Genomic DNA, 55,853 nt, shown 5'->3' on the forward strand with positions numbered 1-55,853 from the left:
AGCCGAGGCCGGGCTCCCGTCACGGGGGTATTTTGACCGCCTCATGCGCCGTCCATCGACCGTCCTCCCATCCGCGGTCCTGGCCGGTCTCGCCGGCGCCGCGCTCCTCGCCCCCGGCAGCGCGTCGGCGGCCACGAACTGCCCCGACGCGGACGCCTCCGCCCCGGCCGTCGGCGCGGCGCGCACGACCGCCGCGCTGGGCTGCCTCGTGAACCACGAGCGCGGTCAGGTGGGCCTGGCCGCGCTGAAGACCGCGCCGGCGGCCGCGCGATCCGCGCAGGCGTACGCGGACGACATGGTCACCCGTGGGTTCTTCGACCACGTCTCCCCGGAGGGCGCGACGCCGGCCGACCGCCTCACCGCCGCCGGGTACCGGTGGTCGATCGTCGGGGAGGACCTCGCGCGCGGGCAGGAGACGCCGCGGCAGGTCGTGCAGTCGTGGCTCGCCAGCCCGCCGCACTGCGAGAACCTGATGTCCCGCGAGTACACCGACACCGGGTTCGGGATGACGGTCTCGTCGACCGAGGGCCCGTACTGGGTGGAGGTCTTCGCCCGGCCGCTGACGACGCCGCTCCCCGCCGGCAGCGACCGCTCGTGCCCGCGGTCGCCGTCCGCCGTGCAGCCGACGGGCGACCCGGGGACGGATACCGACCCGGGCACCGACCCGGGGACGGATCCCGGCACGGGCACCGACCCGGGCGCCACCACGCCGCCGACCGTCACCGCGACCCGGAAGGGGCGCCGCGTGACGGTCCGCGTGCGGCTCGCCCGGCGGACGGCGACGGGCAGGGTGACCGTCGTGCTGCGGGTGCGTCAGGCCGGGCGGACCGTCCGCACGGTCCGCGTCCGTCGAGCCCCCGGCCGGGCGCACCGGATCACGATCACCGTGCCCCGGGCGGTCGCCGGGCTGGTCCGCACGACGGCCGGGAGGGCGAAGGCGGTCACGACCCGCTTCCGCTGACCCCGGTCAGGGACCGACCTCCGTCAGGAGGTCTCGACGATCAGGACCGAGCAGGGCGCGTGGTGACTGATCTTGTCCGGCACGGCGCCGAGCAGGAACCGCTTGCCGCCGGCCATGCCCTTGTTGCCGATGACGATGAGGTCGACGCCGAGCTCCTCGGCGACGTCCAGGATCCCGCTCGCGGGGTCGCCGTCGCGGGCGGAGGTCCAGACGTCCGAGACGCCGACGGTCCTCGCCGACGCCTTCGCGGCCTCGAGCGTCGCGTCGACGTCCTCGCGGTCGTTGACGGCCCACGCGACGTCCGATGGCGCCTGACGCCCCTCGGCCCGCAGTCGGCTCTTCGAGACCGGGGCGAACGCCGAGACGATGGTCAGGCGGCACTGCATCGCGGCCGCCAGCTCGGCGGCGGCGCGGACCGCCTGCTCGGCGGTGTCGGAACCATCGGTCCCGACGAGAATCGACCTGTACACCGGACTCCTTGGATTGCTGTGCGACGCGGTGGGCGGTGCCCGGCGTCCTGCGACGCGAGCATACGGCCGTGAACCGCCCGCGGGAAGTGCGTCCCGCGGTCCGTCCACCGCAGGGGTCTCACGTCACGCGGCGCCCCGGCGTGCCGCCGCTCCCGCGGGACGGGTCCGCGAAGCCCGAGCGCGCGGCCTCGGCGCGCTCCTGCAGCTCCGCGAGCGACAGCGTGCCCGTGAGCAGCCCGTGGCCGACGTGGAACGCGCCCGCGCCGAGCAGGCACAGCAGCGCGATCCAGAGGGACTGGGAGAACGCCACCGCCACGAACGCGAAACCGAGGGCGGTGGGGAGGAACGAACGGGTGGGGGTCATCGGAGCTGCTCCCGGGCGGAAGGGGCGGTGAAGCGGGTCACGACGACCCGCACGGACTGCTGGGGGACGCCACCCTCGACGAGGGCGGCGGTGGCGCGGCGCTGGACGCCGCGCAGGAGCTCGGGGAGCACGTCGGCCCCCCGCGCGTGGACGGTGATCGTGAGCTCGTCGTCGCCGAGGCGGGCCCGGACGGCGTGCAGCCCGGGCTCCCGGCGGGCGGCGACCTCGGCCGCGCGCTCGATCGCGCGCGGACTGACGGTCGTCCGCCCTTCGGGCCGGTCGGCGAGCACGACGTCGGTGCGGGCCAGGTGCGGGGTCAGGCGCTGCGCCCAGCCGAGCACGAGCAGCGCGACGGCGAGGACGACGGTGCCGACGGCGATCGCCAGGGCGGTGCCGTCCGGCCAGTTCGCGGGCCCGAACCCGCCGATCTCGCGTTGCACGGTCCGGTAGCCCGTCCATGCGTCGACGTCCCGGGGCGCGGCGCCGGCCGCGAGGGCCAGGACCACGCCGCCGCCCCAGACCAGGGCGAGGCCGAGCAGCACCATGAGCTTCTGGCCGATCGTGGTGAGGATCCCGTGGGGGAGCCCCAAGCGCTGGCGCGGCATCATTCGGTCCTCGCCCGGCGGCTGCGGCCGACGGCGGTCCGGACCTTCGTGCGCAGCGCGAACGCGCCGGCCAGCGGTCCGAGGCGCTCGTCGAGCGTGGCGCGGATCGCGTCGGGGTCGGCCCGCGGGGTGCGGGTGACCTGCACGACGAGCCGGCCCCCGGCGCGTCGGCGTCGCGGACGCAGGCGGACCTTCGCGCCCGTGGTGCCCAGGACGCGGCCGGTCAGCGACTGCAGCGCACCGCGCAGGGCCCGTCGGCGGATGCGGAGGTCCGCGCCGTCGGCGAGCGGTACCTCGCGCTCGCGGGACGGGGCGAGCGCCCCGATCAGGAGCACGATGCCGAGCAGCACCGCCCCGATCGCCGCGAGGACCGCGGCGGTGTCGCCCGACGGCGCGGTGCGGTCCAGGAACGGCCCGACCTCGCGCCAGGCGTCCGTCAGGCCGCTCTGGTCGGCGAGCTTCCGCGACTGGTTCTCGCCGACCGTCGCGGCGACCGCGACGAGCACGGCGACGACCGCCAGGACCGGCAGGGCGACGAACGCGACGACGCGCGTCACGGCGCGGGAGACGAAGACGATCATGCGTCCTCCCCGTCGAGGGCGATGTCGGTGATGACGACGCGGACCCGGCCGAGGGCGTCGGCCAGCCCGTGCTCGCGGGTCTCCCGCTCGACCGCGAGGCGGACCCCGTCGGCGAGCGCGTGGAGCTCGACCAGGCGCGCCCGGACGTGGACCGTCACGGCGTGCCGGCCGGGCTCGCCGTCGGCGGCGACGAGCACGCCGGGGATCAGGTCCACGGACGTGCGGGTGCTCAGGCGGTCGTCGCGGCCGGGGTCGAGCGCGGCCACGCCGGTACAGCGCAGCGTGGCGGCGGCGACGACCCGGGCGAGCCGCACGCGAGGGGTCTCGCGCGTGGCCTCCACGGGCTGTCCGCTGCCGTCGGCGGGGGTCCGCATCGACTACTGGACCCGGGCGCCCTCGTCGTTGTCGTCCCCGGCGAAGTGCAGGTCGGTGACGTTGATGTTGACCTCGGTCACCGTCAGCCCGGTGATGCCGGTGATGCGCGACACGACGTTGCGACGGACGGCCTCGGTGACCTGGGGGATGCTCTCGCCGTACTCGATGACGACCTTCAGGTCGACGGCCGCCTCGCGGGTGCCGACCTCGACCGACACGCCCTGGGCGAGCTGGTCGCCGAGGCCGACGCGCTGCTGCACGCTGCCGACGACGCGGGCCGCGCCGCCGCCGAGGTCGTGGATGCCGGGGACCTCGCGGGTCGCCAGGCCGGCGACCTTGGAGACGACGCCGTCGGCGATCGTCGTGTTGCCGGTGTCGGTGACCAGCGGACCGGCGCTCGTGAGGTCGGTGCTCGTGCTCGTGCCGCCCTCGCTCGCCGTCGTCGTGCGGGTCTTCGTCTCGGCCATCTCGTGCTCCTGTTCGGGGGTATCCGCCCCGGGAGGACCGGGGCACTGCACGTTGGACCGGGGACCCGCGGAAAAGTTCCGCACGGATCTCGATTCAGGCGACGACGTCGTCGAACACGACGTCGACCCGGGTGACCGCGACGCCCGCGAGGCGGGCCACCCGGTCGGTCACGACGTCGCGGATCTCCGTTGCGACGGGCCCGAGCGCGGGGCCGAGGTCGGCGGTGACGTGGAGGACCAGGTGGACGCCGCCGTCCTGCTCCTGGGTGGTCCGCACGGACACGAAGCGGACGGGCGGGAGCTCCATCGCGGCGCGGCTGGCGATCTGGGCGACGATGACGTCGGTGACGGTGTCCCGGCCGTCCCGGCCGGCGGCGACGAGGATCCGGCCGCGCTCGCGCCGGAGCTGCTCGAGCACCCGCGCCGACAGGCCGCGCGGGGGCCGGACGTCCTCGGACGCGAGCGCCCGGAGGTCGGCGGCCGAGCCGTCCAGGCGCGCGAGCGCCTCCCGGCAGTACGGGCACTCCGCCTGGTGCGCGGGGTCGGCGGGCGGCGTGCGGTCGGCGACCTGTGCGACGAGCTCGAGCAGCGGGACGCCGCACTCCAGGCGGGGGTCGTCGGGCGTGCTCATCGCCAGCCCTCCAGGTCCTGCGCGACCGCCAGCCGCGCCCGGTGGATCCGCCCCTTGACGGCCGCGAGCGAGACGTCGAGCACCTCGGCGACCTCGTCGTACGAGAGCCCCTCGAACTCGCGCAGCACGAGCGCCGCCCGCTGCTCGCCCGGCAGTCGGGTGATCGACGCGGTCAGGGCGCTCATGCGCTCCCGCTCCTCGAGCCGCACGGCCGGGTCGTCGCGCCGGGTGCCGGTCCGGGACTCCTCGAGCTCGTCTGTGGGGCGGCGTGCGGCGATGAGGTTCAGGCAGCGGTTGGTGGCGATGCGGTACAGCCAGGTCCCGAACGCGCTGGACTCGCGGAACCGCGGGAGCGCGCGCCACGCCTGGAGGAACGCGTCCTGGGCGGCGTCCTCCGCATCGATGCGGGTGCCCAGCATACGAAGGGCCAACCGGAAGATCGGCTGCTCGTGCCGGCGGACGAGCTCGCCGAAGGCGTCCAGGTCGCCGCGCTTCGCGGCCCGGACGAGCAGCGCCTCGGGGACGGCTGACGTCATCGCGCGGGACTCACGATGCGAGTGGTTGCGTCCACAACCTCAATGTTCACACATGTGCACCGATGCGTGCGCCGACGCCGGGATCAGGCGGCGGCACCGCCGAGGTGGAACCCCTCGTACCCGTCTGCTGCGACGCGCTCGATGATGCGCCGGTACTGCCGGATGCCGCCGGGATAGAGCATGAACACGCGCGGCTTCCCCTCGACCTCGTCGCCCATGTAGTACGACCGCGCCTTCGGGTAGAGCGTCTCGTCCGCGCGCTCGAGCAGGTGGGCGGTCCAGCGCTCCTGGGCGTCCCGGTCGGCCTCGACCACGGCGTGGCCCTCGTCGCGCATGCGGGTGAGCAGGCCGGCGATCCAGTCCACGTGCTGCTCGATGCCGAGCAGCACGTTCGCGAGGAGCGCCGGGCTGCCGGGACCGGTGATCGCGAACAGGTTCGGGAAGCCCGCCACCCCGAGCCCGAGGTACGTGACGGGCCCGTCCCGCCACGCCTCGGCGAGCGTCACCCCGTCGCGTCCGGTGATCGTCGGCTTCAGCAGCGAGCCGGTGATCGCGTCGAAGCCGGTGGCGAGGACGAGCACGTCGAGGTCGTGGTCGCCCGACGCCGTCCGCAGCCCGGTTGCCGTGAGGCGCTCGATCGGGTCGGCGCGCACGTCGACCAGCGCGACGTTCTCGCGGTTGAAGGTCTCGTAGTAGCCGCTGTCGACGCAGGGGCGCTTGGCGCCCATCGGGTAGTCCGTGGGCAGCAGCTTCTCCCGCGTCCCCGGGTCCTCGACGATCGCGGAGATCTTCGCCCGGCAGAAGTCGGCGGCGGTGTCGTTCGCGGCCTGGTCGAGCAGGAGGTCATGGTAGGCGAGGACGAACCCGAAGCCGTCGCCGTCCCAGGCGCGCTCGAAGACGGCGTCGCGCTCCTCGGGCGTGTCGTCGAGCGCCGAGCGGCGGTTGGGGACGAACCCGAGCCCGCTGGGGGAGCTCGCGGCGCGGGCGCGACGTGCGGCGTAGTCCGCCTTGATCGCGGCGTCCTGCTCGTCCGACACCGGTGCGTGGCGGGCGGGCACGCTGAACGCCGGCGTCCGCTGGAAGACCGTCACGTGCTCCGCCTCGCGGCTGATCACCGGGATCGACTGGATGCCGGAGGACCCGGTGCCGACCACGCCGACCCGCCTGCCGGCGAACGCGACGGGCGTCGTCGGCCACTCGGCGGTGTGGAGGATCTCGCCGCCGAACGCGTCCTCACCGGGGAACGCCGGGCGCTTCGTCGTCGACAGGTTGCCCACGGCCATGATCAGGAACCGGCCGGCCCACGTGTCGCCGTCCTCGGTGCGCGCGGTCCAGCGCGCGCCGTCGTCGTCCCAGTCCGCCGCGACGACGCGGCGGTGCAGGTGGACGTCGCGGTGCAGGTCGAAGCGGTCCGCGACGTGCTCGACGTACCGCAGGATCTCCGGCTGGGTCGCGTAGCGCTCGCTCCACCGCCACTCCTGCTCGAGGTCGTCGGAGAAGCCGTACGAGTAGTCGTAGCTCTCGATGTCGCACCGGGCGCCGGGGTAGCGGTTCCAGCGCCAGACCCCGCCGACGCCGTCGCCGGACTCGAGCACCGCGACCCGCAGGCCCGCCCCGCGCAGCGTGTGGAGCGCGCGCAGCCCGGCGAACCCCGCCCCGACCACCACGACGTCGACCTCGTGCCCCGTCATCCCGCCCTCCGAAGGATCAAACCACGTTTGAACGACCGTACGGCGCGTCTTGCCACGTGTCAACGCGAGGGTCCCCGGTCGGCGGTGGGCCGTCCCGTGCCCGACCGGACCGCCGGGTCCCGTGCGCCGACCCGCATGACGCGTCCCGCGCTCCGACGGCCGCGTCGTGTGCGTCAAGACACGTGATAGGTGGAGTGTCAGGACCGGGCCGTAGACTGCCGGAATGGCCGCGACCCGCCCCGTCAGCGACGTCCCCCGCCGGACGCGGGGCCGCCGGCGCCCGGCGCCGCAGTCGCACGGCGCGGTCCTCGAGGCGGTCCGCGAGCTCCTGAAGGTCCGGCGGCTCGACGAGCTGACGGTCGCGGAGATCGTCGAGCGGGCGGGCATCTCGCGCCCGACGTTCTACGCGAGCTTCGACACGAAGTACGCGGTCGTCGCGACCCTGATCGCCGGTGTCGGCGAGGGCATCTACGACATCTGGCAGCCGTTCTTCTCGGGAGAGGGGCCGATCGACGAGGCCGCCGTCCGCGAGCCCACGATCGCCACCGTCGAGCGGTGGCGCCGGCAGGGCGCGTTGTTCACCGCCACGGTGGAGGGCTGGCACTCGGACCCCGAGATCCACGAGGTCTGGAACGAGATCCTCCAGCGCTTCGAGCGCGAGGTCCTGGCACGGTTGCACCGGTCCCGCGCCCCGCGTGCCGGCGACGACATGCTCGCGGCCGCCATGGTCTCGATGTTCGAGCGCTGCCTGTACCTCGCGGTGAGCGACCCGGACGGGCCGTTCGGGTCGTCCGACGAGCAGCTCGCGGACACCCTCTCGGCGGTCTGGGCGCGGTCGCTCGGGGGCTGAGTCCCGCGCCCGACGGGGCCCGTCCGTCCGCCGCGGCCGAAAACCATACTGGTAGTCCTTACATGTGTTAGGACTACATGGGCCGATGCCGCCCGCGCCTGAGACGCCCGAGTCCACGTGCTCCGGAGGGTGACCGGGAGGACCACGATGAGCGACCCGCGACTCGCACCCCTGGAGGAGCGCCGCGCGGCGCTCGAGGCCCGCCACCCGACGTGGGAGCCCGGGACGTTGCACGGGGCGCTCGACACCGCCGCGGACCGCTGGCCCGACCGCCCGTACGTCATCACCGACGGCCGGACGTGGACGTACGCCGAGGTCCGCGACCGCTCGGTCCGCCTGGCGCAAGGCCTCGTCGCGATGGGCGTCCGGCCCGGCGAGCACGTGGCGCTCGAGTTGGCGAACTACCCCGAGTTCGTCCTGCTGAAGTACGCGATCTCCAGGACCGGTGCGACCGCGATCCCGGTGAACGTCCTCAACCGGCGCGACGAGCTGGAGTACGTGCTCGGGCAGTCCCGCGCGGTGCTCCTGATCGTGATGGCCCGGTTCCGCGGGCTCGACTACCTGGGGATGCTCGACGAGATCGCTCCCGGCTGGCCGGAGCGCGGCGGGGGCGACGTCCTCCCCGACCTGCGACGGATCGTGGTCTTCGACAACGACGGCGGGGGCGCGCCCGACGGCGCCACGACGCTCGACGCGCTCGAGGCGGCCGACGCCGACGTCGCGCTGCCGGAGGTCGATCCGGACGCCGACGCCGACATCCTCTACACGTCGGGCACGACCGGCGGCCCGAAGGGCGTGCAGCTCACGCACGACATGCTGCTGCGCACCGCCTACGGTGCGGCGTACGGCCGCGGGTTCGAGGACGGCCGCCGGATCGTCTTCGCGCTGCCGATGTACCACGTGTTCGGCTACGTGGAGGGGATGCTGCCGGTGCTGTTCGTCGGCGGCGCGATCGTCCCGCACACGGCCTTCGACCCCGTCCGGACGCTCGAGGCGATCGAGCGCCACCGGGTCACGGACATGCTCGTGATCCCGCTGATGACCGAGGCGGTGATGGACGCGCTGAAGGACCGCCCGACGGACCTCTCGTCCCTCGCGTCGATCATCTCCTCCGGGACGACGTCGCCGCCCGGGACGTTCGACCGCATCGACGCCGAGCTCCGCTGCGACGAGGTCACGACGGGCTACGGCCAGTCGGAGACGACCGCGTCGACGACGGTGACCCGCCCCGACGACGGCCCCGGGAAGCGGCGGACGACCAACGGGCGGTTCCGCGACGTCGGCGTCGCCGGCGACCCGGAGCTCGGCGGCCACCTCGTCGTCTACCGCGCCGTCGACCCGGACACCGGACGGGACCTCGGGTTCGGCGAGATCGGCGAGCTGCAGGCCAAGGGGCCCGGCGTGACCCGCGGCTACTGGGACAAGCCCGGGGCCACGGCCGACGCGTTCACCGACGACGGCTGGTTCCGCACCGGGGACCTCGGGACGGTCGACGCCGAGGGCTACCTGCGGCTCGTCGGCCGGCTGAAGGACTGCTACCGCTGCGGCGGCGAGCAGGTCGTGCCGGCCGACGTCGAGGACGTCCTCGTGACCCACCCGGCGGTGGCCCAGGCGCTCGTCGTCCCCGTCGCCGACGAGCGGATGGGGGAGGCCGGGGCCGCGTTCATCGTCCGCCGGCCGTCCGCGGACGTCACGGCGGAGGACCTGCTCGCGCTGGCGACCGAGCGACTGGCGCGGTTCAAGGTCCCCAGGCACGTGCTGTTCATCGACGAGGCCGAGATCCCGCTGACCGCCAGCGGCCGGCCCCGCAAGTTCCTGTTGTCCGAGATCGCGGAGCAGCGGCTCGGACGGACCACCGACGGAGAGGCACCCGCGTGAGGACGACGACCGAGGGACCGACCCCATGACCACGAAGGACGGCGCACCGCCCGCCGATGGCCTGATCACCCGCGACACGCCGGTCGGCCACGAGCTCGAGGGCGTGAAGAAGCAGGCGCAGATCCAGCTCATGGGCTCGCGCCTCTGGGGGCGCTTCAACCCGAACCACTGGGACCCGGAGTACGCGCGGTCGACCGGGCTTCAGGCCCCGATCCAGACGGGCGAGATGTCCTCGGCGTACATCTCCGAGATGCTCGTCAACCACTTCGGGAAGGCCTTCTTCCTCGGCGGCCGGCTGGAGTGCAAGTACATCGGGTCGACGCTCGCCGGCGAGGTCATCACGACCTACGGCGTCGTCCGCGAGAAGCAGCCGAAGGGGGACGGGTTCCGGTTCGTCGTCGACGTCTGGGCGAGCAACGAGGACGACGAGAAGAAGACCGTCGGGACGGCGGAGGCGGACGTCGATGTCTGATCTGCGCCCGATGACGTCGATCCAGCGGCAGCAGACCCGCGACTTCGTCGACAGCCTGGACGAGGAGTCCCAGCCCTACTGGGACATGGTGGAGATCGGCGACGAGCTCTCCCGCGACCTGCACCTGTCGGCCGAGCTGATCATCCTCTACGCCGACGCGGTCGAGGACTTCAACCCCTGGTTCGAGGGCTGGAGGATGAACACGTGGCAGATCGAGGGCGAGTCGCCGTTCGGCCACGCGATCGTGCCGCCGATGCTCGTCTCGCACTTCGTCCTGTCGGTGCAGTTCGACCACACGAAGCCGTTCGCGGTCGGGTCGATCCACACACACCACGACACCACCGTGCACGCCCCGATCCCGGTCGGCACGACCGTCCGGATCACGACCCGGGCGACCGACAAGTACGAGAAGCGCGGGCGCCGCTACGTCCGGCACGAGGTGACGGTCACCGGCGTCCCCGACGGGACGCTCTACGCCACCGAGGTCCGGGACATCCTCTCCCTATGAGCGCCGAGACCCCCGGGGTCCCCGTCGCGGAGGACCTCTTCGAGCAGGGTGCGGACGGCGTCGGGTTGATCGGCACGCGGTGCGCGGGCTGCGGGGCGCACTACTTCCCGGTGTCCCTGTCGTGCCGGAACCCGGTCTGCGACGACAAGCGGACCGTGCGCACGACGCTCGGGCGCACCGGGACCCTCTACAGCTGGACGGTGCAGCACTACCGCCCGCCGGCGCTGTATCGCGCCGACGAGTGGGAGCCCTACGCCGTCGGGCTCGTCGAGGTGCCGGAGGGCCTCCGGGTGCTCGCGAAGCTCATCGGGCGAGACACCGACGCGCTCGAGGTCGGGATGCCGGTGCGGCTGGTCACCAGCCCGCTCTACACCGACGCCGACGGCCGCCGCGTCGACACCTACGCCTACGAGATCACGGGCGACGGGATCGGGGCCGGCGGCGGATCCGGTTCTCCGGGCCCGGCGTCCTCGACCGACGGGCCGCGCGCATGACGGGCGTCTACGTGCTCGGCGTCGCCGCCCACCCGTGGGGGAAGTGGCCCGACAAGCCGCAGCTGCAGCTCGCCATCGAGGCCCTGACCGCCGCGGCCGACGACGCCGGCCTGCCGCTCCGGGACCTCGACGGGCTCGTGGCCGCGAGCTCCCGCTTCGAGGGCGGCCTCGGCTGGGGCCTGCACGCCAACGAGGTGCTGCAGGCCGTCTCGGAGTCCGGGGCGCAGGCGATCAACGTCGGCGGCGGCTGCGCGGCCGGCGGCATCGCGATCCACACCGCCGCGTCACTCATCGCGAGCGGCGAGTGCGAGGTCGTCGCGGCGCTGGGGGCCGAGCGGATGCCGAAGGGCTTCATCCCCCGGCCGCCCGGACAGCCGGACGACGTGACCGACACCGACTACCTGCGGTGGGTGGCGATCGGCGCGACGAACCCGGCGTACTGGGCGATCGAGGCGCGCCGTCGCATGTACGACCACGGCACGACGCCGGAGACCCTGGCGCTCGCGTCCGTGACGATGCACGAGCACGCCGCCGCGAACCCGTTGGCGCGGTACCGCAAGCGGATCACCGTCGAGGACGTGCTGGCGTCGCCCCGGGTCGCCGACCCGCTGCACCTGATGGAGATCTGCGCGGTCAGCGACGGATCCGCCGCGCTGATCCTCGGCAGCGAGGCCGCGGCGCGGCGCCGCGGTGGGCCGCTCGTCCGCGTCGCCGGCTCGGCCGTCGCGTCCGGCCGGTTCGGCGATCCCGCGGTCCGGATCCCGACGGTCTCGATGGCGTCGGACGGCGACGCGACCCACACGAGCGAGGTCGCCGGCGCGGTGCTCCGCGCGCAGGCGGCGGCGGGCATCGGGCCGAAGGACGTCGACGTCCTCGAGATGGCCGACAACTCCGCCTGGCACGTGCTCGCGTGGCCGGAGAGCTTCGGCTTCGCGGAGCCGGGCGAGTCCGATCGGCTCCTCCAGGACGGCGAGTACGGCATCGGCGGGCGGCTGCCGATCAACCCGAGCGGCGGCTTCCTGTCGTTCGGCGAGGCGACGACCGCCCAGGGCGTCCTGCAGGTCTGCGAGCTCGCCTGGCAGCTCCGTCGCGAGGCCGGCGAGCGCCAGGTCCCGGGGGCGTCCGTCGGCCAGTCGGCGGTCCTCGGGCTCGGCGCCAACGGCGCGTCGGTCGTCCTCACCGCCTGATCCGCGGGCGCGGCGATCCGACGGAGGTCACGTCTGGTCGGCTACCGGCCGTGCGTGACCGCGTCCCGAGAGGCCGCGGGTCCCGCGGTCGAGGATGGTCGGATACCGACCACGGGTGACCGCGTCCCCGCAGATCGTGGGTCCCCCGGTCACGGATGGTCGGACACCGACCATCCGTGACCACGCCGACCCGCGCCGCTCAGAGGGTCCGCAGCAGCGCGCCGAGCTGCGCGTCGAGGGCGCCGGCCTGCGACAGCGCGGCGTCCATCCACCAGAACCCGTGGGCGCCGCCGGCGTAGACCGTGGTGTCGACCGGCACCCCGGCGCCCCGGAGCAGCGCGGCGTAGGCCAGGCCCTCGTCGCGGAGGGGGTCGAGCTCCGCGACGACGACCGTCGCCGGGGGAAGCCCGGCGTGGTCCGGGGCGAGCGAGGGGATCGCACGGGGGTCCTCGGCGTCGAGCGCGCTGCGGAGGTAGTGCTCCCAGAACCACACGAGCTCGTGCCGGGTCATCAGCGGGCCGTCGGCGTGCGTGGTCATCGACCCGGCCGGGGCGTCCGTGCTCCCGGGCGGCACGAGGCACGGGTAGAGCAGGACCTGGTGCGCGATGCGCGGGCCGCCGGTCTCCCGCAGGTCGATCGCCGCCGCGGCCGCCAGGTTGCCGCCGGCGCTGTCGCCGAGGAGCACCACGCGCTCCGGGTCGCCCCCGAGGTCCGCGGCGTTCGCCGCGATCCAGCGCACCGCGGCCACGACGTCGTCGAGCGGGCCGGGGAACGGGGTCTCCGGTGCGAGGCGGTAGTCCACGGCGACCACCACGCAGGCGCCGGCGAGGGCCAGGCGACGGCAGGGCCGGTCCGTCGCCCGCAGGCCGCCGAACACGAAGCCGCCGCCGTGCAGGTAGACGACGAGCGGCGACGGCGATCCGGGGGCGGCGTCGTACACCCGCGCCGGCAGCCGGCCGTCGGCACCGGGGACGAGGAGGTCCCGCACGGCGGGCACGTCGGGCTTCGGGGACTGCAGGCGGACGACGTTCTCGACGGCGGCGCGCGAACGGACGACCCCGAGTACGTCGTAGGTCGGTGCGTCGCTCTCGGCGAACGCCGCGGCGAGCCGGGCGACGTCGGGGTGCGGCGTCCCGTCGAGCGGGCCCGTCGCGGACACGCCGGCCGGCGGCCCCGACCCTCCCGCGACGTCGGGCGCGCCGTCCGCGGCGGACGCCGGACGGGAGCTCACGACGCGACCGCGGCGGGGGCGGCGAGGCCCGACAGCAGGACGTCGGCGTAGGTCGTGCCGATCTCCTCCGCGTCGACGCTCGTGCGCTCGGGGTCGTACCAGCGGTTGGTCCAGTTGACCATGCCCATGATCCCGTTGGCGAGGACCCGGGCAGGGACCGCCGAGCGCAGGGTCCCGGCCTCGAGCCCCTCCCGGACGACGTCCTCGATCGCCCCGGCCCACCGGCGGTTGACGGCCCGCATGTCCTGCGCCCACGCCTGGCGGTCGTCCGGTGCGTGGGCGAGGTTCTCCTGCAGGTAGACGTAGAGCATCGGGTAGTGCTCGTGGAACGCCCGCATGGTCCCGACGATCAGCTCCCGCAGCTTCTCCGGTGCCGTGCCGTCACCGTCGCGGACGGCCTCTGCGGCGGCCGTGTTCGCGCGGACGACGTCGGTGACGACGGCGTCCAGCAGCTCGTCCTTGCCGCCCACGTAGTAGTAGAGCGACGCCCGGTCGCTGCCGACCTCGCGGGCGATGTCGGCGAACGTCGTGCGGGCGTAGCCCTGGCGCTTGAAGAGGGTCGCGGCGGCGGCGACGATGGCCGCGCGGCGCTCCTCGTAGTCGGCGCGACCCCCGCTGCGGGCCGCGGCGCGGCGCCGGCCGATGCCGCTGTCCGCGGCGTCCTCGGGCTGCTGCGGTTCGTCGGCCACGGGGGCAGTGTAGCCCCGTGACCGGACCGCGAACGGGGGCGGTCGAGGGCGTCGGGGACGTCTTGCGCCGCACGGTCTTCAACAGATATGTTGACGAGGTCGTGCGGCCTCGTCGCCCTCCGGCGGACGTCCCCGCACGGGCATCCGGCAGGCGGCGGGAGCGTCCCGCACCCACCCCACGAAGGAGGACGGATGGAGCTCTTCGACCTGACCGGCAAGGTCGCCGTCGTGACCGGCGGCACCCGCGGGATCGGCCTGATGATGGCGCGGGGCCTGCTGCAGGCCGGCGCCTCCGTCTACGTCAGCTCGCGCAAGGCCGACGCCGGCCAGGAGGCCGTGCGGGAGCTCGAGCCCTACGGCGTCGCGACGTTCATCCAGGCCGACCTCGGCAAGGAGTCCGATTGTCTGCTGCTGGCCGAGGAGGTCGGGGCCCGCGAGGAGGCCGTCCACGTCGTGGTCAACAACGCGGGCGCCACCTGGGGCGCGCCGATCGACGACTTCCCCGCCGCCGCGTGGGACAAGGTCGTCGACCTGAACCTCAAGGCGCCGTTCTTCGTCGCCCGCGCGTTCCTGCCGCTGCTGGAGGCCGGCGCGACCGGCGAGGACCCGGGCCGGATCATCAACGTCGGCAGCATCGAGGGCCTGCGCGTCCCGGAGTGGCCGACGTTCTCCTACTCGTCGACGAAGGCCGCGCTGCACCAGCTGACGCGCCACCTCGCACGGGACCTCGGGCCGCGGCACATCACCGTCAACGCGGTCGCCCCGGGGCCGTTCCCGACGAAGATGATGGCCGCGATGCTCGAGTCCGAGGGCGACGCGATCACGGCGACCTCGCCGCTCGGCCGGATCGGGCACCCCGACGACATGGCGGGCGTGACCGTCTTCCTGTCCTCGCGCGCGGGCCGGAACGTGACCGGGGCGATCATCCCGGTCGACGGCGGGATCGAGCTGACGACATGAGCCGCTTCGTCGACCTCTCCGCCCCGATCGCCACGAGCCCGCCCGACGTCGGCGACTTCCAGCGGACGGACGTCTCGTCCACCGACCACGCCGAGGGTGCCGCCCAGATCCGCGAGATGTTCGGCGTCCCCGCCGAGCTCCTCCGCGACGGCGAGGGCTGGGCCAACGACTCCATCGACCGGCTCGGCACCCACAACTCCACCCACGTCGACGCACCCCGGCACTACAACTCGACGATCGCCGGGCGGCCCGCGAAGGCGATCGACGAGCTGCCGCTGGACTGGTACCACCGGCCGGGCGTCGTCCTCGACGTGCGGGACAACGCGGACGGCGAGGCCGTCACCGTCGCCCAGGTCGAGTCCGAGCTCGCGCGGGTCGGCCACGAGCTCGCGCCGCACGACATCGTCCTCGTCCGCTCGGGCCGCGACGCGTTCTACGCCGCCGCGGACTACATCGCCCGCGGGCCGGGCGTGACGGCCGAGGCGACCCGCTGGCTGTACGACCGCGGCGTGCGCGTCATGGGCATCGACGCGTGGGGCTGGGACCGCCCGCTGCAGATGCAGGCCACCGACGCGCTCGCCGCGAACGAGCCCGGCATCTTTTGGGCCGCGCACCAGGTCGACCTCGAGTACTCCCAGATCGAGCGCCTCTGCAACCTCGGTGAGCTGCCGCCGACCGGGTTCACGGTCAGCTGCTTCCCGCTGCGGATCGTCGGCGCGAGCGCGGCTCCGGCGCGCGTCGTCGGGATCGTGCCGGACTGATCCGGGAGCGGGGGACCGGCGGCCCCGCGCCGCCGACCCCGCCCCGTCAGGCCGTCGCGCGCACCCGCGGCAGCCCCAGCGACTCCCGGGCCTCGGCCACGGTCGCGACGCCGCGGTCGAGGTCCTCGGCCAGGCGCACGGCCCGGGCGACGAGTGGCGCGTTGCCGTCGGCGAGCTCGCCCCGGCGGACGTGGAGCGTGTCCTCGAGCCCCGCGCGCACGTTGCCGCCGAGCGCGAGGGCGATCGCGGAGAGCCGCAGGTTCGACCGGCCGATCGCGACGACCTGCCACGCGGCGTCCGCCGGCATGCGGGCCGCCATCGTCATCAGGTTCTCGGGCGTCGCGGCCATCCCGCCCTGGACGCCGAGCACGATGCTGAACTGCAGCGGCTCGGCGAGCAGCCCGGCGTCGCGCATCCGCAGGCACGCGTCGAGGTGGCCGGTGTCGTAGATCTCGAGCTCGGGCTTCACGCCGAGCTCGCGCATCCGCTCCGCCAGGCGGGCGACGTCCTTCGGCGGGTTCGAGAACTCGGCCTGCCCGAACGACATCGAGCACGGGTTCAGCGTCGCCATCTCGGGGCGGGCCTCGACGAGGGCCGCGCGCGCGTCGAACGGGACGCCGAGCCCGACGCCGGTCGACAGCTGGACGAGGATGTCGCAGCGCGACTGCACGAGCTCGACGACGTGGCGGGCGAGTCCGACGTCGGCGGTCGGCCGCTCGTCCTCGCCCCGCAGGTGCAGGTGCGCGACGGCGGCCCCGAGCTCGTGGGCCTCCTGCACGGCGTCGGCGATCGCCTCGGGGGTGACGGGCAGCGACGGGTTGTCGTCGCGCGAGGCGATCGGGCCGGTCGGCGCGACCGTGACGACGGCCTTGGCGGAGGAGGCCACGGCGATCAGCCGACGACCTCGAAGTGCAGGACCTCGGGGGCGCCCGCGAGGTGCGGCCCGAGCAGACCGCGGAGGGTCTCGAAGTCCGGGGTCTTCGTGTAGGCGACGTGGTCGTCGACGGCGTCCCACTCGACGAGCAGCACCCAGGTGTCGGGCTCCTCGACGCCGCGGCCGAACCGGGCGCCGTGGCAGCCTGCGGCTGCGCCGAGCAGCGCCACGACCTCCGGGACCGCGGCCGCGAGGTCGTCGCCGCCCCCGGGCTTGATGGGCAGCTGCGCGCGTTCGATGACCATGGGACCGAACCTATCCGGCGCCCGCCCGGCCGGTCAACACCGATGTTGAAGCCGCGGCGTCCCGGACGCTACGCTCGCGCCATGGCCGACCCCGAGCCCGCCGTCCTCGTCGAGCGCCGCGACGCGGTCCTGCTCGTCACGCTGAACCGCCCGGAGCACCGCAACGCGATCGACCTGGCGCTGTCCGAGGGGCTCGGGGCGGCGATGGACGAGCTCGACGCCGACCCGGACCTCGCCGTCGCGGTCCTCGCGGGCGCCGGTCGCGGCTTCTGCTCGGGGATGGACCTCGGGGCGTTCGCGAGCGGCGAGTACACGCTCGACCCCTCGGGCGGGTTCGCACGGATCTGCCGGAGCCGTCCGCGCAAGCCGGTGGTCGCCGCGGTCGAGGGGTTCGCCGTCGCCGGCGGGCTCGAGCTGGCGCTCGTCGCGGACCTGCTCGTCGCGGCGAGCGACGCGAAGCTCGGACTCCCCGAGGTCAAGCTCGCGCTGGTGGCCGGGAGCGGCGGGTTGCGCCGGCTGCCGGAGCGCATCCCCGTGGGGCTCGCGATGGAGATGGCCCTGACCGGCGACCCGGTGACGGGGCGGCGGGGCCACGAGACGGGGCTCGTCAACGTCGTCACCGAGCCCGGCGGTGCGCTGGAGGCCGCGCTCGAGCTCGCGAGCCGGATCGCCCGGAACGGCCCGCTCGGGGTGGCGGCGACCAAGGCGATCCTCCGCGACCAGGCCACGTGGGACGAGGCCGAGTTCTGGGTGCGCCAGGACGAGCTGTCCGCCCCGGTGCTCGAGTCCGACGACGCCCGCGAGGCGGCGACGGCGTTCAAGGAGCGGCGCGCCCCGGTGTGGACCGGGCGCTGACCGGTCCGTCGCCCGCGGACCCGGGGCCCGGGGTCAGGGCGCCCGCAGCAGCCCGACGGCCATCCGCGCGTGGGACGCGGCGATGCGCTCGGGCGAGTCGGTGCCGGTGCTCGAGTACCAGGTGGCCGCCGAGTTCATGCCGCCCAGGAGGAAGAACGACGCGTGCTTCACGTCGATCTCCGGATCGACCGCCCCCGCGTCCCGGGCCTCCGCGATCAGGCCGCGGACGAACAGCTCGAACTCGGCGCGCTGGGCGAGCTGCTTGGCGCGCCGCTCGCCCGTCAGGTGGTGCCACTCGCTGAAGTAGATGCTGACCCGCTCGAAGGACGTCAGGTACCAGGCGGTGTAGCGCTCGACGTACGCGCGGAGGCGCTCCAGCGGCGGGGCGTCGAGCGCGGAGACGTCCGCGAGGATCGCCCGCGCGTCGCGGTTGATCTCGTCGAAGAGCCGCTCGAGCAGGCCCTCCTTCGACTCGATGTAGTAGTAGAGGCTCCCCTTCAGGACGCCGATCCGGTCGGCGACGTCCTGGATCGTCGCGGCGGCGTAGCCCTTGCTCCAGAAGACCGCGACCGCGGCGTCGAGGACCTCGCTCTCCCGCTTGCGCAGGCCGCCGGCGCGTGCGTCCGGGACCGCGTCGTCGGCGGTCACGGGCGGCACGGACGGACGGGCATCGGCGCCATCGTAGGCGAGGGCTCCGAAGGACCGGTCCCGCGGACCGGCGGCGACGTCCGCACGGGCCGCCGATCGACGGTGCGCCGACGACGGTGCGCCACCCGCGCGCCGTCGTCGACCGCCGGCCGGTCAGGCCGTGGCGCCCGCCCCGACCTTGCTCTTCACGAACGCGCCGATCTGCTCCCGCGCCTCGACGGCCTCCGGCATGAGCTCGGCGTACGTCGGCCAGATGTGGACCATGCCCTCGCCCTCGATGAACGTCGCGTCGACGCCGGCCTGCTTCGCGGCCTCGACGGCGCGCTTGCCGTCGTCGCGGAGGGTCTCGATCGACCCGGCGAACACGAGGAGCGGGGGCAGACCCGTCCAGTCCCCGAAGATCGGCGAGACCCGCGGGTTCCTCGGGTCGCCGTCCTCGCCGATGATCATCCCGGCCATCATCGCCAGGAGGTCCGGGCCCGGGACGATCGGGTCGTTGGCCGCGTTCGTGGTCATCGACTCCCCGCTGAGCGTGAAGTCGGCCCACGGCGAGATCGAGACCCCGGCGGCGGGTTGCTCGCCGCCGCGGTCGCGCAGCGCCTGCAGCGTGACGAGCGCGAGCCCGCCGCCCGCCGAGTCGCCGCTGATGACGATGTTCGACGGCGAGACGCCCTCGGCGACGACGTGGTCGTACGCCGCGAGCGCGTCGTCGATCGCGGCCGGGTACGGGTTCTCCGGCGCCAGCCGGTAGTCGACGAGGAGCACGCGGGCCCCGGTCGCGGCGGAGAGGTAGGCGCCGAACGAGCGGTAGCCCTTGGCGGACCCGAGGACGTACCCGCCCGAGTGGAAGTGGACGACGACCTGGTCGGTCGACGCACCGGGCGCCGTGACGGCGATCGACGGGACGCCGCCGGCGTCGACGTCCTCGAAGGTGGCGTCCGCCGGGATCTCGAGCTCGCCGAGGAAGTCCTCGAAGATCACGCGGAAGTCGTCGATCGTGGCCTCCGGGTCGGCGAGCCAGGCGGCCAACAGGTCCTGGTTCTTCTTGAAGACGATTGCGGCTTCGGGGCTGGGCACGGTGCGCTCCTCGTGGTGCTGGGTGGTCGGTCTAGCTGGAAACTCGTCGGAGCTCGCCGGCCTGACCGGTCGAGCCGCGGCTGACGCCCGCGATCCCGCGTGCGCGCGGATCGGCGAGCCGGTTCATGGCCTCGGCGGGACCGGACGCGGTCTGGCCGCCGTCGACGATCAGCGTGTCGCCGCTGATGAACCGGGCGTCCGGGCCGGCGAGGAACGCGATCGCCGCGGCGACGTCCTCGGGCATGCCCGGGTCGGGCCACGGCTGCGTGGTGCGCAGCGTCTCGGCGGCGCGGGCCAGGCGGGCCTCGCCGTCGCCGAGGATCGGGGTCAGGACCGGGCCGGGGGCGACCGCGTTGACGCGGACGCGGCGCGGTGCGAGCTCGACCGCCGTCGACTTCGTGATGCTGATGACGGCGGCCTTCGCGGCGGAGTAGGCGACGGGGCCGCCGCCACCGGAGAGCCCGGCGATCGAGGCGACGTTCACGATCGCGCCCCCGCCCGTCGTCCCGAAGGCCCGGACCGCGTGCTTCGTGCCGAGGAAGACGCCGCGGACGAGCACCGCGAAGGTGTAGTCCCAGTCGTCGACCTCGGTCTCCTCGACCGCCCCGAACGCGCCGGGCACGCCCGCGTTGTTGACCATGCAGGTCAGGCCGCCGAAACGCTCGACGGCGGTGGCGACGAGGGCCTCGACGTCGGACTCCTCCGTCACGTCGCACGGCACGACCGCCAGACGGTCCGCGCGGCCGGCGTCGGCCGCCGCGTCGAGCGCGCGGGCGCCGGCCTCGGCGTTCAGGTCACCGACGACGACGGACCAGCCGTCGTCGAGCAGCCGCGTCGTCGTCGCGAGGCCGATGCCGCTCGCGCCGCCGGTGACCACGGCCGTCGGAGCGGGAACCCGGGGTGGCATGACCCGACACTACACGTGACCTGACGCGTGTGTCGACCATTTCGACACCAGTGTTGACACGTCTTCGACATCGGTGTTGACGGCAGCCTTGACGCGGGTTAGGTTCGGCTCAGCCACGCAGGAGCGGACGCCGTCCGCTCGCGAACGAGGAGATCGAGGCACCATGGAATTCGGGTTCCTGAACGTGATGCAGAACTGGCACGCCGATCTGGACGACTTCCAGACCTGGCAGGGCGAGACCGAGCTGGCCATCGCGGCCGACAAGGCCGGCTTCGACTCCATCGCCTGCGTCGAGCACCACTTCGAGTCGTACGGGATGTGCGGTGACAACTTCCAGTACCTGGCGTACCTCGCCGCGAAGACGGAGAACGCGGTGCTGAAGCCGGGCGCGTGCATCCTGCCCTGGAACGACCCCGTCCGGGTCGCGGAGAAGATGTCGCAGCTCGAGTACCTCGCGCCGGGCCGCACGGCCCTCGGCCTCGGTCGCGGCCTCTCCAAGAAGGAGTACCGCGGCTTCCGCGTCGACATGAACGAGTCGCGCGACCGCTTCGACGAGGCGGCCGAGATGGTCCTCACCGCGCTCGACACCGGCTTCTGCGAGGGCGACGGCAAGTACTTCAAGCAGCCCCGCGTCGAGATCCGCCCGCGCCCGCGCACGGGCTACCGCGACAAGGTCTTCTGCGTCGCGATGTCGCCGGACTCCGCGACCGCGGCGGCGAAGCTCGGCGCGCCGATGATGACCTTCATCCAGTACCCGATCGAGCACCACCTGCCGATGATCGAGGGCTGGCGCGACGAGTTTCGCGAGTTCCACCCGGGCGAGGAGGTCCCGGAGCCGATCCTCACCGACGTCACCCTCTGTCACGAGGACGAGGAGGAGGCCGAGCGCCTCGCCTACGAGCACATCGGGCGGCACTTCCTCTCCGTGATGGACCACTACGACTTCGGTGGCGACCACTTCAAGGGGATCAAGGGCTACGAGAGCTACCAGGTGGGCGCCGACCTCATCAAGCAGGCCGGCATGGAGGGCTCGCAGAAGGCGTACGTCGACGCACAGAACTGGGGCACGCCGGACCAGGTGATCGAGAAGTACCACGAGCGCTTCAAGCTCCTGGGCAAGCACTCGGCCCTGGTCGTCCTGAACTACGGCGGCATGACCTACGAGAACTCGCAGAACAGCCTGCGGCTCTACGGCGAGAAGGTCATCCCCGCCGTCAAGCAGATGTGGGCGGACGCGGCGAAGGCCGCCCCCGCCGCCGCCTGACCCGGCAGCACCGCGTTCCCCGGCCCGGCGGACGGTGGTCCCGCCGGGCCGGGGGACGTCCGTTCCGATCCACGGGGAGTCGTCATGAAGATCGCGGTCTACGGAGCCGGTGGCTACACCGGGCGGCTCGTCGCGGCGCGGGTCCGCGCGAAGGGGGCGGAACCGGTGCTCGTCGGACGGGGTACCGAGCGCCTCCGGCACGCCGCGTCGGCGGCCGGCGTCGAAGGCGCCGAGCTCCGCACGGCGGGCCTCGACGACCCGGACGCGCTCGCCCGCGCGCTCGACGGGTGCGCCGCGGTGGTCAACTGCGCCGGGCCGTTCACGCGCCTCGGCGAGCCCGTCGTCCGCGCGGCGATCGCCGCCGGCTGCCACTACGTCGACACGACGGCCGAGCAGCTGTACATCCAGCGGATCTTCGACACCTGCGGCGTGGACGCCGCGTCGGCGGGGGTCACCGTGATCCCCGCGATGGGCTACGACATCGTCCCCGGCGACCTCCTCTGCCACCTGGTCGGCACGGCCGTCGCGCCGGTGCAGCGCCTGACGCTCGCCTACGACATCCGCGACTTCGGCATGACCCGCGGGAGCGCCCGGTCGGTCCTCGAGATGTACACCGGCGGCGAGGTCGCCTACCGCGCCGGCACGTGGGCGCCCGGAGGCGGGCCGACGCGTCGCGATCCGGTGGTCTTCCCGGGCGAGACCAGGCCGGCGAAGACCGTGCGCTGGCCGGCCGGGGAGATCGTCACGGTGCCGCGGCACCTCGAGGTGCGGGAGGTCGACGTCGTGATGCGCGCCGACGCGCTCGTCCCGAGTCCGGTCTCGGTCGTCGCCCCGTCGCTCATGCCGATCATGACCGCGGTCATGCGGACCCCGCTCGGGCGTGGCCTGGACAAGCTCGTGGGCCGGCTGCCGGAGGGCCCGTCGGAGGAGCAGCGGCGGAAGGCGCGGTTCGGGTTCGTCGCCGAGGCGACCGGCACCGACGGGCGGACGAGCCGCGGCGTGCTGCAGGGCGAGGACGTCTACGGCTCGACCGCGGCGATCGCGGTCGAGGGCGCGACGCGCCTGGCCGGCGGCGGCTCGGCGGCGGGCGTCCTCGCGCCGTCGCAGGCCTTCGACCCGGAGGACCTGCTCGCCGCGCTCGCCGGCGACGGGATCACCTGGTCCGTCGACGGACCGTCGTGAGCACCGGGGATCCTCGGACGCGCTGGTAGCTTGCCGTGCCCGTGGCGAAGGAACCCAGCAAGAGCGCGAGCCGCCGCCAGGCCGCCCGTGACGACGCGACGAGCGGCTACGAGGACCGCCGGCGCGAGATCCTCCGCGTCGGCGCCGAGGTCTTCAAGGCCCGCGGCCTGCGCGGCGCGACCCTCAGCCACGTGGCCGAGGCGCTCGGCACCGACCGCGCGTCGCTCTACTACTACTTCTCCTCGAAGGAGGAGCTCTTCCACGAGGTCGTGGGGGAGGCCACGCGCACGAACCTCGAGGCCGCCCGGGCGATCCACGCGGAGGACGTCCCGGCGCCGGTCAAGCTCCGGCGGCTGATGGAGGGCCTGATGGTCTCCTACGCCGACTTCTATCCCGTCCTCTACGTCCTGATCCAGGAGAACCTGAGCCACGTCGCCCCGGAGCACAGCGGCTGGGCGGACGAGATGCGGCAGGTCAACCGCGAGTACGAGCGCGTGCTCGTCGCGATCGTGCAGGAGGGCCAGGACGCCGGCACCCTCCGGGTCGCCGGCCCGGCGTGGGTGGTCGCCTACGGGATCATCGGCATGCTCGGGTGGTCCAACCGCTGGTTCGTCCCCGAGCGGTCCACGACGAGCGCGGCGGACATCGGCGCGGGGTTCGCGGACGCGGTGCTCGACGGCATCGTCAGTCCCCCGACGGCGTGAGCGACTCCCGCGCTGGCCGGAGCACGAAGCCCTCGTACCCGCCCGCCGCGATCTCGTCGCAGCGGCGCCGGTACCGCCGGTTCCCGCCCGGGTACGGCATGAAGACGCGGTGCTCGCCGGTCGGGTCGGTCCGGACGTACCAGGAGTTCGCGACGGGGTAGAGCGTCGCGTCGGCCAGCGCGTTGACGTGCGCGACCCAGGCGTCCTCGGCGTCCTGCTCGGCCTCGAACGTCGCGGCGCCGGTCGCGTCCATGTGTTCGAGGAGCCCGGCGATCCACTCGACGTGCTGCTCGATCGAGACGACGACGTTCGAGAGCACCGACGGGCTGCCCGGGCCGGCGATGGTCAGCAGGTTCGGGAACCCGGCGACGGCGAGCCCGAGGTACGAGCCCGGGCCGTCGGCCCAGTGCTCGCGCAGCGTCTCCCCGCCGCGGCCCCGGATCTCGATGCGGTCCAGCGCCCCGGTGATCGCGTCGAAGCCGGTGGCGAAGACGATGACGTCGAACGCGTGCTCGGCCTCGCACGTGCGCAGGCCGGTCTCGGTGACCGCCTCGATCGGCGCGCGCCGGAGGTCCTCGAGCGTGACGTTGTCGCGGTTGAACGTCGCGTAGAAGGTGCTCGCGACGCACGGCCGCTTCGTCCCGAACGGGTGGTCCGTCGGCTGCAGCAGCGCCGCGGTCGCAGGGTCCTCGACCTGCTCGGCGATCTTGCCGTGGATGAAGTCGACGGCGGTGTCGTTCGCCGCGCGGGTCAGGAGGAGGTCCTGGAACGCGAGGATGAACCCGAACCCGGCCGTCCGCCACTGCTCCTCGTAGACCGCCCGCCGCCGCTCGGGGTCCGCGTCCTCCGCGGACTCCCGGTTGGTGTCCATCGACAGGCCGCTGGCGGTCGTCCGGGTCAGGGTCCGCCGGTCGGGGTAGGACGACTTGACCTCGCGCTCGTACTCCGGGTCCATCGGCCGGTGCTGCGCGGGGACGGTGAAGTTCGGGGTGCGCTGGAAGACCGTCACGTGCTCGGCGACGGCGGCGAGCTCGGGCACGATCTGCGTGCCGGACGACCCGGTGCCGACGACCGCGACGCGCTTCCCCGCGAGGTCGACGGGCTCGCGGGGCCACGACGCGGTGTGCAGGAGGCGACCCCGGAAGTCGTCGGTCCCCGGGACGTCGGGGATCCGCGGGACCGACAGCGCGCCCGTGGCCATGACGCAGAAGCGGGCGGTCAGGTCGCCGCCGTCGGTGCGGACGCTCCAGTGCCCGGTGTCCTCGTCGAACGTGCAGGCCTCGACGCGCGTGTTCAGCCGGACGTCCTCCCGCAGCCCGTGCCGGTCGGCGACGTGCTCGATGTAGGAGAGGATCTCGGGCTGCGACGCGTAGCGCTCGGTCCAGTGCCACTCCTGGTCGAGCTCGGGGTCGAACGAGTACGAGTAGTCGACGCTCTCGACGTCGCATCGGGCGCCGGGGTAGCGGTTGAAGTGCCAGACGCCGCCGATGCCGTCGCCGGCCTCGAGCAGGACCACGGAGAGGCCGAGCCGTCGGACGCGGTGGAGCATGTAGAGCCCGGCGAGGCCGCCCCCGACGATCACGACGTCGTGGTGCTGGTCGCTCATGCGGTCTCCGTGGCGTGGGTCGTGAGGGCGCGTCGCAGGCCCAGGCGGTCGCGGACGACGTGGCCCGTGACGACCGCGCCGGCCTCGACGGTGACGAGGCCGGCCACGTGCAGGACGACGTCGGCCGGCGCCCCGCGGAGGCGTCCGTGCAGGTGGGCGTGGAACGCGACGCACGGGCCGGCCGAGAAGCACTCGAGGACCTCGGCGCGCACGTCGTCCGGGCGCGGGTCGGTGGCCGGGTCCGCCGCGTCCCCGTCGTCGTCCCCGGTCCCGTCGTCGAAGGCGACGCCGGAGAGCTCGCCGGTCGCCAGCCAGGCGCGCACCGCGTCCTCCGCGGCCGGGTCGCGCGGCACCGGGCGGACGTCCCACGGCGCGGCGGTGGCCGGGGGCACCGGGTCGGTCGTCCCGGCCTTCAGCTGCCGGCGGCGGGCGAGGTAGTCCTCCTCGCAGCGGCTCTCCGCGAGCCGGCCGTCCTCCGCGCGGAACATCGCGACGACCCGCCACGTCGCGACGCGGCCGTCGGGGGTGGTCCCGCTCCAGGTCATGAGGCCGGCGGCGCGGTCCTCGGTCGCGACCAGCTCGTGGACGGTGAGCGTGGCGCCGGGGAAGCGGTCGAGGAGCCCGTCGACGGTCGCCCGGACGTAGCCGTCGCGGCCGTCGCCGTCCGCGCCGCCGAGGACGAGCCCACCGATCGCCAGCGCGTAGTCGTCGGCCAGCAGGTCCTCGCACGCCGCCGGGTCGGCGGCCTCCAGCCAGTCCGTCGCCCAACGGCGGACGAGGTCGACGACGCCGTCCACGGTCAGCGGACCTCGGCCACGGACGCGCCCGCCGCGTAGGTCTCGCGCAGGACCTTCTTCAGCACCTTGCCGGTGGGGTTGCGCGGGAGCCCGGCGACGACCTCGACCGAGGTCGGGCACTTGTAGCCGGCGAGCAGCGTGCGGGCGTGGGCGCGCAGGGTCTCCGCGTCGGCGGTCCCGCCCGGCTGCAGCACGACGACGGCCTTGACGGTCTCGCCCCAGCGCTCGTGCGGCACGCCGATCACGGCGACGTCCGCGACGTCCGGGTGCGTGGCCAGCGCGTTCTCGACCTCCGCCGGGTACACGTTCTCGCCGCCCGAGATGATCATGTCCTTGATGCGGTCGCGCAGGAAGACGTAGCCGTCCTCGTCGCGGTGCGCGCCGTCGCCCGTCCGCAGCCAGCCGTCCTCGTCGATCGCCCGCGCGGTGGTCTCCGGCTGGCGCCAGTAGCCCGGCGTGTTCTGGCCGCTGCGGACGCAGATCTCCCCGACGACGCCCGGGGCGGCCTCCTCGCCCGACGCCAGGTCGCGGACCTGCAGCTCGATCCACGGCAGCGGCGTGCCGACCGAGCGCAGCAGCCCGGCGCGCGGCCCGTCGGGGTCGTGGTCGTCCGGGTCGAGCGTGACGACGGTCCCGGCGGTCTCCGTCATCCCGTAGACGCCGAGGAAGGTGCAGCCGAGCGCGGTCATCGCGCGGCGCAGGAGCGCCTCGGTCATCGGGGCGGCGCCGTAGGAGATCTGCCGCAGGCTCGAGACGTCGTGGTCGGCGAGCTCCGGCGCGTCGACGACGGCCTGCACGATCGCGGGCACCATGAACGCGTGCGTGACGCCCTCGCGGGCGATCGTCTCCAGCAGGATCCGCGGCGTGATCTCTCGCAGGACCACGGTGCGTGCGCCGAGGAACATCGCCATGAGGCCCGTGCCGGCCCCGGCGATGTGGAACTGCGGGCCCGGGCACATGTGCACGGTGCCCTCGTCCATCCGGAACGCCTCGCGCGCCATCCGCTCGCTGAGCGCGAGGTTCGCGTGCGTGATCGGCACGCCCTTGGGCCGGCCCGTGGTGCCCGAGCTGTAGAGGACGTACGCGAGGTCGTCCGGGGCGAGCGCGACGTCCGGGTCGTCCGCCGGCGCGGCGTCGCGCCACGCGTCGTACGGGTCGCCGAGACGGAGGACGCGGAGCCCGCCGCCCACGGCCCCGGCGAGGTCGGCGTCGGCGACGACGAACGCGGGATCGGCGTCGTGCAGGACGTCCGCGAGCTCGGCGGCCGTGAGCCGCCAGTTCAGGCTGACGAGGACGACGCCGGCCTTCGCGCACCCGAACGCGAGCTCGAAGAACGTCGTCGTGTTGCGGGCGAGCACCGCGATCCGGTCGCCCGGGCCCAGTCCGTCGGCGAGCAGGGCGCTCCCGACGCGCGAGCTGCGCCCGTCGAGCTCCGCCCAGCTCAGGCGGTCGTCGCCGCAGACGACGGCCTCGTCGTCCGGGCGGTCCGCGGCGTGGCCGCGCACGATGCTCGCCAGCGTGAACCCCATGGCTCAGTAGGACTTCGGCAGCCCGAGGCTGTGCTGGGCGATGTGGTTGAGGACCATCTCGCGGCTGACGGGCGCCACCTTCAGCATCCGGGCGAGGAAGTACAGGTCGGCGATCCCGACCTCGAGCGACAGGCCGTTGCCGCCGTGGGTCTGCATCGCCTGGTCGAGCGCCTGCAGGCACGCGTCGGCGGCGGCGAGCTTCGCCATGTTCGCGGCCTCGCCCGCGGCGGGCGACCCGGCGTCGAAGAGCTCGGCCGCGCGCATCGTCATCAGCCGCGCGAGCTGCACGTCGATGTAGGCCTTCGCCAGCGGGTGCGCGACGCCCTGGTGCGCGCCGATCGGCTGGGTCCAGACGGTGCGGTCCTTCGCGTACTGCGACGCCTTCTCGAGCGCGAACAGCGCCATGCCGTTGGCCAGCGACGCCGCGGCGATGCGCTCGGGGTTCAGGCCGGCGAAGAGCTGCTGCAGGCCCTTGCCCTGCTCGCCGATGAGGTTCCCCGGCTTCACGGGGACGTCGTCGTAGAAGACGGTGAAGCTCTTCTCGGCCGTCGTCAGCGCGGAGTCCAGCGGCTGGATGGTCAGCCCGGGGGCATCCTTCTCGACGATGAAGAGCGACAGCGTGGGCTTGCCGGACGGCCCGATATCGGCGTCGCGGGCGACGACGATCAGCGCGTCGGCGACCGTCGCCCCGGTCGTCCAGTACTTGCCGCCGTTGATGCGCCACCCCCCGTCGGGGTGCGGGGTCGCGGTCGTCGAGAGGTCGTGCGTGTTCGTGCCGGCGTCGGGCTCCGTGATGCCGAAGCACATGCGCTTGGAACCGTCGGCCATGCCGTGCAGCCACTCCTCCTTGATCGCGTCGGAGGCGTGGTGGTCGAGGATCGTCGAGCAGATCGTCGGGGAGATCACGAGGTACTGGATCGGGCAGCCCTGGGCCGCGCACTCCTCGATCACGACGGCGGTGTCGGCGAAGCCGCCGCCCCCGCCGTAGGGCTCCGAGACGTGGGCGCCGAGGAAGCCCGCCGCGCCGAGGTCGGCCCACAGCGCGTCGGGCTGCTCGCCGCGCTTGACGACGTCCTGGAAGTACGTCCGCCCGTACCGGCCGACGAGCTGCGCCACGGCGTCGCGGAGCTCGCGGCGCTCGTCGGTGACGGGGACGATCGGGGACTCGCTGAGCCTGCGCTGTCGGGTGGCCACGGAGCGATCATGCCCGAGCCACGCGGCGGCTGTCAACACGACTGTTGACGAGCTCACCAGGCGAAGAAGCCCCGCCCGGACTTCTGGCCCAGCTCGCCGGCGGCGACCTTCCGGCGCAGCAGCCCGGGCACCGCGAACCGCGCGCCGTAGACGCCGGACAGGTGCTCGGCGATGTCGAGCCGGACGTCGAGCCCGACGATGTCGGACAGGCGCAGCGGCCCGACCGGGTGCCGGTAGGCCAGGGTCGCGGCGCGGTCGATGTCCTCGGCCGACGCCACGCCGTCCTCCAGCATCCGGATCGCCTCGAGCGCGGCGACGACGTCGAGCCGGCTCGTCGCGAAGCCGGCCACGTCGCGGGCCACGATCGCCTGCTTGCCGATCCCCGCGGTGAGCGCCCGGGCGTGCTCCACCGCGGCGTCGGAGGTCGCGGTCCCGCGGACGACCTCGACGAGCTTCAGCGACCAGACGGGGTTGAAGAAGTGCATGCCGCAGAACGCCTCCGGGCGCTCCAGGCGATCGGCCAGCGCGTCGATCGACAGCGAGCTCGTGTTGGACGCCAGGAGCGCGGGGCCGCGGGCCTCGGCGGCGCGGAGGACGTCCTGCTTCAGCGCGAGGCGCTCGGGCACGGACTCGACGAGGAGCTCGAGGTCGACGGGCAGCGCGTCGATCGCCTCGACGCACCGGACCCGTGCGCCGAGATCGCGCGCCGCGGCGTCGTCGAGCTTGCCGCGCCGGACCCCGGCCGCGGCCTGCTCCGCGACCACCCGCACCGCCGCGTCCCGTCGCGCCGCATCGGGTTCGACGACCAGCGTCTCGTGCCCCGCCGCGGCGAACACGTAGGCGATGCCGACGCCCATGGTGCCCGCGCCGACGACGGCGACGGCGCCCGGCCTCGTTCGCTGTCCCATGGATTCAACAATACTGTTGACGGCGGCCCGGTCAGCGGCGTACGTTCGGGGTCGAGGAGGTCCTGAGGGCCCCGTGGGGGTGGCGCGCCGCACCCGACGGGCCCGGCGGCGGCCTCGCGCACCGGCACCCCAGAGCACACACGAGGAGACAGATCGAGCATGAGCACGGCCGAGACCACGCAGGTCGAGACGAACAAGCAGATCATCCGCGACTTCATGGTCGCCTTCGGGTCCGGGGACATCCCCGCGACGATGGACTTCATGACCGAGGACGCGACCTGGTGGGTCGCCGGCACGATGTGCCTGTCCGGCACCTACTCGAAGGCCGAGTTCGAGAAGCTGCTCGGCGGCGTGGTCGTCAACTGCAAGCAGCCGATCTCGCTGACCCCGGAGGCCTTCACCGCCGAGGGCGACCGCGTCGCGGTGGAGACCGAGTCGTACACCGAGACGAACGAGGGCAAGGTCTACAACAACCACTACCACTTCCTCTTCGTGCTCCGCGACGGCAAGATCGCCCAGATCAAGGAGTTCCTCGACACGCAGCACGCCGCGGAGGTCTTCTGCGGCTGAGTCCGTCCGCGCGGGGTCCGGTCGACGACCGCCCGCCGGATCTGTACGATCGAGTACGTCCATGGCCCCCTGGTGCCTGGACGGGACAACACACGGTCGGTGGCCCGGGACGGCCCCGACCGACACACGCCGCCGAGCGCCTCCGGATCCGTCCGGGGGCGTTCGTCGTTCCGGGGCGGACGTCGTGGCACGTGGCGCGATAGCACTCGCGGTCGTCCGGGTACCGTGGGGAGCGTGCCGGTTGATGCTGCAACAGAGGACTCGATCCGCCAGGCGCTCGCGGGCCACGCGGGCATGGACGCCGACGCCGGGTCGATCGCCCGGGACGCGGATCTCTACGACGCGGGGATGAGCTCGCACGCGAGCGTCAACGTGATGCTCGCCGTCGAGGAGGCCTTCGACGTCGAGTTCCCCGACGAGCTCATGGTCCGCGGGACGTTCCGCACGATCGAGACGATCGCCGCCGCGGTCGCGCAGCTCGCCGACTGACCGTCGCGTCGTGGCTCCCGTGCCCCGGAACCCGGGGCGTCCATGTTGGGCGGACCCACAGGCGCCGCCGACGTGCGTCCACGACGGGACCCGGACCGGGGCAAGATAGGCGCATGAGCGAGAGCATCACCGTCATCGAGGGCGTCGAGGGCTTCGAGGCCCTCGCCGGTCAGGAGGCCGCCGTCAGCGAGTGGCGGACGATCGACCAGGCGCAGGTGAACGCGTTCGCGGACGCCACCGGCGACCACCAGTGGATCCACACCGATCCGGAGCGCGCGAAGGACTCGCCCTTCGGCGGGACGATCGTCCACGGCTACTTCATCCTCTCGCTGCACCCGTCGCTGCTCTACTCGGCGATCGAGGTCCGCGGCCACGGGTCCTCCATCAACTACGGGCTGAACAAGGTCCGGTTCGTGTCGCCGCTGCCGACCGGCTCCCGCGTCCGCCTGCGCATCGCGGTCGCCTCCGTCGACCGCAACGACGGCGGCTGGCAGGTCACGTGGAACCTGACCTGGGAGCGCGAGGGCGGCGACAAGCCCGTGTGCGTCGCCGAGACGATCTCGCGCTACCGCAGCGCCTGACGCAGGCCGCGCCCGGGCCGGTCAGGCCCGGGCGGACAGCTCCGCCGCGAGCTCGGCGAACGCGTCGAGGGCCTCGGGGTTCCCGAGGCTGTCGCGGCTGACGACCGCGTCGGCGGACTCGCCGGTGAGGATCCGCTTCAGCGGCACCTCGAGCGCCTTGCCCGACAACGTGCGCGGGACGGCGTCGATCGCGTACGCGGCGTCGGGCACGTGGCGCGGCGAGCAGTCCTCGCGCACGCGCCGCGCGATCCGCTTGACGAGGTCGTCGTCGAGCTCCACGCCCTCGCGGAGCACGACGAAGAGCAGGATCCGGCCGTTCGCGGACGGGTCGGTCGGGTGCGGCACGTCGACGACGACGGCGTCGAGCAGCTCGTCGAGCTGGAGCACCGCGCGGTAGATCTCGGCGGTGCCCATGCGGATGCCGCCGCGGTTGATCGTCGCGTCGCTGCGCCCCGAGATCACGGCCGTGCCGCGGTCGGTGATCGTGATCCAATCCCCGTGGCGCCACGCGCCCGGGTAGTCCTCGAAGTAGCTGCCGCGGTAGCGCGAGCCGTCCTCGTCGCCCCAGAAGAACACGGGCATCGACGGCATCGGCTCGGTCAGCACGAGCTCGCCGACCTCCCCGACGAGCGGTCGGCCCTCGGGGTCGAACGACGCGAGGGCCGCGCCGAGGGACCGGGCCTGGAGCTCGCCGCGGTACACCGGGAGCGTCGGCACGCCGCCGACGAACGCCGTGCAGAGGTCGCTGCCGCCGCTCGTCGAGAAGAGCCAGAGGTCGGGGCCGAGGTGCTCGTACGCCCAGTCGAAGCCGTCCGACGACAGCGGCGACCCGGTCGAGCCGACGGCGCGCAGGGCGGAGAGGTCGCGACCCTCGCGCGGGACGATCCCGGCCTTCATCGAGCCGGCGATGAAGCTCGCGCTCGTGCCGAACGTCGTGATCCCGGTCTCCTCCGCGAGGTCCCAGAGCCGGCCGAGGTCCGGGGTGCCCGGGTCGCCGTCGAAGAGCACGATCGTCCCGCCGACGAGGAGCCCGCCGAGCAGCAGGTTCCACATCATCCAGCCGGTCGTGGTGAACCAGAAGAAGCGGTCGCCCGGCCCGAGGTCCATCTGCAGCCCGACGGCCTTGAGGTGCTCGAGGACGATGCCGCCGTGCCCGTGCACGATCGGCTTCGGGAGACCGGTGGTGCCGGACGAGTAGAGGACCCAGAGCGGGTGCTCGAACGGCACCTGGGCGAAGGTCAGCGGCTCGCCGGGGCGCCGCACGTCGTCCCAGAGGACCGCGCCCTGCAGCCCCGAGAGATCGGGCTCGTCCTGCAGGTACGGCAGGACGACGGTCGTCTCCACCGTCGGCAGCTCGTCCTGCAGCTGGGCGACGACGGCGCGGCGGTCGTGGTCCTTGCCGCCGTAGCGGTAGCCGTCGACGGCGAGCAGGACCTTCGGCTCGATCTGCGAGAACCGGTCGACGACGGTGCGCGAGCCGAAGTCCGGCGAGCACGACGCCCAGGTCGCCCCGAGCGACGCGCACGCCAGGAAGGCGGCGGTCGTCTCCGGGATGTTCGGCAGGTAGGCGACGACGCGGTCGCCCTCGCCGACGCCCAGTGCGCGCAGGCCGCCCGCGATCGCCGCGACCTCGTCGCGGAGCTCGCCGCGGGTCCAGCTCGTCAGGCCGTCCCGCGACTCGGAGCGCGCGAGGATCGCGACGTCCTCGTCGCCGGCGGTGGGGGCGTCCGGTCCCCCCGGTCCGACGCTCTCCCGGAGCGCGTGCTCGGCGTAGTTCACGCGCGCGCCCGAGAACCACGTGGCGACGCCCCCGGGCAGCTCGTGGCTGCCCAGGACCTGCTCGTACGGGGTGCTCGACGTGACGCCGTACCAGTCCCAGATCGCCTTCCAGAACGTCTCGAGCTCCGCCGTCGACCACCGCCAGAGCGCGTCGTAGTCGGGGAGGTCCAGGCCGTGGGTGCGCTCGACGTGGCGCGCGAAGGCCGTCACCGCCGCGCGCTCGACGGCGTCGGGGGTGGGGCGCCAGAGCACGTCCGGGACGGGCTGGTCGGAGGACGTCGGCTCGATGCTCACGGTGCGGTTCTATCGCGGGACGATCGCCGGCGGGCGGATCAGCGAGGACGCGTCCCCCGTCGGGCGGGACGACCGAGCCCCGGTCGGAGACCGGGGCTCGGATGCCACCTCGTGCCGCGGTGGTCACGACCCGGGGGCCGCGACCACCCGGTGGGTCACTTCTTCTTCGCGACCTTGCAGGCCGTCCCGATCCTCGTCGAGCGGGTCGGGGCCTTCTTGCCGCTCCAGCTGCCGAAGCGGGTGCTGGCCTTCGCCTTCGCGGTGCACAGGTCGCGGGTCGCGGCGATGATGCCGTGCTTGCCCCCGTCGATCGTGATCGCGAAGTTCTTGATCGGCTGGTCCGGGATCGACGGGAACGTCGTCACGAGCCGGTCGCGGCTGACCGAGGTCACGGCCCGCAGGTTGACGCGCGCCTCGCCGTCCAGCGGGATGTAGAGCGTCGGCAGCGTCGGGACCTCCTTGCCCGCCGCCGTCCTCCGGGTGCCCTTGACGAAGTAGATCGGAGCGAACAGCTTCCGGTTCAGGATCGTCGTCTCGGCCGTGGCGGAGCCCACGATCGAGGTCTTCGGGCAGGCGTCCTTCGCGGCGTCGGCCTTCTCACACAGCGACTGCGCGTTGCTGGCCTGCAGCGCGACCTGCTTCGGCAGCGCGACCTCGGCGGACTTGATGCCGGCCTCGCTCTCGAACTGCGTGACGGTCGCCTTGACCTGCGGGTGGCCGCCCTTCTTCATCTGCGACCGGTTGCCGAACGCCAGGGCGATCTTCGGCCGGAACGGCAGGGTCTGGCAGCCGGAGAACGCGACCGGTGCGCTCGGGCTCGCGATGCCGCCGGCGATGCCGGTGAGCGTCGACGTGATGTTCGCCGTGCCGCAGGACGTCGGGTTGCGCAGGAAGTCCGCGCGGTTGACGTCGAGCGTCAGGTTCCGCAGACGGAGGACGATGCCCTCCTTGATCTGCGGGAGCGGGTCGCTGTCGACGGTGACCTGGGCGGTCTTCGGATCGATGCGCAGCGCCTGGCGGACCACCACGTTGCCGAGGTCGTACGGACCGGCGACGGCGTGGATGATCGCGACGGAGCCGAAGGCGCCGCCCTTGTAGCCGTTCGTCAGGTAGGCGGAGCCGGTCAGCGCGTAGGGCGCGGAGCCGGGACCCGCCTGCACGCGGACGGTCGCGATCCTCGCGGCGTCGGGGCAGGACTCGGCGCCGATCTGCGCCTCGGAGCACGGCGTGATGCCCTTGATCCGGGCGGTCATGCCGGCCGGCAGCGTCGCCTTCAGGCCGCTGAGGAACTGGTCGCCGTCAGGCCGGCCGAGCGTCACCGTGGCCGGCGCGTACTTCCCGGACTGCGGGGTCGCCAGCGCCGCCGTCAGCGACGGGCCGAACGGGTTGCCGCCGCAGGCGACGACGTCGACGCTCGAGCTCGTGGCCGACGCCGCGCCGCCCGACCAGGACGAGAGCGTGCCGGAGCCGGTCGCCGTGCCGCAGGCCTGTGGGCTCGCGATGATCGCCCTGGCGCCACCGTCGAAGTCGAGGCGGAACCGCGAGAACGGCAGCTGCGGGTTGTCGTCGAAGACCGCCGAGACCTGACCGGTGACCGGGTCGGGCGTGACCGTGCCCTTCAGGCGGATCGAGATGCCGTGCCCGTCCGCGTTCACGAACAGCCGGTAGCGGTTGCCGGAGAGCGGCTGGCCGACGTGGACCGAGCCGGTCAGCGGGGAGTCGAGCAGCGGGCTGGTGATCGAGGTGGCACCGATGCGGGACGCCGCCGGGCACGCGATCGCGTCCGTCGTGCCCTTGTGGAACTGGTCGTCGGTGCAGGCCTCGAGGCCGTTCGCCGCGGACGGGCTGATCGTCATGCCCGGGGGCAGCGTCACCGCGACGCGCTTGACGTCGGCCGTCCCGAGCGTGCCGGTGTCGGTCGACTGCGGCACGTCGAGCTGGACGCCGAGCGGCGTCGGCGCGTCGCGCTGCATCGAGCTGGCGTCGAACGTCGTCGTCGACGCGAACGGCACCTGGTCGCAGCCCTGGAGGCCGTTCGTGGAGGCGCCGACGGCGAAGTCGGCCGTCTTGTGGTCGCCCTGGTAGGAGTCGAGCGTCAGCGTGGCCGTCGACGGGCCGGTGCAGGACGTCGGGCTGCGCAGGAACGCGGAGGTCGTGTCCGTGATGCCGGTCGCACCGGTCGCGGCCCGCGACGCGAGCGTGTACGGGAGCGGCAGCGGCGTCCCGGCCGGGTACGGCGGGCTGGGGAGCGTCGGCGTGGTGTCGGACTCCGCGAGGGCCAGCGTCGCGGCACCGCGCTCGCTGTTGTGGCTCGCGGCCCCCGGGGTGCCCCAGAACGTCAGGGTGGACCCGGTGAGCGTCGGCGTGGCCGGCGTCGTGGGGTTGGAGACGTTGCTGATGACGAAGTACAGGCCGTTGTCGTCGGGCCGCATGTGGCCGACGATGTCGACGGGCTCCCCGGTCGCGCCCGGGGCCTGCTTCGGGTTGAACGAGAACCGCGCGAGCGGGGCGTCGGCGGTCGTCTCCATGTTGTAGAGGCCGACCTTCACCCGCAGCGTGCCCTTGCCGCCGGCCGGGATGCCGAACGGGCTGCCCGGGCCCGCCAGCGGCGTGCCGCCGGGCGGCGTCGTGGCGGCCGTCGGGAGGAAGGTCCGCAGGCGCAGGACGACGGTGCCGATCTGGGACGCCGGGGCGCAGGAGTTGGCCTCGAGGTCCGCCTCGGCGCACTTCGGCGTCGCCTGCGGGTTCGGGACCAGCCCGGGGGGCGTGTCGGTGCGGATCGTCGAGGTCGCCCCACCGTTCTCCTGCACGGGCAGGACCGCGGGGCTCGCGCTCTTGGTGACCTTCGTGTCGAAGGAGATGATCCCCTGGTAGGGGTGGCCGCCGGCCTGGGACTCGAACGTGGTCCCGTCGGCCTTGACGATGTTCGCCGAGAAGTTGTCGATCTCGTACGCCTGGGCGGCGCCGGCGGTGACGAGCGTGACCCCGAGCGCCGCTCCGGCGATCAGGGCCGCGCGGCGGCGTCGGGCGGGGCGTGAGCTTCGTGGCTGGGTGCTGCGGTGCGGATGCACTCGGACTCCAATGGTTGAACGCGAGAACGTCGGGTCCGGGTCCGCCCGCGGACGCGGGCGGACCCGGGCTCAGGCGTCGGTCAGGACGTGCACTTCACGGTCGACGCGAACACGGCGTCCGCGGTGCTGTCCTGCGAGGAGATGACCTGGTAGGGCCACTTGCCGTTCTTCGGGCAGGACGTCGTGGCGAGCCAGTTCTTGGCGTTCGTCTTGACGTTCGCCGAGATCAGCGAGATCGGGGTGCCGGCGACGACCTGCAGCTCCTGCGGGACGGTCAGCGTCAGGCGGTAGCCGCCGTACTTGCCGCCCTTCTTGACGACGCCGGGGACCGGCGAGTTCACGACCGCCGGGTTCGTCAGCTCGGTGTAGAGGAACATCTTGCTCGCGCCACCGTTGACGAGCGTGAACTTCGGCTTCGTCTTCGCGGTGTCGGCCCAGGCCAGGCCGGTGCCCTTGCCGACGATCGCCTTCGGGCAGACCTCCTTCGGCAGGCCCTGGTTGAGCTTCGCCTCGGTGCAGGACGGGTACTTCCCGCCGAGGTAGAGCGAGCCCTTCGGGAAGTCGATGACGAGCTTCTGCACGATCGGCTTGTCCGAGCCGTCCGGGCCGGCGGTCTTCCAGTTGATGTTGATGCCGAGGTTCACGGACCGCGGCTTGGCCTTGGTGCCCGCCTTCGTCGGCGAGACGCTCGGCTTCACCGTGATCGTGGTCTTGGCGTCCGGCGTCTGGGCGTAGGACGGCGCGACGGCGGCGATGGACATGGTCGCGGTCAGTGCGACGGCGGAGACGGCGATTCTGCGCATGGCGAACCTCCTGGTCGGGTGCGAGGTCAGCGCCGGCGGGGGCGTCGCCGAAAGTGGCGGGCGGACGTCCGGAGCTGAGGGCCGCCAACGTACAGATATTCACATCAGCGTGCTGGGAATCACACTTTTCTCTCGACGTTCGTACGAGTGCCGACGCTGAATGTGCCTCCACGACTCCTGATCCCGACATCACCGCGAACGGTGGTAGCCGTGAGGGGCAGGGGATCGGTGTCCCGGCCGCTCCTCAAACCCGCCGGGAGTCGCTGAATAGGTCGTTCGTCCACTGGTGTATCGCGGCGTTCACAACAGGTCTAGGTTCTCGTCGTCGGTCGGGTCACCGGCACGATCCGCTCCCCGCCACCGGCACAGAACCCCGGTGGTACCGGCCGTTCCTCGACGGTCGGGTGGCGTGCGGGCGATGTCGACCCGCCGGCCCCGACCCCGCCCAGGGGTCGGCCATCATCGTCCGACGCCGCCCCCGACGGCCGACCCGGTCCACCGTCCGAGCACGCCACAGGCGGACGGTGGCGACCCTGCGCCTTGACCGCCATCCCGACTCCTGAACCACGCGAGAAGCGCCGGACGCGCACGCTCGTGAGCGCCTCGATCGTCGCCGTCGCGCTCCTCGTCGGTTGCGTGTATGGCGTCCTCGGGCGCGATTCGGGGCAGCGTTATCGCCTCGTCTTCGAGAGCTCGAGCCAGGTCGTGAAGGGCGGGACGGTGCGGATCGGCGGGACCCAGGTCGGGACCGTGAAGTCGATCGACCTGACGAAGGACGACCGCGCCGCCGTCGAGATCTCGGTCTCCGGCGACTTCGCGCCGCTCCGGCGCGGCGCCACCGCTGTCGTGCGCGCCCAGGGCACCGCCGGCGTCGCCAGCCGGTACGTCGACATCAGCCCCGGATCGGGCCTCGAGCCCGCGCTCGCCGACGGCGCCACGATCCCCGTCGACCACACCACCTCGCAGGTCGAGCTCGACCAGCTCTTCGCGTCCGTCGACGGGCGGACCCGGTCGGGCCTGCGCCGCACGATCCGCGGCTTCTCCGAGTGGTACGCGGGCCGGGAGGCCGAGGGTGGCAAGGCCGCGCGGCGCCTGCCGAAGGGCATGGCCGCCCTGCGCACGTTCGCCGCCGAGGTCGACGCCCAGACCGCGCAGTTCGCCCGCCTGATCGGCACGAGCAGCAGGACGATGAGCACGCTCGCGGGCGAGCAGGCGTCGCTGACCCGTCTCGTCGGCGGGGCGGCGTCGACCGTCGACGCGCTCGGCGCCGACACCGGCGCGCTGACCGGCGTCCTGCGGGACACCCCGGCGATGCTGCGCCAGGGCACCGCGGCGCTCGCGAGCCTGCGCGGCACGCTGCCCGACCTGCGCCGCCTGCTGGACGCCTCCGACACGCCGTCGAAGCGCCTGCCGCGCGCCCTCGACGATCTCCGTCCCGTGCTGACCCGCGCGACCCCGGTCGTCGGGCAGCTGCGGCGCGTCGTCGACCTCCCGGGCGCCGGCAACGACCTGCTCGACGGCCTGCGCGACCTGCCCGCCGTCGACCGCTCCGCGAGGACCGCCTTCCCGGCGAGCGTCCGGGCCCTCGCCGGCACCACGCCGATCCTCTCCTACGCCCGGCCGTACACGCCGGACCTCGTCTCGTGGCTCGGCTCGTTCGGGCGCGCCGCGGCGGCCTACGACGCCGACGGTCACTACCTCACCGCGATGCCGACGTTCGACGCCTACCGCACGCGGGAGGACGACCAGGGCGGCACGCTCGTCCCCAAGGCCCCGGCCGAGCGTGGCACCGACGCGGCGCTCAGCACCGGCCACACCAAGCGCTGCCCGGGCACCGCCGCGGGGACGCTCCCCGACGGCTCGGGGGCCTTCGTCGACCGCGGCGCGCTCGCGAACGCCGACTGCGACGCGGGGGAGGGGCGCTGATGCGCGCACGTCTCGGCCTCGTCGCCGTCCTCCTCGCCGTGGTCGCCGGCGTCGTGCTCGTCGGCGTCGGGCGCAGCAACGACGCCCGGGGTGCCGACGGACGCGGCGACCACTACCTCGTCCGCGCGATCTTCTCGAACGCCAGCTTCGTGATCCGCGGCGAGGACGTGAAGGTCGCCGGCGTGATCGCCGGGAAGATCGAGCGGGTCGAGCTGACCCCGGACAACCGCGCGGCGGTCGTCATCGACATCACCGACCGGGCGTACCAGGACTTCCGGGCCGACGCCACGTGCAGGATCGGCCTCCAGTCGCTGATCGGCGAGCAGTACGTCGAGTGCACGCCGACCCAGCGCCGCGGCGAGGGCGTCGTGCCCGCCGCCCCGCTGCAGGTCGTCGCCTCCGGCCCCGGGCGCGGTCAGCGCCTGCTGCCCGTCGAGCGGACCTCGAGCCCCGTCGGCCCGGACCTGCTCGCGAACATCATGCGCGTGCCGCAGCGCGAGCGGTTGCGGCTGATCATCGGCGAGCTCGGCGTCGGCCTGGCCGGCGGCGGCACCGAGCTGCGCGCCGCGATCGAGCGGGCCGACCCGACGCTGCAGCAGGCCGACCGCCTCGTCGAGATCCTCGCGACCCAGAACCGGACGATCGCCGGTCTCGTGCAGAAGTCCGACGCCGCGCTGCAGCCGCTGGCCGCCCGCCGCGGGGACCTCTCGGGCTTCACCTCGGCCTCCGCGCGCGTCGGCGCCGCGGCCGCCGAGCGGGGCGACGCCCTAGAGCAGGACCTCGGGAAGCTGCCCGGGTTCCTGGCGGAGCTGCGCCCCGCGGCCGGCCGCATCGGCGCGCTCGCGGACCAGGCCCGCCCGGCGGTCGACGCGCTGTCGGCCCGGGCTCCCCAGCTGAACACCGCCGTCACCCGCCTGGGCCCGTTCGCGTCCGCCGGCACCGGCGCGCTGACGTCGCTCGGCCGCGTCGCCGACCAGGGCCGCGCCACGTTCCCGAAGCTCGACCGCCTCGCCGCGCAGCTGAAGAGCACCGGGTCCACCGTCGTCCCCGTCGCGTCGCAGCTCGCCGACGTCGGCGGCTCGTTCGACCGCACCGGCGGCATCACGAACCTGCTGCGGACGCTGCACTTCTACACCGGGGCGTTGAACGGCAAGGACGGCACGTCGCACTACCAGCGCACGACCGCCTACCTCAGCCTCTGCATCGAGCGCCGGCCGGTCCAGGTGGGCCAGTGCGTCGCGCAGTTCCAGAAGGACGCGACGGGGGCGACGCCATGAGCACCGGTGGACCGCGCCGCCGCGGCTCCCTCGCCGCGACCCCGGGCCTGATCGGCGCCGTGACGGTGCTGATCGCGATCGTCGGGGTCGTCCTGGCCTACAACGCGGGCAAGGGCGTCCCGTTCGTGAAGACGTACGTCATCCGCGCGGAGGTCCCGGACGCGTCGGGCCTGCTCGTCGGCAACGACGTGCGGAAGGGCGGAAGCCGCATCGGCTTCGTCTCCGACGTGATCGCCCGGCCCGGCACCGACGGCACCGACGGCGCGACGCTCGTCCTGAAGCTCGACGAGTCCGCCCGGCCGCTCCCCGCCGACAGCCGCGTCGAGGTCCGGCCGCGCTCGGTCCTCGGCCTGAAGTACGTGCAGCTCACCGCCGGGCGCTCGAGGACGATGCTCGCCGACCGGCAGACCATCGACCTGCGCTACGCGGGCGGGAAGCCGGTCGAGCTCGACGACCTCTTCAACACGTTCGACGCCCCGACCCGGCGCGGTGCGTCCGACAACCTCCTGATCGCGGGCACCGCGCTCGCCGGACGGGGCGCCGGGATCAACCGCGCCGTCGTCGGCCTGAACCCGCTGCTGGAGCACGCCGAGCCCGCGCTCCGGACGCTCGCCGACCCCGGGACCGCGCTGTCCCGCTTCTTCCCCGCGCTCGAGCGGACGGCCGCCGAGGTCGCACCCGTCGCGACGCAGCAGGCCGGGCTGGTGACGGGCCTGCGGCGGACGCTCGGCGGTCTGAGCACCGTCCGCCCGTCGATCCAGGACGCGATCTCCGCCGGCCCCGCCGCGCTCGACGCCGGGACCCGGGAGCTGCCGCGGCAGGCCGCGTTCCTGGCCGCGTCCACCGAGCTGTTCCGTCGCCTGCAGCCCGGCCTCCGGTCGCTGTCGCACGCCGCGCCCGGCCTCGCGACCGCCTTCCGGGCCGGCACGCCCGCGCTCCGCCGCGCGCCCGCGCTGAACCGCCGGGCGGTCCCGGCGCTCCGCGGCCTGCAGGCGTTCGGCACCGACGACGACGCCCTCCAGGGCTTCGCGCAGCTCGGCGCGACCGCGACCGCGATCGGGCCCGCCGTCGCGTACGTCGGTCCCGCGCAGACGCGGTGCAACTACCTCACCCTGCTGACGCGGAACCTTGCGAGCGTGCTGTCGGAGTCCGACACCGTCGGCAGCGCCCTGCGGACCGGCCTCCTGATCACGCCGATCGCGCCGAACGGCGAGGCCGGACCCGCCGCGACGCCCGCGGACGGTCCCGCGCAGAACCTGAAGGCGACCCCGCCGAAGCAGCCCTCCGACAGCCTGCTGCACAGCAACACGTACCCCTACACCGCGTCGCCGGGCCAGCCCGCCGAGTGCGAGGCCGGGAACGAGCGCTACGTCCCCGGGAAGCAGATGATCGGGAACACCCCGGCGAACGAGGGCCTCATCACCGAGGGCCAGAAGGTGGGCGCGAAGTGATCCGCCGGTCCAAGCGCCGCGTCGTCCCCGGCGGCGGCCGCCAGGCCCGGATCGGGCCGGTGAAGACCGGCATCCTCGTGCTGCTCGTCGTCGCCATCGGCTGCTTCTTCGCGTTCACGAAGAGCGTGCCGTTCAAGCACCACTACGAGATCACGGCCGTCGTCCGGACCTCGAACCTGCTGGCGAAGGGCTCGCCCGTCCGCATCGCCGGGGTCCCGGTCGGGACGGTCGTCGGCTCCGGCCGCCACGGCGACGGCCAGGACGCCGAGATCCGCCTGCGCATCGACGGCGACGGACGCCGGACGCTGCGCCGCGACGCGTCGCTCCGGATCCGCCCCCGCCTGTTCCTCGAGGGCAACTTCTACGTCGACCTCCAGCCCGGCAGCCCCGACGCGCCCGCGATGCCCGACGGTGGCGTCATCCCCGTGACCCGCACCGCGGTCCCGGTCCAGCTCGACCAGGTGCTCGCCGCCCTGCCGGCCGACACCCGCGGCGGACTGCGCGAGACGGTGCACGGCCTCGGCGACGCGCTCGGGTCGTTCCCGAAGGCCGCGGACCGCACCGGGCAGGATCCCGCGGTCGCCGCGCTCCCCGGCGGCCGGGCGCTGAACCGCACCCTCGCGACCTCGCCGAAGGCCCTGCAGGACAGCGCCGCCGTCCTCACCGCGCTCCGGGGCCGGAAGACCGGCGACCTCTCCCGGGCGATCGACGGCCTCGGCGCCACCACCGACGCGCTGGGCGAGGACCAGGCCGCGCTGCGCGGCGCCGTCCGCGACTTCGCGACCACGGTCACCGCGACGGGCGACGCGGGCGCGTCGCTCCGCGCGTCCGTGGCCGCGCTCGCCCGCACCTCGGCGACCGGCCGGACCGCCTTCGCCGCACTCGACCGCGCGATGCCCGCGACCCGGACGGCCGCGTCCGACCTGACCGCCGCGATGCGCGAGACGCCGGCCACGATCGACGCGTCGCTGCCGTGGCTCGCCCAGGCGCGCCCGCTGCTCGGGCAGGCCGAGCTCCGCGGACTGCTGGACGACGTCCGCCCGACGCTGACCAGCTCCTCGCGCCTCGTCCACACCGCCCGGAGGTGGTTCCCGCGGACCGGCGCGCTCGCCGCGTGCGCGAACCGCGTCCTGCTGCCGACCGCGATGGTGAAGCTCGACGACGGCGCGCTGTCGACGGACACCGAGAACTACAAGGAGTTCTTCTCGTCCGTCGTCGGGCTCGCCGGCGCGGCGCAGACGTTCGACGGCAACGGCACCAAGCTGCGCCTGCAGACGATCGGCGGCGCCACCCGGATCAAGTCCGGGGCGACGAACTACAGCCGCGCGTCCGGCGGTCTGCCGCAGTTCGCGAACCTGACGCAGCCGTCGGTCGGCACCAGCCCCGCGTTCTCGCCCGTGCTGCCGCCCGTCCGCACCGACGTGCCGTGCGCGAGGAACGGCGTGCCGGCGCTCAACGGTCCCGCGTCGCAGGGGCCCGCCGACGGGTCCGCGCCGAGCGCGCCGGCCACCCCGGTCCCGAACCTGCAACCCGTCCCCGGGAGCGACCGATGAGGCGCTGGCGCGGCCAGGCCCGCAGGCTCCTGACGATCGCGGCGCTCGCCGCCGTCGGGCTGCTCGTCGCCGGGGCGATCCTCGGCGGCCAGAAGGCGTCGCTCCCGGGCTGGGTGCCGGGCGCGCCGGACGATCCGTTCGTGATCGACGCGCGCTTCGCGTCCGCCGCCGGCGTCATGCCCGGCCAGGGGCAGGCCGTCACGATCGCCGGCGTGTCCGTCGGCAAGGTCGGCGGCGTGCGCCTGGACCGCGGGCAGGCCGTCGTCCGGCTCGACCTCGAGCGCAGGTACGCCGGCCGGGTCCGCCCCGACGCGCACGTGCTGCTGCGCCCGAAGACGCCGCTGAAGGACATGATCGTCGAGCTCGACCCGGGCACCGCCCAGTCGGGGGCGCCGCTGAAGGACGGGGCGGAGCTCTCCGTCGCCGCGGGGGCCCCGGACGTCGGCGGGGACGAGATCCTGGCGATGCTCGACACCGACACGCGCGCCGCGCTGGGCTCGCTGCTCGGCAACGCCGGCACCGCGATCGGGGGCGACGGCGGCCGCCGGCTGGCGCGCGCACTGAAGCGCTTCGAGCCGCTCTCCCGCCGCACCGCCGAGGCCAGCAGGCTCCTCGCCGCGCGCGGCACGATGACCCGCCGGCTGATCACGAACCTCGGCTCGATCACGCAGGAGCTCGGCGGCACCGACGCCCGTCTGACCGCGTTCGTGCGCGACAACGCGGCGCTCTTCGCCCGCTTCGCCCGGCAGGACCGCGGCCTGTCGAACACGGTCCGCGCGCTGCCGGCGACGCTCGACGCGAGCACCAGCGCGCTCCAGAAGGTCGGCGACCTGTCCGCCACGCTGGACCGGGCGCTGCCCGCGGTCCGCCCGGCGACGTCCGGACTCGCCCCCGCCCTGCGGCAGGTCCGCCCGTTCCTCGCGAAGACGCGCCCGGCGCTCGAGCACCAGCTCCGCCCGTTCGCCCGCAAGGCCCAGCCGGTCGCGGCGCGCCTGCGGCCCGGCGTCGCGCAGGCCGCGAGCGGGGCGTCGAGCCTCGAGCGCCTGACCACCACGCTGAACCACCTGACGGACGCGCTCGCGTACGACCCGCCGGGCGACGGCGTCGGGAAGCAGAGCTACCTGTTCTCCCTGCCGTGGGCCGGGCACAACACGAACTCCGTCGTCTCCACCCAGGACGCCCTCGGGCCGCTGCCGCGCTCGATCACGCTCTTCAGCTGCGGCGCTCAGGTGCTGCTCGACAACTACACGAACCCCAAGGGCGTCTCCGACAGCCCCTACATCAAGACGCTGATCGACCTCCTGAACCCGCCGCGGACCGCGGACAACTGCCCCAAGGGCATCAGCACCAAGAGCAAATGATCAAGCAGGCGCCCACCCTCCCCAAGCTGCTCGTGATGATCGCGTTCGCGCTCTGCAGCTTCGGGGCCCTCCTCTTCCTCTGGGTGTCGTTCGGCGGCGGCGTGCCCGGCCGCGCGCAGGGCTACCGCTTCGGCGTCGACATCCCGCAGGCGGCGCAGCTCACGCGCCAGGCGGACGTCCGGATCTCCGGCGTCAACGTCGGCAAGGTCGTCGCGCTCACGCCGCAGCGGAACACCACGACGCGGGTGACGATCCAGCTGGACGCGAAGTACGCGCCGATCCCGCGCGCCGCCACGGCGACGCTGCGCGCCAAGACGCTGCTCGGCGAGACCTACGTCGAGCTCGCGCCGCACCGCGACGCCGGGACCGGGCCGCTCCCCGAGGGCGGCACGCTCGCCGCCGACGCCGCGCGGCCGACCGTCGAGCTCGACGACGTCCTGAAGGCGTTCGATCCGAGGACCCGTGCCGCGTTCCGCACGTGGCAGGAGACGCAGGCGCGGTCCCTCGAGGGCCGCGGGGCCGACCTGAACGCCGCGTTCGGCGAGCTGCCGCTGCTCGTCGAGGAGGTCGACCACCTCGCCGCCACGCTCGACGCCCAGGGCTCCGCGGTCAAGCAGGCCGTGTCCGGCACCGCGACGGTGTTCGACGCGATCAGCCGCCGCCGCGGCGACCTGCGGCGGCTCGTGACCTCGGGCGACCGCGCGTTCGCCGCGATCGGCGAGCGCAACCGCGCGCTGGCCGCGATCTTCCGCGCGCTGCCGGCGTTCGAGCGCGAGGCCACGGCCACCCTCCCGGCCGTCACCGCGCTCGGCGACCGCGGGCTCCCCGTCGTCCGGCGCCTGCAGCCCGTCGCCACCCGCCTGGCGCCGACCCTCGACGCGGCCGACCGCCTGAGCCCGGACCTCGCCGCGCTGATGACCCGTCTGGGCCCGGTCGTGACGGCGTCGCAGCAGGGGCTCCCGGCGTTCGTCCGGACGCTCGACCGCCTGCCGTCGCTCCTCACCGCGCTGACGCCGCCGACCCGCACGATCAACCCGGCCCTGCGCCAGCTGAGCGTCGGGAAGCGGGAGCTGACGTCGTTCCTCGGCAACGTCACCGCCGCGACGAACGCCCGCGACCGCGGCACCGGTGCCCGCTACGTCCGCGCCGCCGTGAACTACAGCCCGCAGGGCCTGGCGTTCCAGTCGCGGCTCCTCGGCCAGACCCGCCGCAACGCCTACCCGGCCCCGGGCTCCGGCGGCTCGCTCCTGTCGGGCCTGTCGGTCCTGGGCTCCTGCGCGACGGGCGACCCGGCGTCGCCCACGGACGTCGAGGCCCCGGTCCTCGAGCGCCTCCTGACGAACGTCTTCCAGACCACCACCCGCGACGTCGCCCGACCGGGCTGCCGGGCGCAGGGCGCGTTCCCGGGCTTCTCCACGGCGTTCCCGCAGCTCGGCGCCGACCCGGCGGCGGCGCTGGCGGCGGGCGCGCGGCGCTGAGTCACGGGACGCGGGGGCTGCGGGGCCGGCCGTCGGGCGCGGCGTTCGTCGGGTTGGCGGTTCGGCGTGCGTTCCCGATTCGGTACCCGTGAGGTACCAGTTCGGGAACGCGGCGCTCGCGGGGTCGGCGGTCCGGGGTCGCGTCAGCGACGCTCGGCGGTGAACTTCAGCACGCCGGAGTCGCACGTGTGGACGCCGGACTCGTTGGAGTACTGCGACGTGCGGCGGACGACGCCGGTGGCCGTGCGGCCCTTGACCGTGATCCGCACGTCGGTGTAGCCGTCCGGCTCCTTCGAGCCGCCGTACTCGTACCGGCGGAAGTGCAGCCTGCCGCTCTTCGACAGGCGCAGCCCGGTCGTGAAGCCCGGGTCCGTCGTGGGGGAGTCGTTGCCGATCTTCCCGCCGCCCTCGCACGGGAGGTCGCGGTGCGCGTCGGTCGCGGCCCGGCACGGGCGTGCGCGGTGGCCCGGCGCCTGCCCGCGCGGCCGGCCGGTTGGGGGGGGGGGCGTGTGCGGACCGTGCGTTCGCGCCGGGGTGTCCGAGGGAAGAGGAGGCGGAACGGTCCTCCGCCACCAGCTCGCCGGTCGGACCGGTCCGACCGCGATGTCGTCCCGCCCCGACCCTCGACCAGACCCCCGCGGCCCCGGAGCGGCGCAGGACACCACGGCGCCCGACCCCGTGCGCTCGCCGGCGACGCCGGCAGCGGCCGACCACACCGGTCACAGGATCGGCCCCGAGATCGACGTAGGGGTGATGAGCATCCTGCGAGATCCCCCCGACGCCCGGCTGCTCCACGCAGCGCGGGAGGGAGACTCCGACGCGTTCGGGGTCTTCTATCTGCGACACCGCGACCCGCTGACCCGCTTCTGCGCGCGGCGGGTCGGCACGCCCGAGGCGGTCGCCGACCTCGTGGCCGAGACGTTCGCCACCGCCCTGGAGGTCCTGCACGGGCCGCGGCCACCGAAGATCGACGACGCCGCCGGCTGGCTGTTCGGCATGGCGCGCAACAAGATCGCCGACACCTACCGGCGCGGCGCGGTCGACGACCGCGCCCGGCAGCGGATCGGCATGGAGCGCCTGGACCTGCAGCCCGACGAGGCCGAGCGGATCCTGGACCTCGCCGAGCCCGGCGACGCCGTCCGCGTCGCGGCCGGGCTGCCCGAGGACCAGCGCCGCGCGATCTACGGCCGGATCGTCGCCCAGGACACCTACGAGGAGCTCTCCGCCGAGCTCGGGGTGCCGGAGAGCACCGTCCGCAAGCGCGTCAGTCGCGCCCTCACCACCATCAAGACCCGTCTGACGGAGACCCACGCATGAGCCCCCACGACCGCCTCCACGACCAGCTCGTCGCCGCCAACGCCCGTCTCGCCGAGCAGCGCGCCGCGGCCCCCGCGCCCGCCGGCGCCGTCGGGTCCTCCGACCGGGCGCGCCCCCGGGACGCCCGGCCCCGTCCGGCCCGCCGCCGCCTCGCCGTCGGCCTCGCCACGGTCGCCGCCCTGACGGGCGGGATCACCGTCGCGAGCCTCGCCGTCGACGCCTCCGGTCCGCGGTCCGGGATCTCCGCGTCTCTGCCCGGCGCCGTCACCGCGATGGCCGACCAGATCGCCGAGCGCAAGGGGATCCTCCACGTCGTCGTCGGCGACATCTCCTACCGGGCGCCCGACGGCGCGACGTCGGACGACTTCGACGACCCGCGGCTGCACGACGAGGCGTGGGTCGCCCTCGACGGCACCGGGTGGCGCGACCGCGTCGTCGACGACACGGGTGCGACCGCGAACGACGGGCTCCAGCTCGCGGACGGCACGGAGCAGATCCGGCGTCGCAACGGCAGCATCGGCACGAACACGGCCCCGCGGGGCCTGTCGAAGGAGGCGCGGCTCCCGCGCCAGGCGTGGGGCAGCTTCGTCGGCGCCCAGCTGATGGACGTCGGGAAGCTGAAGCGGATCGGCGAGGAGACCCTCGACGGCGTCCGCGTGGTGCTCGTGTCCGACGAGCGCCTCAGCGACGAGCGGCGTACCGTGACCTACGCGTTCGACGAGGAGTCCGGTGCGCTGAAGCAGGTGCGCGACCGGCTGAAGCTCCCGACCGGCTGGGACGAGACCCGGACGACCATCCGGACCTGGAGGATCGAGCCCGACACGCCGGCGCTGCGCCGGACCCTGACGACGCTCGACCGCCTGACGTCGAAGGTGAAGTAGCGCGGTCGTCGGCCTAGAGTCCGGGGCGTGGCACGCCTCGGCTCGGTCGACCTGAACCTCCTGCTGCCGCTCGCCGCCCTCCTCGAGGAGCGCCACGTCTCCCGGGCGGCGGCACGCGCGGGGCTGAGCCAGCCCGCGATGAGCCGCGCGCTCGGCCGGCTGCGCGAGGCGCTCGGGGACGAGCTCCTCGTGCGGGCCGGCGGTGGGTACGCGCTGACCCCGCGCGCGGAGCGGCTGCACCGGGAGCTGGCAGCCGTGCTGCCCCGCCTGGAGGAGCTCGTCTCCGACGCGCCGTTCTCGCCGCACGACGCCGCCGAGACCTTCCGCGTCACCGGGACCGACTACGCCGCCGAGCTCCTGGGCCCGCCGGTGTTCGAGCGGTTCTTCGCGGCGTCCCCCCGGTCGCAGCTCCGCTTCGCACCGGTCCACGACGGCGTCTTCGACGACCTCGAGCGCGGGCGGACCCACCTGATCTTCCGGGCGGTCGAGGGCCCGGGCCGGCTGCGCTCGGAGGTGCTGTTCGAGGACCGCTCCGTCTGTGTCGTCGCCGCCGGCCACCCGCTCGCCGGCCGGGCGCGCGTCGGACTCGAGGAGTACCTGGCCTGCCGGCACATCGAGGTCAGCGTCGGCGACGCGGGGGAGCCCGCGGTGAACCGGCGGCTGCGGGTCGGCGGGGACGACCGCGAGATCGCGCTCACCGTCCCGTTCTTCGCCGGCGCGCTCCGGGCCGCCGCCGCGACCGACCTCGTCGCGACGCTGCCCCGGCGGCTCGTCGTCCAGCAGGGCGATCGTCCCGGCGTCCGCGTCCTCGAGGCGCCGCCCGAGGTCGGTCCGCTGACCTACCGGATGATCTGGCACCCGCGGCTCGAGGACGACCCACCGCACCGGTGGCTCCGCGACGTCGTCCGCGACGCCGCGGCCGCCCTCGATCATGCATCGGAGCCATAGTGGAGATGGCGAACATGCAGTAGACGGATGACGTGGCGGGCGCGACGGTGTGGTCATGGCCACCCGAACCGCACCGCCCGATACGCCCACCGCTGCGGCCCCTTCCGCGCCCGCCGCCGCGCCGGGATCGGCAGGCGCCCCCACCGTGCCGGTCACCACCGCCCGCCGCCGCCGGCTGATCCTCGCCATCTGTTGCATGAGCCTCTTCATCGTCGGGCTTGACAACACGATCGTGAACGTCGCGCTGCCGTCGATCCGCACCGACCTGCACGCGTCGGTCAGCGCGCTGCAGTGGACGATCGACGGCTACACGCTCGTCCTCGCGAGCCTCTTGATGCTCTCCGGCTCGACCGCCGACCGCGTCGGCCGGGCGCGCGTCTTCACGATCGGCCTGACGCTGTTCGGGATCGGCTCGATCGCCTGCGGCCTGGCGCCGAGCGTCGGCGTCCTGATCGCCTGCCGCGTCGTCCAGGCGGTCGGCGGCTCGATGCTGAACCCGGTCGCGATGTCGATCATCCGCGAGACGTTCGACGACCCCCGCGAGCGGGCGCGGGCGATCGGCGTCTGGGCCGGCGTCGTCGGGCTGAGCTTCGGCCTCGGGCCGGTCCTCGGCGGACTGCTCGTCGACACGGTCTCCTGGCGGGCGATCTTCCTCGTCAACGTCCCGGTCGCGGTCGCCGCGATCGTGCTGACGCGCCGGTTCGTGCCCGAGTCGCGGGCCGCGCGTCCCCGGCGGCTCGACCCGGTCGGCCAGCTCCTCGTCCTCGTCGCCCTCGCCGGCCTGACCACCGCGGTCATCGAGGGGCCGCGCACCGGGTGGGGGTCGCCCGTGATCCTCGGCTGCCTCGCCGCCAGCGCCGTCGCCGTCGCGGTGCTCGTCCCCTACGAGCACCGGCGGCGCGACCCGTTGATCGAGCTCGCCGCGTTCCGCAGCGTGCCGTTCTCCAGCGCGACGCTGATCGCGATCAGCGCGTTCCTGGGGATGTCCGGCTTCCTCTTCCTGACCACGCTGTACCTGCAGGACGTCCGCGGCCTCTCGCCGCTCGTCGCCGGCCTGTGCCTGCTGCCGACCGCGGTGATGGTCGCGGTCGGCGGGCCGCTCTCGGGCCGGATCGTCGGCGGTCGGCGCGGTGCCCGGCCGCCGCTCGTCGTCGGCGGGCTGGGCATCGGCCTCGGCGCGCTGATGCTCACCGGCGTGACCCCGACGACCTCGATGGCCTGGCTGCTCCTCGCCTTCGCGGTCTTCGGCGTCGGCTTCGGCGTCGTCAACCCGCCGATCACGAACGCGGCGGTCGCGGGGCTGCCCGCCGCGCAGGCGGGGGTGGCCGCCGCCGTGGCGTCGACGAGCCGTCAGGTGGGCGCGTCGCTCGGGGTCGCGATCGTCGGGTCGGCCGGCGTCGCCGCGAGCGGCACCGGCGCGCAGCTCGCCGCGGCGAGCCACGTCGGCTGGTGGATCGTCGCCGCGGCGGGCGCGCTCGTCCTCGTCCTCGGGGTCGTCGCGACGACCCCGAGGGCACTGGCCACCGCGCGCCGGGTGGCCTGACCCGGCGCGCGGTGGCGGGCGGGCGCGCGTGCGGGGTCGGGGTCGGTGGCCACGATGGTCGGATACCGACCACGGACGACCCCGGACCCCGGACGGTCCGCGGGTCGAGGTCACGGATGGTCGGATACCGACCACAGATGACCTCGGACCCGGGACGGTCCGCGGGTCGAGGTCACGGATGGTCGGATACCGACCACAGATGACCTCGGACCCGGGACGGTCCGCGGGTCGAGGTCACGGATGGTCGGATACCGACCACAGATGACCTCGGACCCGGGCGGGCCTCGAACCCCGGGCGTCCCTCGGGTCGGGGGTCACGGATGGTCGGATACCGACCAGGGACGACTCCGGACCCCGGACGGTCCGCGGGTCGAGGTCACGGATGGTCGGATACCGACCACAGATGACCTCGGACCCGGGACGGTCCCTGGGTCGAGGTCAGAAAAGGTCGGATACCGACCACGAAAGACCCCGACCCAGGACCCCGACCCAGGGCCGACGACCCGTCAGTCCGCCGGCACCCCGACCGGCGGCGCGGCGGTCCGCGACGCCGCGACGGGCTCGACCGGCTCCCCGACTGCCGTGCGCTCCTTCGCCGCGGCGGTCTCCTGGTCGTGGATCAGGAGCCGGGCGGTCCACCAGAGGGTGGTCGCGACCAGGGCGACGCTCGCGAACGCGGCGAGCCAGAGGAGCGGCATCGATGCGTCCTGCGACGAGTTGATCGCGACGACCGCCGGGAACCCCGCGCCGAGCGTCGTGAACGCGAAGTTCGCCGGGAAGATGGCGAAGACGGCCAGGAGGTGGACCTTCTTCGTCGCGCGGCGGGAGAGCAGCGCCACGAGGATCGCGAAGCCGGTGATCTGGCCGGCCTCCATGAACGAGATGTAGACCGGGTAGTCCAGGAGGTTCGTCGGCTGCTTGCCCCAGTAGGAGTACAGGTGCAGGTTGATCATCAGCGTCTCGAAGAACCACGTGGTGAACGCGGTGATGCCGGCGAAGCGGAAGACCTGCTTCATCGTCGCGGCCTTCGCGAGGCCTTCGTACATGAAGATCACGGGTCCGGCGAAGACGACGATGTAGGCCGGCATGACCCACACGGGCTGCGGCAGGTCGAAGGCCGTGAACAAGGTCCACTGGGCGTCCGTGCCTCCGTCGTCGTAGACGTGCCAGAAGAGGTGGTACGCGATGTCGTACAGCGGCTCGATCAGGCTGCCGACCGCGATCGCGGCCCACAGGAGGATCGCCAGCGGCGACCCGTCGCGCCGGTAGATGCGGACCGCCTGGACGAGCAGCGCGATCGACAGCGCCCAGAGGACGACGGTCACGCCCGTCTGCAGTGCGGTGTTGAGGTCAGGAAGGTCTCCGGGACGGTCCGGAATCGCGGGTGGCATCTCGTGGTCTCCTCGGGAACGACGCGTGCGCGGCGGGACGCGCGCAACGCTGCGAGATGAACGTACGCGGGCGACCGGGCCCCTGCCTCCCCCCAAACGCACAACCCGTTCGGCGGAGAGGGTGAACTTCGGATCCGGACGGCGGATAGGCTCGCGCCATGGAGGAGCGCCGCCGGTGACCGGTCCGTCGCAGGCCCCGGCCGTCCCGGCCCCGCTGCTGGACCACGCCGAACGCGAGCTTGGATCACCCGGGGCGCTCGACGGCCTCGCCCTCGCCCGGCTGACCGGCGACCTCGACCGTGCCGCCGACGTGATCTCCGCGCGCCTGGGCGGAGCTGCGCGCACGCCGGAGGAGGAGGCGGAGGACGCCGCGGCGCTGGTGCGGATCGGCACGCTGCAGCGTGCCGCGCGGCGGCAGGACGTCGACCGGCGGTTCTCGACGGTCGGCGCGATCTACGAGAGCCTCGGGCGGCTGCGGCAGGAGACGCGCCTGGAGGGGCTCCTGGCGTCCGCGGTCCGCGAGCTCGGGCGGGCATGCGCGTTCGACCGGGCCGTGCTCTCGCGGATCCACGGATCGGCATGGCGCGCCGAGGCCGTGTGGATCGACCCGGCCGCCGAGCCCGCCATGGCGGAGGCGACGCGGGACTACCTGACGAAGCAGTGGATCCCGCTGCGGTCCGGGACGGTCGAGGTCCAGCTCGTCCAGCGACGACGGGCGGCGCTCGTGGAGGCGGACGACGTCGGCGTCGACCCGGAGCTCGTCGCGTCGACCGGCACCCGCCGGTACGTCGCGGCCCCCGTCGTCGCGGGCGACCGCGTCGTCGGGTTCCTCCAGGCCGATCGCCTCGATGGATCGCCGGAGCTCCGGGACGTCGACCGGGACAACCTCTGGACCTTCGCGGAGGAGTTCGGCCTCGTCTTCGAGCGGCTCGCGCTGCTCGAGCGCCTGGAGCGCCAGCGGATCCGCGTCCGGGACGTCTTCCACGCCACGGACCGCGTGTTGCGCGAGCTCCGCGACGACGAGCTGCGGCTCGACGCGGGGACGCGACCGGGGGACGGCAGCCCCGGGTTTCCGCAGCGGCCCGCGGTCCAGGGGGCGCGGATCGAGTTCCTGTCGGTCCGGGAGCACGAGGTCCTGCAGCTCCTCGTCACCGGTGCGACGAACCGCGAGATCGCCGAGCGCCTCGTCCTCGCGGAGGGTACGGTGCGGTCGCACGTCCGCCGGATCGCGAAGAAGCTCGACGCCACCGGGCGTGCCGACATCGTGTCGCGGTACCTCCGGCTCGTCGGACGGGAGCGCACATGAGCGCCCCGCGGGAGGCCGCGCCCGTGCCCCGCGACACTCCTGGTGGACGACCGTCGGCATCCCCGGGCGCGGGGCCCACGAGCCCGCCGACAGGACGCCGGTCGGGTGCGTCGGCGATCCGCGACGACGCGCGGAGCCTGCTGGACGAGGCGGCGCGCGTCCCCGGAGTCGCAGGCGTGCACGACGGCGACGCGACGCTCGCCGATCGGCTGCAACGCGCCGCGGCGGGCTGCGCCGCCGCGATCGGGGCTGGGGCGGACCCGGCCGCCGCGGACCCGGACGACCGCCGGACGCTCCGCGGGCTCGTGGTCCGGCTGCACCGGCAGGCGCAGCTCGTCGACGAGCTCGAGCTGCAGGCACGCGCGACCCGGATCACCGACTGCCAACGCGGACTCGCGCGACTCCGCGCGTGCACGAGCACGCAGGCGCTCGTGGGGTCGGTGTGCGAGGAGGTGACCCGGTCGTGCGGGCTCGAGCGCGTCCTCCTGTCGCGGGTCGAGGACGGGCGGTGGTGGCCGTGGGTCGTCAACGCGGCGGTCGAGCCGGAGAGCTGGGTCGCGAGCTGGCGCGAGCGGTCGATCCCCCTGGACGAGCTCACGATCGAGACGCGGCTCCTGCGCGAGCACCGGTCGGAGCTCATCACCGACACGACGCACCGGGGCATCCACGAGATCATCCGCGAGGGGCGCTCGACGTCGTACGTCGTCGCCCCGATCGCGCCGGCGGGCCGGGTGATCGGGTTCTTCCACGCGGACCATCGCGTGGGCGGCCCCCCGTGCGACGCCACCGACCGCGACGTCCTCTGGCGCTTCGCGGAGGGCTTCGGGCACCTGTTCGAGCGGACCGCGCTCAGCGAGCGCCTCCACGGCCGGCGCAAGGAGGTCGACGAGATGCTGGACGTCGTCCACGACGCCATGACCCAGCTGACCGCGGTGGAGCTCCGGCTCTCTGCCGGCGCCGAGGCCGACGACCCTGCCCCGGCATCGGATCGCCCCGACGTCCTCGACAGCCTGACCCCGCGGGAGCGGGACGTCCTCCGGCTCCTCGTCGCAGGGCGCCGCAACCGGGAGATCGCCGAACAGCTCGTGATCAGCGAGGCGACGGTCAAGAGCCACGTCAAGCAGCTCCTGCGCAAGCACGGGGTCGCCAACCGCTCCCAGGTGATCGCCCGCCACCACGGGGCGTGAGCGTCAGCCCGCCACCGGCGCACCGAGCGCCGCGACGAGCACCGCCCCCGCCGCACCGGCGGCGAGCAGGGTCCACACCACCGAGAGGCGACCGGCGAGCAGCAACGCGCCGCCGACGACGAGGACGACGACCTGCCAGGTCTCGGTGACCGAGGCCGCCAGCGGCACGGCGGCGCCGAGGATCGCGCCGAGGGCCGCCGGGCCCGCGCCGTCGAGGAACGCCCGCAGCCGCGCGTCGGCCCGCAGGCGCTCGAACCGCGGGGCGAGGACGAGCACCACCGCGAACGACGGGGCGAACGCGACCGCCGCGGCGAGCAGCGCCCCGCCGACGCCGTGCGCCGCGTAGCCGACCGCCGCGACCGTGTGGACGACCGGGCCCGGGGTGACCTGGCCGAGCGCGACGGCGTCGAGGAACCGCGCGTCCGTCAGCCAGTGGTGCCGGTCGACCGCGTCGGCCTGCATCAGCGGGATGATCACGAAGCCCCCGCCGTAGGAGAGCGCGCCGACCTTCAGGGCCGTCCACGCGAGCGCCCCGAGCCCGCCGACGCCGGAGGCCGCGGCGAGGAGCACCGGCCACGCGTGCGCGTGGAGTCCGCGCCGGGACGCCGATCCGCCGTCCGCGGATCCGCCCCGTCCGCCGGACCCCCGCGGGCGGCGGCGTGCGCCACCCGACCGCGTCCATGCGAGCTCGGCGACCCCGCAGCCGAGGAGGACGAGCACGAGCCACGGGCCGAGGAGGACGGCGGCCGTCGCGCCGAGCACCGCGTAGGCGGCCCACCGCATCGGCCGCGACCCGCGGGCCCGCGCCCAGCTGGGCTGCAGGAGGCCCCAGCCCGCATGGACCGCCACGGCGGCGACGACCGCGCCGGCCCCGGCCCCCGCGCCCCGGACCACCTCGGGCGGCGACGACGCGAGGAAGACCGCGGCGAGGACGAGCATCGCGACGAGGCCCGGCCCGACGAACGCGAGGCCGCCGACGAGGCCGCCGAGCCGCCCGCGGACGGTCCAGGCGGTGAGGATCGCGAGCTGGCTGGAGCCCGGACCGGGCAGCAGGTTCGTGGCGGCGATCGCGTCCTCGAACGCGTC

The 55,853-nt window shown here is 74.1% G+C and carries 55 protein-coding genes (1 of these 55 running past the window's edge); 28 read left to right on the forward strand and 27 right to left on the reverse strand.

Annotation, left to right across the window (positions count from 1 at the left end; genetic code table 11):
- The first annotated feature begins 43 nt into the window (after positions 1–43).
- Positions 44–961 (forward strand): CAP domain-containing protein, encoded by a 918-nt coding sequence (locus PATMI_RS34105; RefSeq protein WP_051471189.1) that lies wholly within the window; start codon positions 44–46, stop codon positions 959–961.
- A 23-nt stretch (positions 962–984) separates the two neighbouring features.
- Here PATMI_RS34105 and PATMI_RS0107715 read toward each other — a convergent pair whose 3' ends face one another.
- The 9 genes from PATMI_RS0107715 to PATMI_RS0107755 all read right to left on the reverse strand — a co-directional run bounded on the left by PATMI_RS0107715 (position 985) and on the right by PATMI_RS0107755 (position 6,681).
- Complete coding sequence (locus PATMI_RS0107715; RefSeq protein ID WP_026910470.1) at positions 985–1,431, reverse strand: universal stress protein; 447 nt, start codon at positions 1,429–1,431, stop codon at positions 985–987.
- A 118-nt stretch (positions 1,432–1,549) separates the two neighbouring features.
- Complete coding sequence (locus tag PATMI_RS0107720) at positions 1,550–1,795, reverse strand: hypothetical protein (protein WP_026910471.1); 246 nt, start codon at positions 1,793–1,795, stop codon at positions 1,550–1,552.
- Positions 1,792–2,400 carry an Asp23/Gls24 family envelope stress response protein gene (locus tag PATMI_RS0107725; RefSeq protein WP_026910472.1) on the reverse strand — a complete coding sequence of 203 codons (609 nt, stop codon included), beginning with the start codon at positions 2,398–2,400 and terminating at the stop codon, positions 1,792–1,794. The genes PATMI_RS0107720 and PATMI_RS0107725 overlap by 4 nt, the downstream gene beginning before the upstream one ends.
- Positions 2,400–2,981 (reverse strand): Asp23/Gls24 family envelope stress response protein, encoded by a 582-nt coding sequence (locus tag PATMI_RS34110; RefSeq protein ID WP_051471190.1) that lies wholly within the window; start codon positions 2,979–2,981, stop codon positions 2,400–2,402. Before PATMI_RS34110 ends, PATMI_RS0107725 begins: the two co-directional genes overlap by 1 nt.
- Positions 2,978–3,355: a hypothetical protein gene (locus PATMI_RS0107735; protein WP_026910473.1), complete on the reverse strand. Its 378-nt coding sequence runs from the start codon at positions 3,353–3,355 to the stop codon at positions 2,978–2,980. Before PATMI_RS0107735 ends, PATMI_RS34110 begins: the two co-directional genes overlap by 4 nt.
- Positions 3,356–3,358: 3 nt before the next feature.
- Positions 3,359–3,823: an Asp23/Gls24 family envelope stress response protein gene (locus tag PATMI_RS0107740; protein ID WP_026910474.1), complete on the reverse strand. Its 465-nt coding sequence runs from the start codon at positions 3,821–3,823 to the stop codon at positions 3,359–3,361.
- A gap of 94 nt (positions 3,824–3,917) precedes the next feature.
- On the reverse strand, positions 3,918–4,454 hold the full coding sequence (locus PATMI_RS34115) for an anti-sigma factor family protein (protein ID WP_026910475.1): 537 nt from the start codon (positions 4,452–4,454) through the stop codon (positions 3,918–3,920).
- Positions 4,451–4,990 carry an RNA polymerase sigma factor gene (locus PATMI_RS0107750; protein WP_026910476.1) on the reverse strand — a complete coding sequence of 180 codons (540 nt, stop codon included), beginning with the start codon at positions 4,988–4,990 and terminating at the stop codon, positions 4,451–4,453. Before PATMI_RS0107750 ends, PATMI_RS34115 begins: the two co-directional genes overlap by 4 nt.
- Before the next feature lie 83 nt (positions 4,991–5,073).
- A complete protein-coding gene (locus tag PATMI_RS0107755) occupies positions 5,074–6,681 on the reverse strand; it encodes a flavin-containing monooxygenase (RefSeq protein WP_026910477.1) in 1,608 nt (535 codons plus the stop codon).
- A 223-nt stretch (positions 6,682–6,904) separates the two neighbouring features.
- Between PATMI_RS0107755 and PATMI_RS34120 the strand changes: the two genes are divergently transcribed.
- The 6 genes from PATMI_RS34120 (at position 6,905) to PATMI_RS0107785 (ending at position 12,070) form a co-directional block, all read left to right on the forward strand.
- Positions 6,905–7,531, forward strand: coding sequence for a TetR/AcrR family transcriptional regulator (locus PATMI_RS34120; protein ID WP_026910478.1), 627 nt, complete (start codon positions 6,905–6,907; stop codon positions 7,529–7,531).
- Positions 7,532–7,678: 147 nt separating this feature from the next.
- Entirely contained in the window at positions 7,679–9,409 is a 1,731-nt protein-coding gene (locus PATMI_RS0107765) for an AMP-binding protein (protein ID WP_026910479.1), read from the forward strand.
- Between the two features lie 25 nt (positions 9,410–9,434).
- Positions 9,435–9,881 (forward strand): MaoC family dehydratase, encoded by a 447-nt coding sequence (locus PATMI_RS0107770; RefSeq protein ID WP_026910480.1) that lies wholly within the window; start codon positions 9,435–9,437, stop codon positions 9,879–9,881.
- Positions 9,874–10,389, forward strand: a complete 516-nt coding sequence (locus tag PATMI_RS0107775; RefSeq protein WP_026910481.1) for a MaoC family dehydratase — start codon at positions 9,874–9,876, stop codon at positions 10,387–10,389. The genes PATMI_RS0107770 and PATMI_RS0107775 overlap by 8 nt, the downstream gene beginning before the upstream one ends.
- Positions 10,386–10,883, forward strand: a complete 498-nt coding sequence (locus PATMI_RS28305) for a Zn-ribbon domain-containing OB-fold protein (RefSeq protein WP_051471191.1) — start codon at positions 10,386–10,388, stop codon at positions 10,881–10,883. Before PATMI_RS0107775 ends, PATMI_RS28305 begins: the two co-directional genes overlap by 4 nt.
- Positions 10,880–12,070 carry a lipid-transfer protein gene (locus PATMI_RS0107785; RefSeq protein ID WP_026910482.1) on the forward strand — a complete coding sequence of 397 codons (1,191 nt, stop codon included), beginning with the start codon at positions 10,880–10,882 and terminating at the stop codon, positions 12,068–12,070. Before PATMI_RS28305 ends, PATMI_RS0107785 begins: the two co-directional genes overlap by 4 nt.
- Positions 12,071–12,269: 199 nt before the next feature.
- Here PATMI_RS0107785 and PATMI_RS28310 read toward each other — a convergent pair whose 3' ends face one another.
- A complete protein-coding gene (locus PATMI_RS28310) occupies positions 12,270–13,301 on the reverse strand; it encodes an alpha/beta hydrolase (protein WP_051471192.1) in 1,032 nt (343 codons plus the stop codon).
- Complete coding sequence (locus PATMI_RS0107795) at positions 13,298–13,990, reverse strand: TetR/AcrR family transcriptional regulator (RefSeq protein WP_051471193.1); 693 nt, start codon at positions 13,988–13,990, stop codon at positions 13,298–13,300. The genes PATMI_RS28310 and PATMI_RS0107795 overlap by 4 nt, the downstream gene beginning before the upstream one ends.
- 192 nt (positions 13,991–14,182) lie before the next feature.
- Here PATMI_RS0107795 and PATMI_RS0107800 point away from each other — a divergent pair, with 192 nt between their 5' ends.
- Entirely contained in the window at positions 14,183–14,950 is a 768-nt protein-coding gene (locus PATMI_RS0107800) for an SDR family oxidoreductase (RefSeq protein ID WP_026910484.1), read from the forward strand.
- Positions 14,947–15,711, forward strand: coding sequence for a cyclase family protein (locus tag PATMI_RS0107805; RefSeq protein WP_026910485.1), 765 nt, complete (start codon positions 14,947–14,949; stop codon positions 15,709–15,711). The genes PATMI_RS0107800 and PATMI_RS0107805 overlap by 4 nt, the downstream gene beginning before the upstream one ends.
- 46 nt (positions 15,712–15,757) lie before the next feature.
- On the opposite strand, the gene PATMI_RS0107810 is transcribed toward PATMI_RS0107805, so the two are convergent.
- The gene (locus tag PATMI_RS0107810; RefSeq protein WP_036725448.1) at positions 15,758–16,597 is read right to left on the reverse strand and encodes a beta-keto acid cleavage family enzyme; all 840 of its coding nucleotides are present in this window, start codon (positions 16,595–16,597) and stop codon (positions 15,758–15,760) included.
- 5 nt (positions 16,598–16,602) lie between these two features.
- Positions 16,603–16,890 carry an antibiotic biosynthesis monooxygenase family protein gene (locus PATMI_RS0107815; RefSeq protein WP_026910487.1) on the reverse strand — a complete coding sequence of 96 codons (288 nt, stop codon included), beginning with the start codon at positions 16,888–16,890 and terminating at the stop codon, positions 16,603–16,605.
- An 81-nt stretch (positions 16,891–16,971) separates the two neighbouring features.
- Here PATMI_RS0107815 and PATMI_RS0107820 point away from each other — a divergent pair, with 81 nt between their 5' ends.
- Positions 16,972–17,745, forward strand: a complete 774-nt coding sequence (locus PATMI_RS0107820; RefSeq protein ID WP_026910488.1) for a crotonase/enoyl-CoA hydratase family protein — start codon at positions 16,972–16,974, stop codon at positions 17,743–17,745.
- Between the two features lie 33 nt (positions 17,746–17,778).
- On the opposite strand, the gene PATMI_RS28315 is transcribed toward PATMI_RS0107820, so the two are convergent.
- The 3 genes from PATMI_RS28315 to PATMI_RS0107835 all read right to left on the reverse strand — a co-directional run bounded on the left by PATMI_RS28315 (position 17,779) and on the right by PATMI_RS0107835 (position 20,377).
- Positions 17,779–18,393: a TetR/AcrR family transcriptional regulator gene (locus PATMI_RS28315; RefSeq protein ID WP_051471194.1), complete on the reverse strand. Its 615-nt coding sequence runs from the start codon at positions 18,391–18,393 to the stop codon at positions 17,779–17,781.
- Between the two features lie 153 nt (positions 18,394–18,546).
- A complete protein-coding gene (locus PATMI_RS28320; protein ID WP_051471195.1) occupies positions 18,547–19,470 on the reverse strand; it encodes an alpha/beta hydrolase in 924 nt (307 codons plus the stop codon).
- A 31-nt stretch (positions 19,471–19,501) separates the two neighbouring features.
- Positions 19,502–20,377, reverse strand: coding sequence for an SDR family NAD(P)-dependent oxidoreductase (locus tag PATMI_RS0107835; protein WP_026910489.1), 876 nt, complete (start codon positions 20,375–20,377; stop codon positions 19,502–19,504).
- A 163-nt stretch (positions 20,378–20,540) separates the two neighbouring features.
- Between PATMI_RS0107835 and PATMI_RS0107840 the strand changes: the two genes are divergently transcribed.
- From PATMI_RS0107840 to PATMI_RS28325, 3 genes are all read left to right on the forward strand, one after another.
- Entirely contained in the window at positions 20,541–21,641 is a 1,101-nt protein-coding gene (locus PATMI_RS0107840) for an LLM class flavin-dependent oxidoreductase (protein ID WP_026910490.1), read from the forward strand.
- 84 nt (positions 21,642–21,725) lie between these two features.
- Positions 21,726–22,823, forward strand: coding sequence for a saccharopine dehydrogenase family protein (locus PATMI_RS0107845; protein ID WP_026910491.1), 1,098 nt, complete (start codon positions 21,726–21,728; stop codon positions 22,821–22,823).
- A 41-nt stretch (positions 22,824–22,864) separates the two neighbouring features.
- A complete protein-coding gene (locus PATMI_RS28325; protein WP_051471196.1) occupies positions 22,865–23,527 on the forward strand; it encodes a TetR/AcrR family transcriptional regulator in 663 nt (220 codons plus the stop codon).
- Here PATMI_RS28325 and PATMI_RS0107855 read toward each other — a convergent pair.
- From PATMI_RS0107855 to PATMI_RS0107875, 5 genes are read right to left on the reverse strand one after another with little or no spacing between them, the layout of a single operon-like run.
- Positions 23,508–25,133 carry a flavin-containing monooxygenase gene (locus PATMI_RS0107855; RefSeq protein ID WP_026910492.1) on the reverse strand — a complete coding sequence of 542 codons (1,626 nt, stop codon included), beginning with the start codon at positions 25,131–25,133 and terminating at the stop codon, positions 23,508–23,510. The genes PATMI_RS28325 and PATMI_RS0107855 overlap by 20 nt on opposite strands.
- Entirely contained in the window at positions 25,130–25,930 is an 801-nt protein-coding gene (locus PATMI_RS0107860) for an ester cyclase (protein WP_026910493.1), read from the reverse strand. The genes PATMI_RS0107855 and PATMI_RS0107860 overlap by 4 nt, the downstream gene beginning before the upstream one ends.
- A gap of 2 nt (positions 25,931–25,932) precedes the next feature.
- The gene (locus PATMI_RS0107865) at positions 25,933–27,459 is read right to left on the reverse strand and encodes a long-chain-fatty-acid--CoA ligase (RefSeq protein WP_026910494.1); all 1,527 of its coding nucleotides are present in this window, start codon (positions 27,457–27,459) and stop codon (positions 25,933–25,935) included.
- A 3-nt stretch (positions 27,460–27,462) separates the two neighbouring features.
- Positions 27,463–28,653 (reverse strand): acyl-CoA dehydrogenase family protein, encoded by a 1,191-nt coding sequence (locus PATMI_RS0107870; RefSeq protein WP_211241711.1) that lies wholly within the window; start codon positions 28,651–28,653, stop codon positions 27,463–27,465.
- A 53-nt stretch (positions 28,654–28,706) separates the two neighbouring features.
- Positions 28,707–29,561, reverse strand: coding sequence for a 3-hydroxyacyl-CoA dehydrogenase family protein (locus PATMI_RS0107875; RefSeq protein ID WP_026910496.1), 855 nt, complete (start codon positions 29,559–29,561; stop codon positions 28,707–28,709).
- A gap of 159 nt (positions 29,562–29,720) precedes the next feature.
- Here PATMI_RS0107875 and PATMI_RS0107880 point away from each other — a divergent pair, with 159 nt between their 5' ends.
- The 3 genes from PATMI_RS0107880 (at position 29,721) to PATMI_RS0107890 (ending at position 31,201) form a co-directional block, all read left to right on the forward strand.
- Positions 29,721–30,131: a nuclear transport factor 2 family protein gene (locus PATMI_RS0107880; protein WP_026910497.1), complete on the forward strand. Its 411-nt coding sequence runs from the start codon at positions 29,721–29,723 to the stop codon at positions 30,129–30,131.
- Positions 30,132–30,365: 234 nt separating this feature from the next.
- Positions 30,366–30,620 (forward strand): acyl carrier protein, encoded by a 255-nt coding sequence (locus PATMI_RS0107885; RefSeq protein WP_036725452.1) that lies wholly within the window; start codon positions 30,366–30,368, stop codon positions 30,618–30,620.
- Between the two features lie 113 nt (positions 30,621–30,733).
- Complete coding sequence (locus tag PATMI_RS0107890; protein WP_036725456.1) at positions 30,734–31,201, forward strand: MaoC family dehydratase; 468 nt, start codon at positions 30,734–30,736, stop codon at positions 31,199–31,201.
- A gap of 21 nt (positions 31,202–31,222) precedes the next feature.
- Here the strand turns inward: PATMI_RS0107890 and PATMI_RS0107895 are convergent, their stop codons facing one another.
- From PATMI_RS0107895 to PATMI_RS0107905, 3 genes are all read right to left on the reverse strand, one after another.
- On the reverse strand, positions 31,223–33,232 hold the full coding sequence (locus PATMI_RS0107895) for an acetoacetate--CoA ligase (protein WP_026910500.1): 2,010 nt from the start codon (positions 33,230–33,232) through the stop codon (positions 31,223–31,225).
- A 197-nt stretch (positions 33,233–33,429) separates the two neighbouring features.
- Positions 33,430–36,345, reverse strand: coding sequence for a hypothetical protein (locus PATMI_RS0107900; protein WP_026910501.1), 2,916 nt, complete (start codon positions 36,343–36,345; stop codon positions 33,430–33,432).
- A gap of 80 nt (positions 36,346–36,425) precedes the next feature.
- Positions 36,426–37,148: a hypothetical protein gene (locus PATMI_RS0107905; protein ID WP_026910502.1), complete on the reverse strand. Its 723-nt coding sequence runs from the start codon at positions 37,146–37,148 to the stop codon at positions 36,426–36,428.
- A gap of 594 nt (positions 37,149–37,742) precedes the next feature.
- Between PATMI_RS0107905 and PATMI_RS0107910 the strand changes: the two genes are divergently transcribed.
- From PATMI_RS0107910 to PATMI_RS0107950, 6 genes are read left to right on the forward strand one after another with little or no spacing between them, the layout of a single operon-like run.
- Positions 37,743–39,074: an MlaD family protein gene (locus PATMI_RS0107910; RefSeq protein ID WP_026910503.1), complete on the forward strand. Its 1,332-nt coding sequence runs from the start codon at positions 37,743–37,745 to the stop codon at positions 39,072–39,074.
- A complete protein-coding gene (locus PATMI_RS28330; protein ID WP_036725459.1) occupies positions 39,074–40,351 on the forward strand; it encodes an MlaD family protein in 1,278 nt (425 codons plus the stop codon). The genes PATMI_RS0107910 and PATMI_RS28330 overlap by 1 nt, the downstream gene beginning before the upstream one ends.
- Positions 40,348–41,802, forward strand: a complete 1,455-nt coding sequence (locus PATMI_RS28335) for an MlaD family protein (RefSeq protein ID WP_036725463.1) — start codon at positions 40,348–40,350, stop codon at positions 41,800–41,802. The genes PATMI_RS28330 and PATMI_RS28335 overlap by 4 nt, the downstream gene beginning before the upstream one ends.
- Positions 41,799–43,355, forward strand: coding sequence for an MlaD family protein (locus PATMI_RS0107940; RefSeq protein WP_026910507.1), 1,557 nt, complete (start codon positions 41,799–41,801; stop codon positions 43,353–43,355). Before PATMI_RS28335 ends, PATMI_RS0107940 begins: the two co-directional genes overlap by 4 nt.
- The gene (locus tag PATMI_RS0107945) at positions 43,352–44,716 is read left to right on the forward strand and encodes an MlaD family protein (RefSeq protein ID WP_026910508.1); all 1,365 of its coding nucleotides are present in this window, start codon (positions 43,352–43,354) and stop codon (positions 44,714–44,716) included. The genes PATMI_RS0107940 and PATMI_RS0107945 overlap by 4 nt, the downstream gene beginning before the upstream one ends.
- Positions 44,713–46,194 carry an MlaD family protein gene (locus PATMI_RS0107950; protein WP_026910509.1) on the forward strand — a complete coding sequence of 494 codons (1,482 nt, stop codon included), beginning with the start codon at positions 44,713–44,715 and terminating at the stop codon, positions 46,192–46,194. Before PATMI_RS0107945 ends, PATMI_RS0107950 begins: the two co-directional genes overlap by 4 nt.
- A 143-nt stretch (positions 46,195–46,337) precedes the next feature.
- On the opposite strand, the gene PATMI_RS38495 is transcribed toward PATMI_RS0107950, so the two are convergent.
- Positions 46,338–46,463, reverse strand: coding sequence for a hypothetical protein (locus PATMI_RS38495; protein ID WP_281171298.1), 126 nt, complete (start codon positions 46,461–46,463; stop codon positions 46,338–46,340).
- A gap of 484 nt (positions 46,464–46,947) precedes the next feature.
- On the opposite strand from PATMI_RS38495, the gene PATMI_RS0107960 reads away from it, so the two are divergent.
- The 4 genes from PATMI_RS0107960 to PATMI_RS0107975 all read left to right on the forward strand — a co-directional run bounded on the left by PATMI_RS0107960 (position 46,948) and on the right by PATMI_RS0107975 (position 50,883).
- The gene (locus PATMI_RS0107960) at positions 46,948–47,511 is read left to right on the forward strand and encodes an RNA polymerase sigma factor (RefSeq protein ID WP_026910511.1); all 564 of its coding nucleotides are present in this window, start codon (positions 46,948–46,950) and stop codon (positions 47,509–47,511) included.
- A complete protein-coding gene (locus tag PATMI_RS0107965; protein WP_026910512.1) occupies positions 47,508–48,392 on the forward strand; it encodes a hypothetical protein in 885 nt (294 codons plus the stop codon). Before PATMI_RS0107960 ends, PATMI_RS0107965 begins: the two co-directional genes overlap by 4 nt.
- Before the next feature lie 27 nt (positions 48,393–48,419).
- On the forward strand, positions 48,420–49,340 hold the full coding sequence (locus PATMI_RS0107970) for a LysR family transcriptional regulator (RefSeq protein WP_026910513.1): 921 nt from the start codon (positions 48,420–48,422) through the stop codon (positions 49,338–49,340).
- 145 nt (positions 49,341–49,485) lie between these two features.
- Positions 49,486–50,883 (forward strand): MFS transporter, encoded by a 1,398-nt coding sequence (locus PATMI_RS0107975; RefSeq protein WP_026910514.1) that lies wholly within the window; start codon positions 49,486–49,488, stop codon positions 50,881–50,883.
- Between the two features lie 506 nt (positions 50,884–51,389).
- Here PATMI_RS0107975 and PATMI_RS28340 read toward each other — a convergent pair.
- Entirely contained in the window at positions 51,390–52,274 is an 885-nt protein-coding gene (locus PATMI_RS28340) for a hypothetical protein (protein WP_169738338.1), read from the reverse strand.
- A gap of 175 nt (positions 52,275–52,449) precedes the next feature.
- Here PATMI_RS28340 and PATMI_RS0107985 point away from each other — a divergent pair, with 175 nt between their 5' ends.
- Positions 52,450–53,580: a LuxR C-terminal-related transcriptional regulator gene (locus PATMI_RS0107985; RefSeq protein WP_026910515.1), complete on the forward strand. Its 1,131-nt coding sequence runs from the start codon at positions 52,450–52,452 to the stop codon at positions 53,578–53,580.
- Positions 53,581–53,756: 176 nt separating this feature from the next.
- Positions 53,757–54,767 (forward strand): helix-turn-helix transcriptional regulator, encoded by a 1,011-nt coding sequence (locus tag PATMI_RS38170; RefSeq protein ID WP_051471199.1) that lies wholly within the window; start codon positions 53,757–53,759, stop codon positions 54,765–54,767.
- Between the two features lie 3 nt (positions 54,768–54,770).
- On the opposite strand, the gene chrA is transcribed toward PATMI_RS38170, so the two are convergent.
- Positions 54,771–55,853 carry the 3' portion of a chromate efflux transporter gene (gene chrA, locus PATMI_RS0107995; RefSeq protein ID WP_026910516.1) on the reverse strand. Its footprint extends 144 nt past the window's final position, so the window shows 1,083 of its 1,227 coding nt (coding positions 145–1,227); its start codon lies beyond the right edge, outside the window; its stop codon occupies positions 54,771–54,773.

This window comes from Patulibacter minatonensis DSM 18081 (assembly GCF_000519325.1).
GTDB lineage: Bacteria > Actinomycetota > Thermoleophilia > Solirubrobacterales > Solirubrobacteraceae > Patulibacter > Patulibacter minatonensis.

Excerpts from the sequence above, each read along its gene's own strand:
- PATMI_RS34105 (WP_051471189.1), top strand. The coding sequence starts at position 44 with ATGCGCCGTCCATCGACCGTCCTCCCATCCGCGGTCCTGGCCGGTCTC.
- PATMI_RS0107720 (WP_026910471.1), bottom strand. The coding sequence starts at position 1,795 with ATGACCCCCACCCGTTCGTTCCTCCCCACCGCCCTCGGTTTCGCGTTC.
- PATMI_RS0107725 (WP_026910472.1), bottom strand. The coding sequence starts at position 2,400 with ATGCCGCGCCAGCGCTTGGGGCTCCCCCACGGGATCCTCACCACGATC.
- PATMI_RS34110 (WP_051471190.1), bottom strand. The coding sequence starts at position 2,981 with ATGATCGTCTTCGTCTCCCGCGCCGTGACGCGCGTCGTCGCGTTCGTC.
- PATMI_RS0107735 (WP_026910473.1), bottom strand. The coding sequence starts at position 3,355 with ATGCGGACCCCCGCCGACGGCAGCGGACAGCCCGTGGAGGCCACGCGC.
- PATMI_RS0107740 (WP_026910474.1), bottom strand. The coding sequence starts at position 3,823 with ATGGCCGAGACGAAGACCCGCACGACGACGGCGAGCGAGGGCGGCACG.
- PATMI_RS34115 (WP_026910475.1), bottom strand. The coding sequence starts at position 4,454 with ATGAGCACGCCCGACGACCCCCGCCTGGAGTGCGGCGTCCCGCTGCTC.
- PATMI_RS0107750 (WP_026910476.1), bottom strand. The coding sequence starts at position 4,990 with ATGACGTCAGCCGTCCCCGAGGCGCTGCTCGTCCGGGCCGCGAAGCGC.
- PATMI_RS0107755 (WP_026910477.1), bottom strand. The coding sequence starts at position 6,681 with ATGACGGGGCACGAGGTCGACGTCGTGGTGGTCGGGGCGGGGTTCGCC.
- PATMI_RS34120 (WP_026910478.1), top strand. The coding sequence starts at position 6,905 with ATGGCCGCGACCCGCCCCGTCAGCGACGTCCCCCGCCGGACGCGGGGC.
- PATMI_RS0107765 (WP_026910479.1), top strand. The coding sequence starts at position 7,679 with ATGAGCGACCCGCGACTCGCACCCCTGGAGGAGCGCCGCGCGGCGCTC.
- PATMI_RS0107770 (WP_026910480.1), top strand. The coding sequence starts at position 9,435 with ATGACCACGAAGGACGGCGCACCGCCCGCCGATGGCCTGATCACCCGC.
- PATMI_RS0107775 (WP_026910481.1), top strand. The coding sequence starts at position 9,874 with ATGTCTGATCTGCGCCCGATGACGTCGATCCAGCGGCAGCAGACCCGC.
- PATMI_RS28305 (WP_051471191.1), top strand. The coding sequence starts at position 10,386 with ATGAGCGCCGAGACCCCCGGGGTCCCCGTCGCGGAGGACCTCTTCGAG.
- PATMI_RS0107785 (WP_026910482.1), top strand. The coding sequence starts at position 10,880 with ATGACGGGCGTCTACGTGCTCGGCGTCGCCGCCCACCCGTGGGGGAAG.
- PATMI_RS0107800 (WP_026910484.1), top strand. The coding sequence starts at position 14,183 with ATGGAGCTCTTCGACCTGACCGGCAAGGTCGCCGTCGTGACCGGCGGC.
- PATMI_RS0107805 (WP_026910485.1), top strand. The coding sequence starts at position 14,947 with ATGAGCCGCTTCGTCGACCTCTCCGCCCCGATCGCCACGAGCCCGCCC.
- PATMI_RS0107815 (WP_026910487.1), bottom strand. The coding sequence starts at position 16,890 with ATGGTCATCGAACGCGCGCAGCTGCCCATCAAGCCCGGGGGCGGCGAC.
- PATMI_RS0107820 (WP_026910488.1), top strand. The coding sequence starts at position 16,972 with ATGGCCGACCCCGAGCCCGCCGTCCTCGTCGAGCGCCGCGACGCGGTC.
- PATMI_RS0107835 (WP_026910489.1), bottom strand. The coding sequence starts at position 20,377 with ATGCCACCCCGGGTTCCCGCTCCGACGGCCGTGGTCACCGGCGGCGCG.
- PATMI_RS0107840 (WP_026910490.1), top strand. The coding sequence starts at position 20,541 with ATGGAATTCGGGTTCCTGAACGTGATGCAGAACTGGCACGCCGATCTG.
- PATMI_RS0107845 (WP_026910491.1), top strand. The coding sequence starts at position 21,726 with ATGAAGATCGCGGTCTACGGAGCCGGTGGCTACACCGGGCGGCTCGTC.
- PATMI_RS0107855 (WP_026910492.1), bottom strand. The coding sequence starts at position 25,133 with ATGAGCGACCAGCACCACGACGTCGTGATCGTCGGGGGCGGCCTCGCC.
- PATMI_RS0107865 (WP_026910494.1), bottom strand. The coding sequence starts at position 27,459 with ATGGGGTTCACGCTGGCGAGCATCGTGCGCGGCCACGCCGCGGACCGC.
- PATMI_RS0107875 (WP_026910496.1), bottom strand. The coding sequence starts at position 29,561 with ATGGGACAGCGAACGAGGCCGGGCGCCGTCGCCGTCGTCGGCGCGGGC.
- PATMI_RS0107880 (WP_026910497.1), top strand. The coding sequence starts at position 29,721 with ATGAGCACGGCCGAGACCACGCAGGTCGAGACGAACAAGCAGATCATC.
- PATMI_RS0107890 (WP_036725456.1), top strand. The coding sequence starts at position 30,734 with ATGAGCGAGAGCATCACCGTCATCGAGGGCGTCGAGGGCTTCGAGGCC.
- PATMI_RS0107905 (WP_026910502.1), bottom strand. The coding sequence starts at position 37,148 with ATGCGCAGAATCGCCGTCTCCGCCGTCGCACTGACCGCGACCATGTCC.
- PATMI_RS28330 (WP_036725459.1), top strand. The coding sequence starts at position 39,074 with ATGCGCGCACGTCTCGGCCTCGTCGCCGTCCTCCTCGCCGTGGTCGCC.
- PATMI_RS28335 (WP_036725463.1), top strand. The coding sequence starts at position 40,348 with ATGAGCACCGGTGGACCGCGCCGCCGCGGCTCCCTCGCCGCGACCCCG.
- PATMI_RS0107945 (WP_026910508.1), top strand. The coding sequence starts at position 43,352 with ATGAGGCGCTGGCGCGGCCAGGCCCGCAGGCTCCTGACGATCGCGGCG.
- PATMI_RS0107950 (WP_026910509.1), top strand. The coding sequence starts at position 44,713 with ATGATCAAGCAGGCGCCCACCCTCCCCAAGCTGCTCGTGATGATCGCG.
- PATMI_RS0107960 (WP_026910511.1), top strand. The coding sequence starts at position 46,948 with ATGAGCATCCTGCGAGATCCCCCCGACGCCCGGCTGCTCCACGCAGCG.
- PATMI_RS0107965 (WP_026910512.1), top strand. The coding sequence starts at position 47,508 with ATGAGCCCCCACGACCGCCTCCACGACCAGCTCGTCGCCGCCAACGCC.
- PATMI_RS28340 (WP_169738338.1), bottom strand. The coding sequence starts at position 52,274 with ATGCCACCCGCGATTCCGGACCGTCCCGGAGACCTTCCTGACCTCAAC.